The organism is Neolewinella persica DSM 23188 (genome assembly GCF_000373105.1).
Lineage (GTDB): Bacteria > Bacteroidota > Bacteroidia > Chitinophagales > Saprospiraceae > Neolewinella > Neolewinella persica.
On the sequence record NZ_KB890445.1, the window covers coordinates 1 to 57,671 of the forward strand.

The window sequence follows — 57,671 nt, forward strand, 5'->3', positions numbered from 1 at the left end:
GAAGACATGGAAACTGTCCTGAACTCTGACGGTACCGTTTGCGTCCCATGCGCAGGAATACCATTGGATTGTGACGGCCAGTTCACTTCTCCAGCCTCCTGCGACGACGGCAATCCAAATACCATCAATGATATTCAGACCGTCCTCGATTGTGATGGCAGCATCTGCGTTCCGTGTATGGGTACTCCGACCAACTGTGACGAAGACGAGACCACCACTCGCTCATGTGACGACGGTAATGACTGCACGGTGGAGGACATGGAAACTGTCCTGAACTCTGACGGTACCGTATGCGCCCCATGCGCAGGAATACCATTGGATTGTGACGGCCAGTTCACTTCTCCAGCGCCCTGCGACGACGGCAATCCAAATACCATCAATGATATGCAGACCGTCCTCGACTGTGATGGCAGCATCTGCGTTCCGTGTATGGGTACTCCGACCAACTGTGACGAAGACGAGACCACCACTCGCCCATGTGACGACGGTAATGACTGCACGGTGGAGGATATGGAAACTGTCCTGAACTCTGACGGTACCGTCTGTATCCCCTGTACCGGTACACCGCTAGACTGTGATGGCCAGTCCATCTCCGTTCAGCCCTGTGATGACGGCGACCCTAATACCATCAACGACAAACAGACTGTCCTCGACTGTGATGGCAGCATCTGTGTGCCATGCCAGGGAGAGTGCCCCACCCTCACTTTCCGGCTGGGTGTAGATTCGCAGCATGCCGGTGGCGGCGTAAGTTGCAGCGGTGCGGCTGATGCAGCGGTTTCCGTAACCGACATTTCCTCTACAGCAGAGCCGTTGTTCCTGGAATGGAGCAACGGTAGCTTTGCTCAGGAGATCAAGGCGCTTTCTCCGGGTTGGTATACGCTGACCGTAACGGATGGTAACGGTTGTACTGGAACGGATAGCATATTCATTCGTGAACCAGCCGACATGGGTATAAACCTCCAGGCCAACGATAGCAAGTGCTTCGGTGAGAACAATGGTAGTATCCGCTTCGATGACGTTTCCGGAGGTACACCTCCCTACCGCTATTCGATCGACGGCAGTAATTTCTCCACGCAGCTACAGTTCAACCAACTCTCTCCGGGACGCTACGTAATTGCGGTAATAGATGCTAATGGCTGTATGATTCAGCAGAACGTTGGTATTGCCGAACCGGAAGAGACGTTCGTCAGCCTGGGGCTGGACACGATCGTCCGCTTGGGTGACAGTATCCTGATCGACCCAACCTCCAACGTAATTGTAGTAGACAGCTTTATCTGGCTGGGCGTCGAGTGTGTCAATTGTCCTGACGCGGTAGTGATGCCCTTCACTGAAAGGGCCGTTTCGCTTACGATCACTAACTTAAATGGCTGTGAGGCGGACGATGGTATTCGAATTGGTGTCGACACGAGGCCGAATGTCTACATTCCCAGCGCCTTCTCGCCTAATGATGACGGGGTAAATGACATCATTTATCCGTTTGCCGGTCGAGCGGTTGAATCCATCCTTAACTTCCAGGTCTTTGATCGCTGGGGAGAAAAAGTATTTGAAACCAATAATTTCTCCGCTAACGCTGTTGAAAGTGGTTGGGACGGCCGGTTAAACGGAAAGCTGATGAACCCCCAGGTATTGATCTACTCCGTAGAGATTTTATTGATCAATGGTGACCGGCAAGTGCTGAAAGGGGACTTTGTATTGATGCGGTAATTGGTCGGGTTGTCAAGGTATCGAGTTATCAGGTTGTCCAGTTGTCGGGAGCTACACCCCCGACAACTGGACAACCCGACAACTTGATTAGTTAATAACGTAGGGCATACGCCGACTGGCGTTACGCATCAAGCCATTTACGAGTGCTTCGGAAGAAGTAAAGGTGCCGGAGGCGACCCAATCGTAATTCCAAAGCATCCCTTCTTCGGGATCGTGGATGCTCAGACTGGCACTGGTTTCGTTAGTCGAGCCCCAGGCACCAAAGAGGACTCCTAATGCCACCGCAGCGCCTTCAGACATAGGCTTAGAAGTATTGAACTTTGAAGTAATGACGGCGTCGACGCCAAGTGTGGTCGCCAGTTCCTTTGGGGTGAATATCCGACTTGAGGTAGAATAGCCAGCTCTTTCAAGCTTGGCGTTTACGGTTTCGGGATCCATGATTTCGACACCACGGATCTTGCCCTGTTGCTTCCGACGCAGCATCCAACTGTACATCTCCTGCTGGAAGGTGTAGACGTCGGCTTCAGCCGCGGCCTTAAGGGCTTCGGGGTCATCCTTTTTCCGGCCTTTGATATTTACGACCGGGGGGATGATGGCAATGACGGAGTGAGCAGCAGTGGCTGAAGCAGCATTTGGTGCAGTATAAACCTTTGGCCCACAAGACATAAACGTAAAGAGGGCGGCAAAGGCAAATAAGGTAAAAAGGGGTTTCATAATGGAAAGGATTTTGTTTGCTTTGCTCACTCAAACGGCCTTCCCTTTCCGGTGTTCTGAAGATGGAGGTGGATAACTAAACAATAACTAAGCGGGGAGCTTATGTTAAGGTTGGTTAATACACAAAACCCGTCAGACAAACTTCCCGGCTCTTGCTACTACGTCGTAAGGGGGAAAAATTTATCGGACGGGCGTTAGGTCCTAACGACCAAGAAACTCTTTTGACCTGACGAAGCCGGTCAAAAGTTTCTCTTACGGAAAGTACCACAACTCAATAAGCCTCTGCTCAATGCATTAAGCTTCTTCCCGGATGACCGGGGTTCCGCTCTCAATCCAGTCCAACATACGTTCGCAATAGCGGTTATGCACTTTTGACCGCTTGATTTTGAGCGTTGGCGTCATCATATCGTTTTCCACCGTGAAAGGCTCCTTAACGACAACAAAGGCAGCGACTTTTTTATAACTCGCCAGTTTTTCGTTGACGGCTTTTAGCTGGGCCTGCAAATCAGCATCCACTGCATCCTGCGGCCGCGCCTGACCTATTTCAGAAAGCGAAACGAGCAAGATTGGTTGGGGCATACCCAGACCAAGCAAGCACATTTGCTCGATGTCATCGTTGCCGATAAACTTATCCTCGATCTCGGTTGGCACGATAAATTTAGCCTTGGCTGTTTTGAAGGTATCCTTTACCCGACCGGTGAGATAGAGGTAGTTGTCCTCATCGATCCGGCCCTGATCACCCGTGTGTAACCAGCCATCTTTGTCGATGGTTTCCGCCGTTTTTTCCGGGCTTTTGTAGTAGCCGGCCATGGTGTAAGGAGAGCGTGTCAACACCTCTTCTGTTTCAGGGTCTACACGGTGCTCCGTGCCAGCCTGCGGCCGGCCCACCGAGCCGGGTTTATTTTCAGAGGCGTTAATCATATGACTGGTAGCACCGTTCTCCGTCATGCCATAAGCCTCAGAAATCGGGATCCCAAGCCGCCCGAACCAGTCTTTGGTCGCTACGGGAATTGGCGCAGCACCGGTTACGTTGCAACGGCTCTTATCCAGTCCTAGTCCGGCCCGAATCTTACGCTTAACGAGGTAGGACACTACCGGTATTTTCAACAACTTATCCAGTTTCTCCGACGGCATTTTAGAGAGAACGCCGAGGCGGAGTTTGGTCCAGATACGTGGCACGGCGAAGAAGAAAGTGGGCCGGGCATCCTGTAGGTTGGCCGCAAAACGGGCGATGCTCTCCGTAAAGAATATCTGCCCACCATGGGTCAGGCACATCGTTTCAATCACCCCGCGTTCCGCTACGTGGTTGAGGGGCAGGAAGGAGAAGAAACGGTTGCCACCTTTGTAGTCAAGATTAAGCGGATTGGGTTCCCAGAGGGAATCCATCAGGGCAATGTTCGTCTTATTGGTGAGCATTACACCCTTCGGCGTTCCGGTGGTGCCGGAGGTAAAGATGATCGTCCACAGGTTCTCCCGGTCAGACAACGGGCTGTCGGTAATCGGCTCATATTCCGCAATGATCTCGTTCCAGTCTTTTCCTCTGGAAATTTCCGAGTTCCCTTCGTAATGCGGGAACCTGATAATGGGCATATCCTGGGGTACCCCCGTACGCATATCGTGCCATCCTTCCATTTTACCAACAATGAGTAAGTCAACGTCGCCAAGTGTCAGAACTTCCGCAATCTGATCGCCGGTGAGGGTAGCAAAGAAGGGGACGCTTACGTGTCCGGCCATCATTATGGCAAGGTCGGCGATGATCCATTCCCGGCAGTTTTTACTGACCAACCCGATGTGGCTGCCTGGTTTCAGGCCTTGATCCCGCAAGTAGGCAGCTACCTTTCGGGCCATCACGCCAGCCTCTCCCCAGGTGTAGGTTTCCCACCTTTCGCCAAAAGGCTGGTGTAGAAAAGGCAGATTAGGGTGCTTCTTTTCGCGGTCGTAAAAGGCTTCAAGAGAGGTTTTGTTGTACATGATCTTTATTTGGGCCAGGTAAGGTAGGGAATAGTCTTGTAGTCTGGTAGTCTTGTGGTCTTGTAGTGCTGCCATGCTCGCTTCGCTCGTGCGGCTAGACTTACGTTTGGGGAACCATTAAAAGCACTTGGGCATTTAAGGTGCTACGCTAATAGGTTTACGATTAAGAGCATTCAGGCATTAAACAGTAGCCTGAGAACCCTGAAGCCTGATCCCTGAATGCTGTCTCCTGAATACTAGTTAATATAGTTCACCTTATTATCCTCTTCTTTGTAAAGCATCACTGCTTCCGAATCCCCGAGCGCGTCAATAAAAAGTTCGCTCGGCAGGTTTGGCGGGGCGCTGTCCGCAATTCCCCATCCTACGGAAGCAAATATGAAGATGTGCTCCTTGCCCTTTTCATTGATGGAGTAGCTACGAAGCAGGCCTGATTTGACGGCGTATATTTTCGACTGCAACTCTCCCTTGCTTTGCAGGATTTAGCCCTCTTTAGCTGTAATCTTTTTCAATTGCTAAAGATTTGACGTTCTATGCAGCGAATGCAGGGAACCTTTCCCACGGTTTTATTGTCCTTGCCTAGAGGTCTTTACTATTAATCAGCTACGCCAATGAGCTATTACGCAATTATATCGGGTCTGGTCTTTTTGGCCGCCATCTTCGGTTACATCAATGTCCGCTTTTTTAAGCTGCCGACCACCATTGGTTTAATGCTGATTACCCTACTGTACACTTTGGGTGTTTTGGGCCTGGGCTATTTTGACGACACCCTCCTTAAAGCAGAAGCTGAGCTGATCCGGCAAATCGACTTCGAAACGGTGTTGATGGACTACATGCTGAGTTTCCTCTTGTTCGCCGGTGCCCTCCACACCAATTTTCAGGAGCTCAAAAAGCACCGTTGGCCCATCATCGCATTTGCCACCATTGGGGTGGTCTCATCAACGTTTCTCATTGGCACGGCTACCTTCTACTTGCTTCAACTGTTTGGCGTTCAGATAAGCTACATCTACTGCTTGCTTTTCGGGGCCATCATCTCCCCTACCGACCCGATCGCCGTTTTAGGGATCCTCAAAAAAGCGAACGCACCGAAAAACCTGGAAATAAAGATCGTCGGAGAATCGCTCTTTAATGATGGGGTGGGCGTCGTACTATTTTTAACCCTCATTGCTATTGCCTCATCAACCGGCCCGGCCATAGAACCCCTGGACATCGTTAAGCTTTTCGGACTAGAGGTATTTGGCGGTCTCCTGCTGGGTGCGTTAATCGGGTGGGTAACATTCAGGCTACTCAAGTCGATCGACGATTTCAGCATAGAAGTCATTATTACATTGGCAGCCGTGATGATGGGAACAGTAGCTGCTCAAAAACTGCACCTGTCAGCTCCTTTGGCCATGGTTATGGCCGGTTTGTTTGTTGGAAATGACCGGGCACGGGATACCGCGATGTCTGAAACGACTGAGCTTTATGTAGACAAATTCTGGGAACTCCTCGATATTCTCCTCAATGCCATTCTCTTCGTACTGATTGGCATGGAGATGCTGATACTGACTTACGAATTCCATTATATTATCGCGGGCTTGTTGGCGATTCCCATCGTGTTGCTCTGCCGCTATGTGTCGCTGTGGCTGCCCGTAAAAGTTTTCGAGAAGAAGTTGGAATTTGCTCCGCGTACCAATGCGATAATGACCTGGGGCGGGTTGAGGGGCGGAATTTCAATCGCTCTTGCCCTTAGCCTCTCAGAAGAAATGAACCGGGAGATGTTTTTAGTGATGACCTACATCGTGGTTGTATTCTCTATTTTAGTTCAGGGGCTTACGATTGAAGGCCTCATCAAGAGAGTCTTGTCGAAGAAAAGCTGATGCTGGAAGGGGGTCTTGCCAAAGACGAGCCACTAAGGCACTTAGGCAGTAAGCGCTACACTAAGACATTTACCATTAAGGACATTCAGGCATTAAGCAGCAACCTAAGTACCCTGAAATCTGATCCCTGTACCTGATGCCTGAATACTGTCTCCTGAGTACTTTTCGGGGCGCAGACGCAGGTGCAATGAAAGGATTTTAGAGCAGGCTTTGCAGGGCCAATTAATCGCGCGCAACGAATAGTCTTCTAATTCAAGGTCGCCTATTAAACCATCATAAAAGGAGGTAGCCGCCACGAGCGCCAGCGAGCTGAGCCAGGCTACAAGACCACCGGACTACAAGACTACAAGACTATTTCCTATCTTGCCTCCTCACCCATGAAGGAGTTCCTCCAAGCCATCACCGACATCATCGCCGTCTTCTTCGGCGACGCGCCTGAGCGGCCCCGTACGCCTCAGCCTTTGCCGCCGGCATTACCTCCGGCAGCGCCGCTGCCGCCCGTTGCCGACCCTAACGAACCCCAGGACGCCGGGGAGGTGCAGGCAAGCGACGATCCCGTGGTAGTTTCACATGAAGCGGAAGACCCACGGGTTACCGATGGCCATGAGTTCGACGCGGATCCCTTGCCGCCGCCTTCTGAAGATACTAGCATCGAACTCAACAACGGCGACACCCCCGGCCCCGTCAACCCAGGCCCGGAGTACCGGGCACGCTACATGTGGTGTATCGATAATGGCCATGGTTCGCTTACCGCCGGCAAGCGCAGCCCGGTCTTGCCCGATGGACGGCAGTTGCTCGAATTTGAGTTCAACAGAGACGTTGCCAGACGTATTTTTGATAAGTTGGATGACCTTGGCGTCCCCTATTTTAACGTTATCCCTGAGGTTGAAGTCGGTAATTTATTGCTGGAGCGCGTCGACCGGGCCAACCGCCTAAGTTCCGCACTTCCAAAGCTTTTTCTCAGTATTCATGGCAACGCCGGACCGGCACCATCGCTGCAGGACTTCACCGACGATAGCGTGCGCGGCATTGAAACCTGGTTCTACCACGGCAGCACCCAGGGACGTAATCTTGCCGCCGTATTCCAGCGACAACTGATTGCCAGAACAGGTTTTAAAAACCGGCACCTGCGCTCCAAGGTCACTGGCCAGTTCTACGTACTGCGCGCTACGCGCATGCCAGCTATCCTGACCGAAAATGGGTTCTACAACAATCGCTTTGACCTGGCCGCCATGCTAACCGACGAGTTCCGGCAGGCTATTGCCGATGCCCACGTTGCGGCAATTTTGGAGGTGGACCGGGAAGGGATTTAGTCTTGTAGTTTAGTAGTCTTGTAGGCTACCGCATGTGGATGCTCGCTACGCTCGTGTGGCTACTCAAACATTTCTTTATCAACTACTGTTAGCCAAACCACCAGGGTTTACCTCCAAACTGCCGTACGGGCGAAGCGAGCTGAGCCGGACTACAAGACCACAAGACTAACAGACCACAAGACTAATTCCCGTGTCCAACATAAAAATCCACCCCTCCTGGAAAACTGCCCTTTCCGACGAGTTTACCAAGCCATACTTCAAGATGTTGACGGCTTTTCTCAAAGCAGAGAAGGCAGCCGGCAAACCCATTTACCCTCCCGGGCCGAAGATCTTTAATGCTTACGATACCACCCCAATCGAAGACGTTAAGGTGGTCATCCTGGGGCAAGATCCTTACCACAATCCCGGTCAGGCCATGGGGCTGAGCTTCAGCGTGCCGGTGGGTAAGCAGATTCCTCCAAGTCTGCGAAACATCTACAAGGAGCTAAACACCAGCCTCGACATTACCCCCGCCGACCATGGAGACCTGACCAAATGGGCAGAGCAAGGGGTGTTCCTGCTAAACGCCATGCTCACCGTGGAGCGCAACCAACCCGGAAGCCACCAACGCTCGGGGTGGCAGTTTTTTACCGATGCTTCCATCAAGGCCATCAGTGCGCAAAGAGAGCACGTTGTCTTTATGCTCTGGGGTGCCTTCGCGGGTAAAAAAGCGGTATTAATCGATGCCAATAAGCACCTTGTTTTGGAAAGCGCTCACCCTTCTCCTTTCAGCGCCCATCGTGGCTTCCTTGGCAACAACCACTTCGTACAGGCCAACGATTACCTGAAAAAACATGGTCGGGAACCCATTGATTGGGACGTTAAGAGCTAATGATTTTTAAGCGCTTTTTAGATCGTAACTTCGTCCAAAATCCCGGCCAAGAATGCGCAGATCAAAAGCGAATCCTTTCCTCTACTACAAAGTCATTGCTTATGGTGTCTTTTCCCTGCTCTTAACGTCTCTTCTTTGCACCTGCGACCCCGCCCCAAAAGCAGCTTCTACCACCCTGGTCGGTAACGTACGCTACGACGAAGGTTCTCAGATCTTAAACGTGGACCTGGCCATCGACCCGGTACCTGATGGCTTCCCTTCGCTTTTCGGCAGTGCCATGCCAGCCTTACCTGCCGCCGGCACCGGTCATTTCCGAGGCCGGCGCACCCTGCCCTTCACCAGCCCCATCAAGCTCGCCGTTCCTTGTGCCAGCACTCCTTGCCTCCTGGAGGTAGCTTTTACGCCGCCGTTTGCCGATTCGATCCCGGCGGTCATCAACAAAAAGGAATCCGTGCGTTTCGCTGCTGGCAGCACGGGGCTGTCCGCAACGGAGAACCTTGTTACCTTCTTCGAACCTGCAGACCGCTCCGCGCCACGCCGTATCCTGCTGCAAGGCCCTACTTCTACCGGGATGCTTAAATTGCCCAAAGAAGCCCTGTCCGATATTCCCGTGGGAAAATACCAGGTATACCTGGTAAAGCAGCAGCTCCAAAAAGACAGTCTTTCGACGATGCAGAGCAGTGTCCAAACAGAATATTTCACCCGCACGATTCCTGTGGAAATTAAGGAATAGGCAATCCAACAACCTACCTTACGATTTGACTACCTGACTAATATGGCACGTTATGTTCTCCGCCGGATCCTGTTGTTACCCCTGAGTCTTTTCCTGCTCAGTCTGGTTTGTTTTGGGTTGCGGCAGATTACCCCGGGAGATCAGGTCATTAGCCTGATGTCCAAGGACGAGGCCCGGTTGGCCAATGATAATCCGGCAGGGTTTGACCTCGCATACCACCGGGCAGCCCAAACGCTCGGGCTCGACCGGCCCACTTTTTACTTTTCGATCTACAACGGGGCTTTGCCCGATACCCTACACCGCATTACCCGAGCGCAAGAACGGGCCATGTTGCGTACGTTCACCCTGCGTTCGGGCAACTGGCCCGGTGTTCAGCAATACTACCATGAGCTGAAGCGGCTGGCCTACCGCGTTGAAAACGACCCGGCCATCACCCCCGTTATCCGGCGGTTGCTGATTCAGGACAATTTTGAAAATGCGGCTACCTCTCTGCAACGGCTAACGGGCAGGCCGGAAACCGCTGCCCTGCAAGAGGCCTTTGATCGGTTGCAATCCCGCGACCGCGCTGTGACCTTACTCCTACCGGCCTTCAGCTGGCATGGTACGGACAACCAGTATCACCATTGGGCGGGTAAGCTTTTGTCTGGTGATTTTGGTAGTTCTCTGGTAGACCGCAGGCCAGTAGCCACAAAAATCAGGGCAGCTGCCGGTGTTACCATCCTGATCAACGGGCTTGCGCTCTTACTCGTGTACCTCATCTCCATACCACTGGGGCTTTACACTGCCGGATCTCGTGGCAGTTGGTTTGACCGGCTGACCACCGTCGGACTTTTCATACTCTTCGGCGTGCCAAGTTTTTGGCTGGCGACCCTGCTGACTAATTACTTTACCACTCCGGCATTCAACATGGACTTTTTCCCCAGTATGGGCCTCGGGGAACTACCCGAAGGAGCCAGCTGGTGGACGACCCTCCGGATACGCGCCAGCCACCTGTTTTTACCCGTGGTTTGCATGGCATACCCCAGCTGGGCCTACGTCACCCGGCACCTGCGTCGATCGGCGGTGCACGAACTCAACCAGGCCTACATTAAGACGGCCCGCCTAAAGGGGCTGTCCCGATCTACCATCCTTTGGCGGCACGTACTACGTAACGCTTCCTTTCCGATCATCACCCTCCTTGGCGGCATATTCCCTGCCCTATTGGCGGGCAGTGTACTGATTGAGCGTATTTTCAACCTGCCGGGAATGGGACAATTACTGTACACTTCCGCCATTGAACGCGACTGGCCCGTAGTCATCACCCTGGTCCTGCTCAACGGTATCCTGACCGCCTTCGGTTTACTGATCGCCGACCTTGGCTATAGGCTGGCCGACCCCCGCATCCGACTTTCCTCCCCACAAAACGCCGCCACATGAAACGATCCAATTGGTTTCGGCGTTTGGCGATAGCCTGGCTTGGTGGTCTGCTGCTGGTGGCCGTCTTCGGCGACTTCCTGGCCAATGACCGGCCACTGATCGCCAAAATTGAAGGGGAGTTACGCTTTCCGGTGCTTCATCAATACGGAGAAGACCTGGGCTTGGTTGAAGGGTACCAACCCACCGTAAGGAACTGGTACCGACTACAACCGGACTGGGCGCTATGGCCGCCGATTCCTTATATCGCCGGTGCTTCGGACGTTAAAAATGGTAATTACCGATCGCCCTTCGCCGAGCAGAATACAGGAGAACGCGCACGCCACTATTTGGGAACTGATAAGCTTGGACGGGATGTATTTGCCGGTTTGATTGCCGGTGCCCGGGTTTCAGTTATTGTTGGTATCGGAGCGTTGTTGATCTCGCTTTTATTGGGTATTCCCCTCGGTGGTGTTGCTGGCTTCTTTGGTAATAATGCGCTGTCTGGCACCCGGGCATTCTGGTGGGGCTGGTCCGTCGGTGGAAGCCTCGGTATCCTTTATGCTGCGATCAACTTGCTGCCTTTCTTTCGGTTAACTGGTTTTTTCTCCACTGCGCTCCTACTTCTATTTGGATTCATTGCGGGCGGCCTGCTGCTGGTTGGCTTATTGCGTCTTTTTCCGCCAATGCGCAAGGCCATGAATTTTCCGGCCGACACCTTTGTGTTGCAGGGTGTCGAGCTTTTCGTTAACATCCCCGGCCTGGTATTGCTCATCGCTTTGCTGGCCATCATTAACCGGCCTTCCATCTGGCTGGTGGCGTTAATCATCGGCGTCCTGCGGTGGACCTACGTAGCACGTTACCTCCGGGCCGAAATGCTGCGGATTCGTAGCCTTCCTTACATCGACGCCGCACGGATCAGCGGCATCGGACGCTGGCGGATTCTCTTCCGTCATGCCCTCCCAAATGCGCTTGGCCCCATCATCGTAGTAAGTTGCTTCGGGCTTGGCGGGGCGATTTTACTGGAAGCCTTTCTGTCATTCCTTGGCATCGGCATCCCGGCCAACCAGGTTACCTGGGGTAGTTTGCTGGGCCAGTCGCGCAGCCATCCTTCCGCCTGGTGGATGGCCCTGTTTCCCGGGATGTTGCTGACGCTTACGGTGCTGGCGGCTAATTTACTGGGAGAGCGGGAGTAGTCAAGTAGTCAAGTAGTCAAGTAGTCAAGTAGTCAAGTAGTCAAGTAGTCAAGTAGTCAAGTAGTCAAGTAGTCAAGTAGTCAAGTAGTCAAGTAGTCAAGTAGTCAAGTAGTCAAGTAGTCAAGTAGTCAAGTAGTCAAGTAGTCAAGTAGTCAAGTAAAATTGCCCAGGCTGTTCTGGCAAATTTTAGGTGACATTTTTCAAAAAAAATCGCCTCTTTTATTTTGACGAGCGTAGCGAGCCTCCTCATGCGGTAGCCCTATCTGACTCTTTGACTAACTGACTCCCTGACTACAAAGTGATTTCAATTAAATTCCCTTCAGGGTCAGCGATCACACTTTCATAATACCCATCTCCTGTCCTTCGGGGTTCTCCAACAATCTGACAACCATTCGCTCGAACCATTTCCGTAAACTCATCGACCTTTTCTTTACTGCCAACAGAAATTGCAAAATGCGCAATGCCTAAGCTCATTCCATTGTCATTTGCAGCAGCAGAAATTTCTGGTTTTTGCATTAACTCAATCCGGGCTCCGCTAGGAAAGGATAAGAAATATGAACTAAAATTCTTCACCGGATTATGGTACTTCTCATTCTGGCTCAATTCAAAGAACTTGAGGTAGAACGCTTTCATTCCCTCTAAATCCTTAACCCAAATTGCCAGATGTTCAATGCTCATTTTCTTTTTTTAGCAAGATGATGTAATCCCCGCAAACGAGCGCAGCGAGTTCCCCCATGCGGTAGCCCTACAAGACTAACAGACTACAAGACTATTTACTGCTCCGTAGCACCTCCACCCAACGCCCCTTAACCGCCGCCTTCACGTCGTTGGCATACATGGCTTCGCTGACTTGCGAAGGCAGGTAATAGCGGCCTGGGTAAGTAGCCGTCATGCGTAGGGAAAAGGTTTTGCTTTCCCCGCGATTGAGGTCAAAGAAGGTGTACACACGATCGTCGCGGAAATCACGGTAGGCATACGTCCCACTATCCATTCCACCGGTGGCATCGATGCGGTCGTTGCTGACCTCCCAGCCTGAAGGTAAAAGACTCTTCAGGGCAAGTTGGCGGTAGCTCATACCTAGGGTGCCGGGATTACGCACCGTGTAGTTGGCGATGAAATCGGTTCCGGAAGCGAGGGAGGAAACGTCAACGGCTTTACCGGATTCATCGGTATATTTCACATCCAACACCAGGTTTTCGTTGACCGCTGCTTCTTCGCCCGGCAGTGGTTTTCCACTGGTCACCACGGAAGCATATAGGGTTGAAGTTCCAGTGTTTTTCACCGTAAAGGAAGAGGAGGCACCTTCCGCTGGCAATTCAATACGGTAGATGCCAGTATTGGCACCGATCGCACTTTTCGCCCCGGTGGGCGAGGTAAAGTCAGCTTTCAATTCCCGGTTATCCGCCTCACTCATCTTACCGATGGCCACGAAGGCAAAAGCTGCCTCCTGGGTACTTAGCCAACTGCGGGCACCGATGCGTTCTGCCAGGCGGAAGGCTTGTTGTCCGGCAGCGCTTTGGTCTCCGGAGGCTAGCTGAGCTTCTAGAATCATGGCCATGTCACGGATGTCACTACCAAAAGTATACCCTAGTTCGCGGTAGGCTTTAACCGATGTTGACTGCCCTTTAACTAATTCGCTACCCGTGGTTTTCTGTCCAACAGTCGTGTAGGCAGCAGCGAGTTGGAACACTGCGGAAGTCGGTAGGTTAGCAACTTTACTTTTCAGGCGGTTCATGGCCCCTATCTCCGGCTTACCGGCCAGCGCCAGTCCATACAGGCGGTAGGCCTGATCGCGACGGCGTTGATCAGCTGTACTGTAAAAAGGATCCGAAGATTCCTGCCAGTTGTTGACCACTTTACCCTGAAATTTCACCAATTTATTCTTCAGATCAAGCGGTACGCTAAAGCCAGCCTTTTCTGCTTCGAGGAGAAAATGCATGGCATAGTTCGTTGCCCAGGGATGAGGGTCACGATTTCCGGGCCAGTAAGCCATTCCACCTCCAGTAGTCTGGAAGTTGCGGAGCTTATTCAAGCCAGCCATGACGTTAGTACGCCGCTGTTTCTCCTGGTCAGGTGTCAGTTCCGTCACCTTATCGAGATAAAGCTGCGCAAAGGCCGGAGAGACCGTTTGTTCGACACAACCGTATGGATAGCGCAGCAGGTAACGCAGGTGCCTGTCCAGCTGCATGGCAGGCAATGCAGAGAGCTCCAGAATGGCTTCCCGGCTTCCGGCCACCCCGAAGTTATCGTACCCTACCTGTTGGGCATCTCCCGGAGCGATGGCAATCATCTTATTCCGGGAAACAATCTCATTAGGATGACGAACATCAATTTCTATCTCCTGGCTGGTTGATTCACCATTGCCTTTTCCAGTGACGGCAAAACGGGCAATACCCGCCTTATTTCCGACCGTAAGCGGGAAGTAAGCCAGCTTACTCCCCTTATTGTTAAACGTGATGGATTGCCCGCCTGCTGGTACGGTGACCAGACCTTCGGTTTCCTTTACTTCCAGGCTTACGTTGCGGACCTTATCGGTCATGGCAAAAACATTCACCGGCATATCCACCGTTTCTCCGGGGCCGAGCACACGAGGAAGTGTGGGTAACAGCATGAGAGGCTGTACGACGGGAATACGTTTTTTAGCACTGCCGTAGGCACCGTTGCTACTGGCCACGACCATAACTCTCACGGCACCGACGTAGTTGGGAAGTGTCAGCTCGTGACGCCCGGTTTTTCCGCCTTGCAGGCGGAAGGGCCCGAGATGGCGAACAACTGGTTCGAACCGGTTGGCCGTCTGGGTGTCCTCATCTTCGCCTTCTCCGGCATCACCACCAATGGCCAGCACTTTACCGAAGTCTCCGTTAAGGCTCCCAATGACGTACTTGTACAGATCGAACGTTCGCACGCTCAGGGCTTCTTTAGCAAAGAAGCGATCGTGTAGATTGGGTGTTTGGAAGCGTGTCAGCCCCAAGAGTCCTTCATCAACAACGGCGAGAGTGTAGGTCATGTCTTGTCCGCCGTTTTCCTTCACACTTACCTGAACGCGGCCTTCGGGTTGCCACTCATCGTCAGCGGTTAGCTGAGGTTGCAGAATCGTTTCAGGGTTGGTCACCTTCACCGGAACCAGACCGTAAAGCCTGACGGGTCGGTCATTGGTAGTTTGCTCATATGGCTGCAGCATGGTGATGTTGGCATAAACGGTGGGTACCATCCGTTCGTCGGTCTTGAAACTTACTGTCGTTTCACCTGCTTCTGCATTCACCCAAAATTGCTCTACGGAGCCTACCGCAGTTTCCAGGCTAACAAGCATTTTACCCCCTGCACTGGTGGGCAGCTTGATGTTTACCTCGTCGCCAATACTTACCTCTTCCCGTTCAGCAACGGGCCGTAACAAAGAAGCTGATTCCCGGTCGGTTTCTTCCATATTGTAACCGGCGTAGAAGTACTGTCCGGAGCAATGCCCTTCGCTATCACAAACCCGCAATAAGTATCGGCCCCAGTCAGAGACGCTTACTTTCACGGTAGCGGAGCCATCACTGGTGGTTGTAGCGGAGTAAGTCTCGATGGCCTCAGTATGTTGGCTACCGTTGAAACGGGCTACGTTGTCGTAGTTGTCCTGCCACCAGTACCGCCAGTTCACGCGGTACAAGCCAACGCTTAACTTACGGCCGCTGACGCCTTCCCCCTTCGTATCTACTGCGGCCAATGGCACCGTAGTGGCGCCTTGCATACTTACCCTCCGTGAGCCCCAGTCGTCTTCGGGGATGTTCACGCCCGCATAAACGGAGTAGGGATCAAAAGGAATGGTCTGATTGTCAATGCTGAAGTTCCCTCCTGGTTCAAACACCTTAGTCCCAATTCCGGCATTAACCGGCCCCGGTAAGGCATCACCCTTTACCGGAATGTCGAAGCTAACCGTACCTGCCTCGTTAAGCGTTCCGTCAAAGACCTCTTCAGCCCTCCGTTGTTCAATTTCCCGGGCGGGATCAGAGAACGCGAATCCGCTCCACTTTGGAAAGTTGGCCGTCCGGCTGCTCATATTCATATCCACCTTAGCCTTCAGGTTAGCCCCGGGCGCTCCGTACAACCATTTACTGGTCAGGGTAACACTTGTTGCTCCTGGCCGCAGTCCTCCGGCGGGCAATTCATAATCGATGGATAGTCGGTTGGGCTTAACCGTCTCGATCATCAGTGATTTACGATAAGTTTCTCCACCTGCTTTTACCATTGCCGTCCAGTTACCCGTCACGTCTTTCGGATTGGTCGCAAAGGTTAAGGGGTACAGGCCGCTACCAAACGCGGGAGTAACGTTACGACGTTCCACTACCCTACCCTGTGCATCGGTCAGGGTGAATTCAACGGGGTAGTTGTTGGGGATTCTTTTTTGCCGGTCTTCCAGCACGAAGTTCAGGAAGACGGAATCACCCGGCCGCCAGACGCCCCGTTCTGCATAGAAGGCACCTTTAATACCTCCTGCCCCGTCTACCCCACCGATATCAAAACGACTCAGGGGAAGCCCATTGTCGTTGTACAAATCCAGGTAAGCAGCGTCGCCACCGGAGGTGGCGATGATCAGCGCTGGTTCCTCGGTGGTTGTCATGCTTACGCGTCCCATATTATCGGTTGTTCCCGAAAACAATTCCTGATGCTGGTAGCTAAAGGCTTTTATACCAACGCCTTGCCGGGGTGCCGCATTGATCAGATCGGTTGCGAATACGATTGTAGAGCGATCTGGGTTTCGCTTGGCAATTAGTCCCAGATTAGAAGAGATCACGTTCTTGGTAATAAAGCGGTCCCGATTGTAGTATGCCGGCTTGCAGGGGTCTTCCTGTTCCCGCCAGTCAAATCCTTCATAGCTTCCATGAATTCCATAATAATCTCCCATCCGGGAGGTAACTGGTTGGAAGCCAACAGCAAAGTCTTCTTTCTTATTGAAGGTCACCGGAGCAAGACCAAAATCAGCCGGCGTGGCATCACAACCGGTTACAGCGTCTTCCATCCCGAAGCCCAAACGGACCTGATAAATAGCTGCGGCATCATTACTTATGTACTTACTCAGGTCAAGTGCATATCGGCTCCACCTTCCGGTATTCACCGCACCGCTCAGGCTACTTAATGGTACTCTTTCCTGAATTATGATTTTCCCAACGCGCTGCAAGCTCCATTCCCCCGGGCTATCTCCCAGGGAGTTATCCTGCAGGTATTGTGCTACGTTCCCTGAGAAGATTTCCACGATCTCCAGCTGTACGGCTTCGATGCCAACAGCTTCGAAAGGGAACAGTCGTTTACCCTGATGTGGGAGGATGGTTCCTTTACTAACGATCCGTAAATCAGGAGCTGTCCGGCCCAGGTTAATCTTCCAGGAAGTTTCCCGGCCCAGACGGAAGCCCTTGTTGTTTTTAATGCCGTCAGACAACCGAATAGTTACCTCACCGAGATTATCACCCTTTGGATAAATATACAACAGATTTCCGTTGATTCGGGTGGTGTAACTGGTGTTGTCGGGAAAGATTACAAGTCCCTTCATGTCCTGTTTCGCGTCCAGGGCATCGCTAAAGCGGGCCAATAGTGCCCCCCCCTCTTGCTCATCGCGGGTAAGGCTTTCTACCCGAAAATCATCGTCTGCAGGGATGGCAACGGTAAGTTCACCTTTTGTGTCTGAGAATCCACTCTTGCTGCCATCGTAGGAGATCGTGACTGGTGCCGGGTTTGCCCCCCGGTCCGGTGCTACCACTTTATAGCTGAAGTGGCGGTTGTCGGGGCCAGCAGCGACTTCAACTTCAACGGCCTTAGACCCTTGTTTAGCACTAAGGAGCTGTCCTATTTCAGCCACTGTGGAGGCATCATTCGTAACCACCTGCCCGGTAACTTCCACTGTACTACTATTCCCACCAGGGATAAACAAGCCCTCGGTAAGGACTTCAGCCTTTCGGGTAGGGGTACTGAAGGTGAAAGTAAATGGGGGCTTGCCGGCAATATTTACTTTAGCAACGTAGGCCGTTCCGGCAGCCCAGCCGTTGGCTGGTTCAAAAGATAAGCCAGTTCCACTCAACGTCGCTACACCGGGTGTATTAGGGCTAATACTGATCATCTCTGCCGCATCTCCGTCCGGAGCAGTAGTGAACTGCACGAACACCCCTTCATCCCGGTTGATTACTCCGCTGGTGAATGCCTGAATCTCCTCCGGAACAGATATTGATGTTTCAACAGTCAATGCATCGCTACCAGAAGGCTCACACCGGTATAGAAAAAAAGAAAGTAGTACGAAAACGGGAATATAACGGGCAGAAAAGGTACTTCTCATAGTATGAAATGGATTAGGCTCAACAAAATAGGCGTTATGACTTTACCTTTCCAACTTAACGGGGTTTAACCCCAATTTATGACGCAGAAACTTGCCATATTCCCGCTTCAACTTGTTGTTTTCCCCGGGGAGAACCTTAATCTGCACATATTTGAGCCCCGGTACCGCCAGCTGATCAAAGATGCAGAAGAAAACGGTATTACTTTTTGCATACCTACGGTCATCAACGGTGGCCTCCTACCCATTGCCACCGAAGTCCGGCTAACTGAAATCGTCAACAAATACCCTTCCGGTGAAAGCGATATCAGAACCGTTGGAGAACGGGTCTTCTTCCTTGAAGATTATTGGAAAACCTACCCCGAAAAGTTATATCCGGGTGGAGAATGCAGGGAGCTTTTAATCGACTTCAACGAAGATCCCAATATCAATGGTGAAATCGTCAACCTGACGAGGGCCATTTACCGGGAACTCAACATTGACAAAACCATTCGCAGTGTAAAGGATGGCTTCCGCACCTACGATATCGCACATTATGTCGGCCTTAAGCTGGAACAGGAATACGAACTGCTGACCATCAGAAGTGCAACGGAAAGACAACGCTTCTTACTTAGTCATTTGATCAACATCAAGCCCGAATTACGCGAAGGCAAAAGCATGCAGGATCGGGCTAACCTCAACGGACACTTTAAGGAGTTGGTGCCGCCGAAGTGGTAGTCGGGATATCGAGTTGCCGAGTTTTCAGCATATCGGTTTATCTGCATCACCAGTGATTAACCGACAGCCTGACAACTCGACAACCTGACAACTTGAATTACTCAACCGCAGCAGCGATCGCCGTCCGCAGTTCCTCCATCCGCTCCGGAGAAACATCAACCGATTTCCCAAAGCGAAAATCTCCTTCGGTGGTTACCGGAACAAGATGTACGTGCGCATGAGGGACCTCCAGGCCAAGGACGCCAACCGCTACGCGGTTGCAGGGGACAACAGCCTTTATGGCACGGGCAACCTTTTGGGAAAAGACGGCCAATGCCGTAATTTCCTCTTCGGTTAAATCGAAGTAGTAATCGACTTCCCGTTTCGGCACACAAAGCGTATGACCTTCGACCATTGGCCGAACATCCAGAAAAGCAATAAAATCTTTTGTTTCGGCAACGATCATGCCCGGAATTTTCCGGTCAATGATTCGGGTAAAGATGCTGGCCATGGCTTAAATGGTAATATCGATGATTTCGAATTTGACCACACCATTCGGAGTAGTCACCTCAGCAATATCGCCAACGGCCTTACCCAGTAAGCCTACACCCATCGGACTGCTGACGGATATCTTTTTTGCTTTCAGGTCCGCTTCAGATTCACTAACCAGCATGTACTGTACGTCCTTTTTAACTTTGACGTTACGAATGGTAACCTTGCTCATCACGGTTACATTGCTGGTATCCAGCTGGCTGGCGTCCAGTACACGGGCATTTGCCATGACTTTCTCCAGTTCGTTGATCTTCATCTCCAGAAGGCCCTGAGCGTCTTTGGCAGCATCGTATTCGGCGTTCTCCGACAGGTCTCCTTTCTCACGAGCCTCAGCAATGGCCTTAGCAACGTTGGAACGTCCATCAGTCTTCAACTCGTCAAGTTGGGCGGTTAATCTGTCGAAACCTTCCTGAGATAGATAGTGGGTTTTTGACATGGTCATTCAATTTTAGGGCTAAAGCTGAAAGGCCTCCCTCCTTCCACTAAGGGAAGTAGCGAAGACCCGGCTTGCCGTTAAAGAATTTGTGTTGGGGGGCTGTTATATTACCCCTACTATAGTAAAAACAAAGACGCTTCTACTTGAAGTAGAAACGTCTTTGTTCTGTGCTTAGTTCCAAAGATACGAATTTTTGTACTAAGTCATCGCATTTTACGCTTTGTCTTTCTAAATCGAAACGCCGATACCAATGTTGTGGGTACCATTAAAAATCCGGGTATTCCGGAAGGCATAGTCGATGCTGAAAGAACGGCTACGATCACCTTTTTTGAAGGGAACACGAATGCTTGCACCAGCGCTGATACCATCGTAAAGAGGTATCTCCGTCAGTTCACTTTGCTCCAGATCGGTACGGTATCCTACCCGGGCAATGAATTGCTCGCGGAAGGCATACTCAACGGCTCCGCCAATTTGATCCCGGCCGAAAGAGTTAGCCGTGAAGTTACCCATAATGGAGATACGCTGGTTGCTTTCTAATCCACCTGGACGGAGGTCGTAAGAAGCACCAATATTAAGCATAGAAGGCATTTCGAAACCTGCAGAACGTTCGTAGAGCGTACGGTTAAAGTTGGCCTCCGTCGTCTGAGCCCCAATGGAGAGGCCCTGCCCACCGTAGGTCATCCGGGAACCGATATTACGAAGGCTGATACCAAATTTGAAGGCATCGTTCTCACCCGCAACGTACTGAACGCCAGCATCGACCGCCAGGCCGAAGGCACTAACATCCGCAGTGCCTTCACTAACACCGCGTAGCGTAACCCCTACGGATACAGCTTCTTCAAAAGTGTGGGAGTAAGTGAGGCCGATGTTCAGGAAACTGACGTTAAGGATGGCACCTGTTCCTTCTGGCTGAGCAGTGGTGGTGACCGGGATGTCACCGAAGTCAAGGCTCATAATGCTGAAACCGATGGCTCCACCGTTGCCTTTTGCACTAGCGACACCGAAAGCCTGCATGGATATGTCCGTCCCCTGGAGGTAGTTGGCGTAGCCAATTTTTACTTCCGTTCCGTTAAAACGGGAGACACCAGCGGGGTTAATGCGCATGGCTTCCACACCGAAAACACTGGAAGTGTTCATGGAGTGAAGACCGGCAGATGCCGCCCACGGATTCATTAATAATTGGGCCGCGCCGGCTTCTCCCTGGCGGTCCGGGTTTCCGGCAAAAGCGGTAGAAGCCGCCAGGCCGAAACATAATACGAGTAGGTAGATTTTCTTCATGCTACTGTGAGGTTGATCTTCCGCAATGGGAATTTGGGTTAACACCAACGGCGAACCGTCAGTGAAATTTGTTTAGTTGGGCGAGAACGCGGGTGCAAAGAATAGTTGGCTGAAAGCGCAGGGAACGTTGTGCCGTTCTTTGCCCTAAAACTTTTCTTTGCACCCTGCGGCCGCGCCAAAATAGCCGCTCGTCTCGTGCAGCACACGTAAACGAGCGGCTGATTATTGGTCCTATAAGCCTGATGGATCGAACTGGCGTTGGACACCGAACCATTTCAGGGTCCGTTCACCCAGGCCAGGTGCTTCTACGTGGATCAGGTAAATACCGCCGGAAATCTGAATGCCCCGGAAGTTCTTCAGATCCCATTCCAGAGCTGGAGAAACCTGGCGGGTACCAACCGGGCGGCCTTCACCACGCAGCATTGTAGGTGCTTCGTCACGATCATATTTACGGATAAATTTACCGTCGAGCGAGTAAATCGTCACGGTTGCCTTAGCAGGCAGGTTCGTGATCTTAACATTGGTCTCGAATTCACTGTCTTCGTAAGAACTGAAACCATAATATGGGTTCGGTACCACGTTGATCATTTCCAGGGCACGGTCCAGACCAGCCTGATCGAGGTTGGTTCCGGCAGACTTCCCGTCCAGCGAGAATCGGTAAGTTGGGTAGCCGTTTGCGTCAGCAGTACCATCCTTAAAACCATATGGGTTCTGTACCCGAAGTTTTATGGTAGCATCGTTCGGGATCAGGCCATCCTCGTAAGAAAGCAACTGAGATCCTGGAGACAGGATAGGGAAGCCAGCCCAAATGATTTCCCGGATACCATTCACCTTACGGCTAACGGTCGAGCGGGGTTCAAAGCGGCTCTCCAGGTACTCACCGCCGTCGTAAGGACGATTGGTTACGTAGAAGAAATGCTGAGCACCCGCAACAAAGTTATAGAAGTTGAACTGGCCGGGAACAGGGTCGATGATTACATCCGACGGGTTCCAGATCATATCATTACCATTGCTTTGGGCGGTGAAATCACCGGTTCCGACACCACGGCCATCATACAAACTGTTCTCACCCCAGAACACTTCAAGGCGCTCACCAGTCTCTACATTAACGGCATAACCCGGGAACCAGCCCATACCGCGCGCGAGATCCGGATCGATGTTATTATCAACTTCGGGCATACCGTCCGCACCAGCGTTCTTCGTCACACTTGGCGCATCGCGCGTATCGAACATAAGGGGATGACCAGCAGGGCGCGCAGGCGTGCCGTCAAGGAGGGCATTATCGTAGAACTGGTTAGCCGTTTCCACTACCGGACAACGAGACCAAAGGTCTTTGTTGGAGGTAAAGACGATATCTATACTGTTAAGATTTGCCATGCTCATCCGGATGACCGCACTATTGTTACTGCGGTTGATCCAAACCGGAGAGATGAATGGAACTCCGCTGGCGCGTTCTTCATGATCCATCAACTGGTAAGGGTAAATACCCGGAAAGAAATCACTGTAGACTTGCTCCGGATCCTTATCCTCGAAATTCGCCATGAACTCCGTGTTCACATAATCAAACAACTGGGTCTGAATCTGTACGGGGAAGCCGGGGATGCCGGGGTTAAAGTTATCCGGCAGGAAAGTCAGCCACGGGTCTTTAGCGTCATCGGCATAGGAAATGGTCGCACCAATCGCACCATTATTATCACCGGCCAGTGTTTCGATGCCGGGTTCGACAACATCTCCCAGGCTGACAGCGAAGCCAAACTCTGGAATGATCTGTTCATTCCGAACATCAATTGAACGTTCACTGAGGATAGTCGGAGCGTTACAATCACCCAAGCAGCGGAGCATCCACCGCACGTCATCATCAAGACGTTCGTTGGTCATGTCTTCGTCGAAGAAAGTAATTTCGTAATCACCATCAACTACGTCGAGCGGGTTGGCCACAAATACGTCGATGGGCGCAGCTCCGGTTTTGTAGGTTATCTCAGGGGAGACGTTCTCACCTGCACTAAAATCAGCCTCGATGGTCTCACGACTTTCGTCAGTGATGTCGAGGAAAGTACCGTTGTTTCCTTCTCCGGCAATGCGGGTAACGGAAGCTCCGTCACCATAAGATGCCATCAACTGACGATCAAGGATAGGCCGTGGAATCACCTGATAATATGGGTCACCGGTTAGGGCATCACCAATATTCCGGCTAGACGCCTTGTACTGCTGAGGTTGTCCGGGGTTATCCTGGTCAAATGGGTCGTATTCCTTGTAGTTATTGTAGCCATAAGCCACCACCGTAAAGTAGTACCGGCGATGGTTGATCAAACGGGAATCTCCGTCACTGGCAAAGGCATCTGCGGTAATTCGTAAACTATGGCGAATGCCATTATCTGATCCTTTGGCTACTAATTCCGGTGCCAGGTAAGGCTCCAGAAGTGGGTTATCGTCCTCATTAACCGGTTTCCAGTTAAATACCTCGGTGATACCGTTGTCAAAGTCAAACTGAGCGATTTCACGGACACGATCCGGGTTGTCTACCTCAGCAAGAGAAATTCCAGGACCAGCAAATTGGTAAACGCGGTAACCTTCGAAACGGTACAGGCTGTCGGAACCAGTAGGGATACCGAGACCTTTTTCGACGTAAGCCTCCTCGAAGTTATTACTGGCAACACCGTTGCTGAACAACAATACTATCTCACGATCCAGTTCGATCACATCGACGTCAGGAGCATCAGGTCCATCGCAGATATCAAAACAGTTGTTGAACAAGCTCTGGGCCAGGTCATCCGCCTGCTGCAGACGCTGAATAGATGGGTTGGGGTACGTTTGGTCCGGAACCCAGACTACACCTACGATTAGCTCGTTTACCGCACCGGGGCGCAGGGTAAACGGGCCAGATGCCTGTAGGGTACGAGGGTCACTGGTGCCAATGTCGGCAGTTACCATTGACCATCCCGCAGGATCGTCTGGTGCATCGTAGAAAGTAAAGCGGGTAGGTTCACAGCCAACTTCATCATAACCATCACCACAATTGACCACTTCGGAACCATCGAGCCAGATACCCTGAAGGTAGTTGTAGTATTCTGTAGCAGAGTTAGGGTCGGTAGTACCTGGAGCCGGTTCACCAACACCTCCGTTATAGATCGTGATGAAGGAACTCATACCAAGTTCTATCTCATCAATCTGCATGCCCATGTCGTCGAAGATCGGCTTACGTGGACCACGGAAGTAATCCACGCCCAGAATCGGCACTTCGTCACAGTAGGTGTTCACACCACCTGTACAAGTACAGCCAGTTGCACCGTCGAGTTCATCCTGGTTGTATACGTAAGCCAGGGAACGAGTGGTATCACAGCCTACGTAATCGTCACTGAAACAACCGAGGTCGGCATCGACCCACATGGCGAAGTAGGTGTCCTGAATGTCCTCCGTTGCCCGGTTAATCAGCTTATAGCGCTGAAAGGTCATACTGTTGATGTCATCTGAAGTAGTATAGGCAAAGGCCTGAACCTGAACCTCCATCTGGATCTGTGCGGGAATACCTGATTCCCGGTGGGTGTTACCGGCATCATTATAAATCCAAAAGACCATTTCTTCTGGAAACTGGGGCGTCTCTCCACAACCCCGGATTTCGATGATCGGGTAGTCACCTTCGGTCGGATCGTAGATACCGTCGAGGTTTTCGTCCCAAAATCCTGCAAGTCCCTGCTGGGCATCGGGCAGTTCAAAGCCGTTAATCTCAAAGAAATATTCGTTACCCGTAGCCGGCCAGCCGAGGATGTCGGCGGGTAGGTCTGACTGGTCGATGGTTGCACCGGGATCAAGGTTCTGGAAAAGGGCACGTGCCTGTCGAATGCTCTCACCCTTTACGGTAAAAAACCGGTCCCAACGAGCACAGGTATCTTTGGAGGTTGTACCTTCTTCGGTAAGTGGTCCTGGGTAGTAATCGAAGTTACCAGCCCCACGACCGTACTGCTGTGCAGCAACTTTCAACCCACCACCTGGATCTCTACCGCCGAGCCAAACGGCACCGGCGAAGATGGAACTGACTTCCGGCACCCCGGGAGGAGCCTTTGGTACAATATAGCGACCATCGCCACCATCCCACCATACGTCACCACCGGTGGTCAGGCGGGCGCGTACGTTGTTGATTTCCATATCAATCTGGGCAACGGCATTATCACACGCTTCCCGAAAGTCTATTTGTTGTTGCTGACCTGGCGTAACCGCCCGGTTTCTTGCCTCCGGACCAACAGTGGCCTGGAGCATGGTCGGGGTAGCAAACCCCACCAGCAGAAGTATTGAAAACAGGAGTTGGTTAACTCGCATAACTAAAATTTTAAAAATTGGCTGGATAAGGTTTACAGGCTAAACTGAGCTCCCACGTACATACGACGTGGCAAAGTAAAGTTATTGGGGTTCAACACCTTCCACTGGTAAGAGGTCAGGAAACTCTCCAGTGGACGACGACCGGAGGAGATCTGCTCGATCTGGTCACGACCGAAAACGGACTGCAGGTAACCTGGGTCTTCAGCAGAACCGGTAGCAGAGTAAACGTTGAGTACGTTACGGCGATCCAGAATATTGGACACCCGGAAGTAAACGTTCACGCTGGAGTTTTCTCCGATTTTGAAATCCTTGTTGATCTGGCCATTCAGTGTAAAGTTGAAAGGCTTACGGGCAGCGTTGAATGCGCTCTCGTTACCGGAGCCTCCAAACTGTGTAGGCTGGAAGGTCTGCGTGTATGGACGTCCGGAAACGGCGGAAGCCTGTAGGTTTGCACCAAGATTCTTGAAAATATTCGGCGCATTACTGTTGCGGCCGACCCGGTAGTCGAGTACAAGGTTCATCCGGTGGCGCTCGTCAAAACTAAGGGGGAAAAGCGTCCGCAGGTTGCCCCGACTGGTCAGGCCACGCTGCGAGGTAGAACTGGAGCCCGTACCATCAGCAAACTGAAGCGTGTAGTTGGCATTAACCGTGAAGTTCGCCGTCCGACGCAGGTCGTAAGTAAAGCTGAAACCTTTTACTGTACCGAAATCCTGGTTATCGAAAGTAGTATAGCTACTGCCGTTAACCGGTACCGGAGCGTAGGTACGCAGCTGGATCATGTCCCGCATTTCTTTGTAGTAGGCCGTAATGGTCAGGGCGGAAGTATTACTGAGGCGGGTCTTGAAACCTACTTCGTAATCTACCGTACGTTCCGGGCGCAATGCCGGGTTGTTGAACGTGCTGTTACCTACCCGATCCCGGAAGTAGTAGTAATCAAGTGCAGTTGCAAAGCTACCGGAAGGTGGCCGCTGTAAAAGGACATCGTAGTGAGCGAAGAAGTTGGCGTCTTCCGAGATTGGGAAAGAGAAGGCCAGACGAGGCATTACGTTGAATTGTACTTCGTAATCCTTGAAGGAATCTTCTACTTCAAATTCATCACTCTTAATGAAGTCAGGCTCTGAATCAATGGCCGAGTTAACGTACTTAGGAAAAACCAACCCATCACGAATACCGGGGATTTCGGTAAACTGGTTGGCAGGCGTACCGTCAGGAAAATACCAGAAATCACCATCGCGGTAACCCTGCACATCATTCTCCCCAACACCGCTGGTATAAACGGCAAAATCATCACCAATCGATCCCGGCTTCTCCACATCACTGAATTGGCTATGGAAAGCAGCGGCACCCATAATCTCATAAAGGCTGTAAGGGTCCTTAAGTACGCGCGTATTGGCATCATACCGGTCAACACGAACACCAAGGCGGAAGATCATGTCATTAATCGTAAACTTGTCCTGCAGGTACGCAGAAGCATAGATCGGGCGGTTGGGAGCTACGTTGAAAGATCGTTCGCCATTCTCTAATTCAAAGAAATCGTCGAAGGTCCCGTCAAACTCATTACCCAGGTAATCGTACCCAAAGTAATTTACCAGTCCGTTAAAGGCCAGTTCGTCTGCACTGAAGAGGTCCAGGCTCAGCTGGTCAGGATCCAAACCGTCGATGTTGACGTGCTGGTCAAGTCCGATCTCATTGCCGGGGCTACTCAGGCGTTCCCGGATAGTCCGGTAAAACTGCCCGTCACCAGAATCAATGGTGGGCGCCAGTACCGCAACGTTACCCTCAAAACCATCCTGAATGACCATCATAGAGTCAATTACCCGGTTGGTACCAAGTACGGAGTTAAGGCGCTGGTTGGCCAGCTGGCGGGCTACCGTCCATAAACTACTTGGGGCCAGGCCATAACCACGGTTGGTACGCTGTTCGTAGATCACACCAAGTTGGATGCTGTGACGGCTTTTGTCGGAACTTCCGGGTACGATCTCGAAGGAGGCGTTAGCCTGGAAGGTGTAGAGATCGTTATCACTCTTGTTGTACGTATTGTAAACCGCACCAACGTTAGCATCGAACCAGGTGCCGGTAAACTGGCTGGTGGTCCGACCGTTGCCGGCGAAGAAAAGATCAAGGTTAGCCGGATTAGAACTACCACGGAAGGGGTCTACATAAGTCGACTCATTCGGCAGGCCAGACAGGCCGTAGCTTCCAAGGGTCAGGACCTGATCGCCGCCGACACCGAAGATGTTATTGTAGTTGGAAAGAATGGGGTTGTGTGAAGTAGATGGATCATATCCACGAAGTACCTCCCGGTAATCGATCTGGAACAAAGAATCTGTTGCACGGTATGGGCGGGCTGCATCTCCAAGTCTGCCGAATACTGGAATGTAGTCTACGTCAAAAGTTCCTACGTGACCGTAGTCAAAGAAATTATCACCGTGAATCGGATCAGAAACGCTACTGCTGTTGTTTTCTATTGTAAACTGAAGGTTATAGCTCGCATTCTGAATTACACTGCTGTTACCAGTGCCCCCATCGGCTACGCCGGTACCACCCAGGCGGTGACGGAAGCGGAAGTTACCACGGTAGTTCTGGCTTTCCTGCGTAGGGTTGCGTGCGGCGTTGAGTAGTTGCCAGCTGTTCGTGCCATTCTCACCGGGCGTAAATTGGTTTTCAGTACTACCGTAGAAACCAGAAAAGGAAATATCAATGGCGTCGCTCAGACGGGCATCAATCTTTCCATTAAGGTTTACCTGATTCCGCTCCTCAAACGGACGGGTCTGCAGTACATTAACGTCGTCGTTAGTCAGAAAATCGGCCGCAACAACTGCCCGGTCAGCGATCTGGCGCAGTGGATTGGCTTGCAGTTCAGCCAGGACATCTTCCCGGGCTGTAATGATCGCAATCGGGGAAGGATTATCGTCTTCACTGTAAGTATAACGGCCGGAAAAACGGTAGCCCAGTACTGAATTCCCTTTCGAGTTCCGTAGGATGGGACCAGTTACCGAAAGCCCTACCAGGCTGTTGCCATAGTTGTCCAGGCCTTCACTGGTTTCAGCTTCCGCACTCATGCGGAATTGATTACTGGGGCCTTTAGTTGTAATGGATATGATACCGCCGGTTACGTCACCGTACCGAGCTTCTATACCACCGGTGATGACCTGCAGCTGCTCAATGTCGGCATCCGGGACACTGGTCGAAGAAACCCGTACACCATCAACGTAATAGTCTGTTGCATCTGAGCGGGAACCACGCACGTTAATCGCTCCACCCTCATCTGCCGAGGCAGCACCAGCCGTGATCGAAGCGATCTGGTTGATGTTACGCGTGGGCAGGTTTCGGATCTGTTCCGAGGTCACCGTTTGGCCGGAGGTCGTATTGTCCTGCTCAATGAGGGGGACTTTAAAGCCCGTTACCACAATCTCAGTCAGGGTAACCCCGTTATTGGTCACTTCTATGTTTGCATTATTGGTCTTACCGGCGTTAACGGGAATGCCTTCCACCCGCGTTGGCGGGTAGCCGGTATAATCCACCTGGATGTCGTAAGTACCGGGGTCAATATTAGAAAAGAAGTAATTACCGTCAAGATCGGTGTTGGTTCCCTGATAAAAGGCTCCGTCCTTAAATAGTTGGACCGTAGCAAAGGGAAGAGGTGCTCCGTCATCGTCTACATCCGTCACCTTACCCTTCAGGGCAGTTTGAGCGAAAGCAGTAAAAGCGGTAAACACGAGTAAAAAGAGGAGTAAAGTTCTTTTCATACCTGGTGAGTTGTGCTGAGTAGTTCAGAATAACCGAAGATGGTTCATCGGGCTACAAAAGTGTGACACAAAAGTTAAAATTTCTTTGAGGATGCCGGTTGGGGCAGTCAGCCGACAAAAGAAACTTCGCTAGTGCTAAGGCCGCAAAAGTAAACAAGTTTGTCTTACTCACAGGCTTTTCATCACTGAAAAGCCTTGCTTGTCTGTCGGCAACAAGCCCTCAGGTCATTTTTTTGGATAGTTTTCCGTTTTCCAGGCTTAGGGAATGGATAATAAGGTGCAGCCAAAAATCTTTGTACTGAATAAACGTAAGGCTATCAGTGCGTGGCCGCAGGTGCATAGCACGCGTTAGGGGCAATGATTCTTAAGGTAGCCCGGTGGGCTACAAAGCGTAGAAAGCACCCGCCCCGGTCCTGGCACTCCGCAACTTTCATTACCTTTCCATTCCTGTTTTAATGAAGGAATTGTCAAGCATCCCTCCTGCCCAATGGCCAAAAAGTCCGGTAAAATAACGATCCACGATATTGCTTACGAGCTTGGCCTCAACGCCAGCACAGTAAGCCGAGCCTTGGCCGACAACCCCGTAGTAAGCCAGAAAACCAGGGACCTCGTCAGGGCAAAGGCAGCAGCACTAAATTATCAGCCTAACCGCATTGCTGCGGCCCTGCGGCGAGGCCGCTCCGATATTCTGGGGGTCATCGTTCCGGCACTGGATCGGGCGTTTTTCGGGAAGGTGATCCGGGGGATAGAAGAGAAGGCCGGCAAAGCCGGCTTTCACATCATCGTCTGCCAAAGTTATGACTCCGCCAAACGCGAACGCGCTATGGTAGATACTTTACGCCGATTGCAGGTAGACGGTATTATGGTCTCCGTTGCTAAGGATAAAGAACAAGCAAACAACGTTGACTTTTATCAAAACGTAATTGCCTCCGGATTTCCCATTCATTTTTTTGACACGATCGCGGAAGGTGTAGATGCACCCGTAGTCGTCATCGACAATGAACAAGGGGGATTCGAAGCAACAAGCCACCTGATCAAGGCAGGCTATCAGCGCATTGCTCATTTACGCGGACCACAACACGTCCCCATCTATCGGGACCGCTACCTCGGGTACATTCGGGCAATGGAAGCCGGCGGCCTCACCGTAGACCCCGGCTACGTGATTGATATTGTTTCTCATTTCGACAATGGCGAGGAGGCTTTTCTCAGCCTGTGGGACCTTACTCAACCACCCGACGCCGTATTCAGCAGCAGCGACTACAGCGCAGCCGCCGGGATCAAAGCCTCCGAAAAGCACGGTATCAGGGTTCCTGAAGACCTCGCAATTATCGGCTTCTCCAATGAATCCTTTACCGAAATTATTACCCCTAACCTCTCCACAGTAGATCAGCAGACCCTTGAAATGGGCCGCCGCACCGCCGAACGGATGATTGCCGTCGTTGCAGGGAACGCTACCTCGGAAGACATGGAACAACGGTTGGTGCTGGCGCCTCGGGTTATTGTGCGGGGGAGTTCTAGTGTTTTGTAATCTGTCATCAGGGGGCAGGGGGTCAGGGGGTCAGGGATCACTTCCGGTTATTTGCTGAATTCGCCACGGAATTTGTCCTCGTGCTTGAGCATGTAACTCAGTAGCTTTTCAACTTCGACGGCATCGTTTAGTGATTCGCGTATTCGAGGTCATTAATGTACTTGGAACGACGAGCAAACCTTAGCCAAGTCATGGTTCCATAATTTTCTCCCTGAATCCTGACAACTAAATACTGACTACTCAAAGTAATCCTCCACCCCACCCGGCGTATGCAGCCGCACCGAGGGCTGGTCAGCCGCCTCCACGAAACCGACGATCTGCGCATCAATGTTAAACCGGGCGGCGATGTCTAGTACCGTTGCAGCACCTTCGGCTGGCAGGTACACCTCAAGTCGATGGCCCATATTAAACACCTGGTACATTTCGCGCCAGTCAGTTCCACTTTCCTTACGGATGAGGTCAAATAGTGGGGGAACGGTCAGGAAGTTGTCCTTCACCACCCGAACGTTGTCAATAAACTTAACGACTTTAGTCTGCGCACCGCCCGTGCAGTGGATAAGGCCGGCGATTTGGGGCTTCAGTTCGTCAAGCAGGACCTTCAGGACGGGAAGATAGGTTCTGGTCGGGCTGAGCACCAGTTTTCCCGCAGGCATTGTGCGCCCCTGGCCAATGTCTATCTGCTCAGTCAGGGAACGGCTGCCGGTATAAATGACGGAGCGGGGTACTTCGGGATCGAAGCTCTCGGGGTATTTATCCGCGTACGCATGCTTGAAGACATCGTGGCGGGCAGAGGTCAGTCCGTTGGAGCCCATGCCTCCGTTGTATTCGTCTTCGTAGGAAGATTGTCCGTAGCTGGCTAACCCGACAATTACGTTTCCGGGTTTAATGTTATTGACGACCAACCGATCGCGGCGAAGCCGGGCAAAGGTGGTAAAGCCGACGTCAATCGTGCGGACAATGTCCCCCACATCGGCGGTTTCACCGCCGGTCAGGTGCAAGCCTACCCCCTGATCGGCCATACGATCGGCAAATTTCTGCGCGCCCTGAATGATGGTTTTCAGCACTTCCCCGGGAATCCGGTTCTTGTTACGTCCGATGGTGGAAGAAATCAGGATGTTGTCTACCGCTCCGACGCAGCCCATATCGTCCAGGTTCATCACCAGGCTGTCCTGCACAATGCCTTCCCACACGGAAAGATCACCTGTTTCCTTCCAGTAGAGGTAGGCAAGACTGGTTTTGGTGCCTGCCGTATCGGCGTGCATCACGTTGACCCAGTCTGGATCGCCACCGGCGACATCAGGTAACACCTTACAAAAAGCCTTTGGGTACAGCCCCTTATCAAGCCCTTCAATGGCTTCGTGGACCTCAGATTTGGTAGCGGAAACGCCGCGTTGCTCGTATTTACTGGACATGGCGGCAAAGATAGTCAGAGAGTCAAGTAGTCAAAGAGTCAGGGAGTCAGAAAGTCACAGCTTAAGAGCGTGCCTGACTATTTGACTCTCTGACTATTTGACTACTTAGGCTTTACAGCCGTTTGACCAAAACATTGGCCGATCGCCCCGCCACATCAAACTTTCCCGTCCGGATCCGGCTGACCCCCTCCATATCAACAATCCGTTCGTTTACCACCGGCGTCCAATCTCCGTTGGGGAGCACAACCCGTTTCGGATCTCTGCTGCCGTTAAAGACGACCAATATATCGGACCATTCGTCTCCGGGAGCATCAACGATGCGGTAAACCACCAGCTGATCGTCCCGCGTATCCATGAAAGTCAGGTGTTTACTGATCAGTTGCGTAGCGCCGAGGCGGAAGGCCGGATGCATCTTCCGCATTTCGATCAGCTTTTTAACGTAGTCTACGGTTATCTTTTCACTGCGCTTTGCCCCCCACCGGATCATATTGATCCCGTCACTGGATTTGTAGGAATTCTCTTCCTTATTCTTAGAACGCAGCATTTCCGTACCTGCGTGCAGAAAGGGGATGCCCTGGCTGGTCAGTACAATGGCCAGCGCAGTACGTTGCATCTGTGCACGCCTGCTACGTGGATCGGTTGGGTTACTGATCGCCAGGCGATCAAACAGCGTATGATTATCGTGGCAACTGACGTAGTTGATGCACTGCGCCGGCTCATTGGCCCAGGGGGCATTAGAGTAGTTGACGCTGTCGTAATCAATCTGCGGGTGTTCCGTTGAGCCCACTACCCCGAAACGGATAGACATGTCTTTGCCCCGGGCTCCCGATACGAAGCCTTGCTCTTTGTGCTCGAACACACTGCCCTTAACCCCGTCTCGCAGGTCATCGCTGAAGGCAGCAATATTGATCAATTCGCGGGTGTTGGCTTTAACGGCCTTGAGGCTGTCTGGCAGCGGGCTGTCGCCCGCCGTCCATCCTTCGCCGTAAATCAGGATGGTGGAATCGATGGCGTGCAGGTTCTGGCTGATTTCGTTCATCGTCGGAATGTCATGAATCCCCATCAGGTCAAACCGAAAGCCATCCACGTGGTATTCCCGAACCCAGTATTCTACGGATTCACGGATGTACTTACGAACCATTGGCCGGTCGCTGGCAATTTCGTTCCCACAGGCGCTGGCGTTGCTCATACTCCCGTCATCGTTGAAGCGGTAGAAATAGTCGGGGATGAGGTGCTGAAAATGGCTGTCTTCGCTCCGCCCGGTATGGTTATAAACTACGTCCATTACCACCCGAATTCCGGCATCGTGCAGGGCTTTAACCATCTGCTTGAATTCCCGGATGCGTACTTTGCCATCGCTTGGGTTAGTGGAATAACTACCTTCCGGAACGTTATAATTCTGCGGGTCGTAACCCCAGTTGTATTGCGGCACTTCCAACTGGGCTTCGTTAACGCTCATGAAGTCGAAGCTCGGCAGCAAATGGACGTGGGTGATGCCCATTTCCACCAGGTGGTCAAGACCGGTGGTATCTCCCTGTGGGGTGACGGTACCACGTTCGGTAAGCCCGAGAAATTTTCCTTTGTTGGTGATACCGGAGCGGGGGTCGATGCTGAGGTCCCGGACGTGGAGTTCGTAGAGTATGGCGTCGGTGGGGGCCGCCAGGGGCGGCGCTTTGTCTTCCGCCCAACCTTCCGGGTTGGTATCCGCCAGATCAACTACCTGGCCGCGCAGACCGTTCGTTCCCGCCGCCCGGGCGTAAGGGTCGGTTGCTTCCTCACCCCACTTGCCGTGCTGTTTGATCTGGTAGGTGTAATAAGTGCCGTCCAGATCACCTTCCACGACCTTCATCCAGGCACCGTTGACCTGCTCCATTTCAATGCGTTCGGTGGCGGGTGCATCGGGCGAATCGGAGGCGTAGAAGTTCACCCGCGCTTCCTGCGCGGCGGGCGACCAGAGCTTGAAAGTGGTGGCTTCAGCAGTATAGGTAGCGCCCAAATCCTTGTAGGGATACACGGGATAGGCATCAAGGGATTCGAACACGGGTTGATTGTCTTGGCAGCTGGTTAACGCAATAAAAAGTACGCCCGACAGCAATACCGGGAGGGTGAATTTCATATGTGACATACTTAGGATAACGCAGATTACGACGATATGATGGGTTTCACAAGTTTTCTTTTTTTTGCGGGGCCGCAGGTGCCGGGGGAAGGGATAAAAAAAGCAAGGTAGTATGGGGAGCAAAGGACTTGGCAAAAGCAATAGAGAAAAAGGAGGAGGGATGGTGATTCTTGGGTTCTTTTCTTTCGAGGGCGAGTGGGCTGCGCCCCGAGAATTCTCGGGGCGCAGCCCACTCGCCCTGAAGTGTTCTGAGTAGCAATCGGCTGTACCCAATTGAAAAACATATATTTATTATCTTAACCCGCTCAAACACCCCTATTCATGCCTTCACCCGTTTCCCCCGACTTAGGTCAATTACGCGCGTTGATCGCCAGCGGCCGAAGCGACGAGGTAATCAATACGCTGCTGGCCTATGCCAACAATACCAGCGATAATCGATTGCAGACGCAATTAGTAATGCTCAGCGGACAATGGCAGAACCTACATCTCCCCTCCACTACCGCTACCCAACCCCAGGAGTACATCGACCGGCAGAAAGCCAGGATCACCCAGGGCCTGCTAGCTGTGCTTGACCAATTGGAACGGAACGTACCTTCACCGGTAGTAACCGTTCCGCTGCACGAGGCACCTGCCGCCGGCACTCCTTCCCCTGCACCTGCGTCCGCGCCACCTGATCCTGCTCCTCTGCCTCCAACGGCCAGCCGCTGGAAAGAGACCGCCATCAAGGTGGCCGCCATCGTCGCTTTTCTGGCGGGTGTTGCTGAGCTATCGGGGTATTCCCTGCGCGACATATTTGCTTCCGCTGAACCTACTGTGGTTACGACTCCACCGCAAAACAATACCGACGTACCGGCTACGACTACAGCCATCGACACGCCGGCTGTAGTACCGCCACCAACCCGCGCGCCACAACCGGGGCAGCCCGAAGGCCGTACCGTGCCAGCGAAGCCAACTACCCGTGAGCAACCTGTTGCCACCACCAATCTAGCCCTCAACCTAAAGACCAACAAAGGCACCGACAATCTGGTCTTTACCACCGGCGAAGACCTGGAAATCTTCTACCGCGTCACCCAGCCCTGTACCCTCCGCGTCCTCTATAAACTGGCCGACGACGAGGTCGTCCTGATCCAGGACAACCTGGCCGTAAGCGATGCCTCCACCGGCCAGTGGATCTCCCTCGGCACCTTCGAAGTCAGTGCCCCCTTCGGCGCCGAAAGCCTCCACGTTTTCGCCAGCTCCGGCCCCTTCCCGCCCCTGACTACCGCCTACAGCGACGGCTACCAACTGGTCACCGAAGGCCTCCCCAACGGCCTGCGAAAAACCCGCGGCATCAAACGCAAGTTTGTAGAGCAAAAACTCCTGATGACGACGCAAGAGTAAGTATTCACCCGAAAATACACCCTATTTATGTTTCGATTTATCGTATTGTTCCCACACTATTTTATATCATCCTTTAGAGTGTGTATAAATGGGGAGTCGTCAATTCACAATTACTTAACTATCAATAACGAAGCGCTCCCCTCTCCCGGGGAGAGGGGCCGGGGGAGAGGCGACTTGCCAGCGATGTATAGTAGTATCCTCCTGTTCCTTTGCCTCTGTTCTTGTCCACTTTTTGCCCAGTCCACCCAGCCGGTGCTGCGACTGGACTTGGGAATACATACGGCAATGATCAGAAAAATCGACGTCGATTATTCTGGTAAAAATATACTTACCCTTAGTGATGATAAGACCGCTAAACTATGGAACGGGGAAAACGGAGCACTGCTCCGTACTTTGAGGGTCCCCATCGATGAAGGGAATTTCGGGAAAACTTATGCCGGGGCCATATCCCCCGACGGAACAATTGCTATTGTAGGTGGGTGGAGCAAGTCGCGTAATCACGACCTCTATATTTTCGACGCGGACACCGGGAAAATGCTCCACCGTATCGGTGGGCACAGCAATGTTATACTGGACATAGAATTTAGTCCCGATGGCCGCTTTTTTGCCGCCAGTCTGGGGGGAACTGACGGGATACGTGTTTATAGTACGTCTAATTTCAAAAAAGTAGGAGAAGACACGGACTACGGAAGCGAATTATACAACCTGGCTTTTGGGGCCAACGGTAGCCTCGCGACGGTTAGTAACGACGGTTTTGTGCGACGCTATGCCGCTGACTTTACGCTTAGCAATAAAAAACAGCTGGGCAAGGATAAACGGCCGTACTCCCTGGATTTTTCACCGGATGGCCAGTTACTGGCTGTTGCTTATGACAATTCTCCTAACCTAAGCGTGCTTGATGCCCAAAGCCTCGAAGAGCGATATCAGCCTGACATTACGGGAGCAATTACGATAAGCACTAGGTTAAATAAAACCTCCTTCTCCAAAGACGGAAACCAGCTAATTGCCGGAGGTTACAATAGCAAAACGGTTGATGGCGTTTATGGCTATTGTTTACGAATTTGGGACAAGCAGGGAAAAGGACCTTATACAGACCTAGTGGTGAGTCAGAATACTATCATGGATCTAAAATCCACTACTAGTGGCAATATCTTGATCGGGGGGTCTCGGCCTGACTGGGCAATTGTCTCTGCCAGCCTGAAGGAGCGCGTTGAATACACAGGAGCTAATGCATTATATTTCAATATTCACCAACGATCCCACTTGCTCCTGAATCAAGATGGAACCCGTGTAGGGGTTAGTCCCCACAGTCAATTACCCATAAACTTCGATTTAACTGCGGGCACCCTGCAAGCGGATAAATTTACCGGAGAAAGCTTCACTGCCAGCCGGGGTAAACTGACAATTACGGACTGGCAAGACGATGTGTCGCCCAAGCTAAATAACCAAAAGCTCAACTTTCTCCAAGCCTATGAGCAATCCCACTCCGTAGACATCAACGGTAGTGGAAGTGCTATCGTAATCGGGGGAAGTTATGATTTGTACAGCCTCAATGCCGAAGGCAAAAAAATATGGGACACTGACACTCCAGCAACTACCTGGGCGGTCAATATCGCCCCCAACGGCCGTGTTGTCGTAGCCACCCACGGCGACGGCGTCATCCGCTGGTACCGAATGACGGACGGCAGGCACCTCCTCAGCCTCTTCATCCACCCGGACCGGGAGCGCTGGGTCTGCTGGACGCCCGATGGCTACTATAATGCCTCCCCCGGTGCGGAGGAGTTCCTCGGCTGGCACGTCAATCAGGGGATGGACAAGGAAGCGCTTTTTTATCCGCTCTCCCGGTTCAGGGACAAATATTACCGGCCGGATGTGGTGCAGCGGGTCATCATGACTGCCGACGTGGAGGTAGCCCTGCAGCAGGCCGACCAGGCCCGGGGCCGGGCTACCTCCACCACCCGCAGCGTCGCCAATCAACTCCCGCCCCTGATTCGGATACTGAGTCCGCCGGGTGGCAGCACGGTCAGTCGCCGGGAAGTGACGGTGCGGTACGACATCACCTCGCCGAACGGCGAGCCGCTTACCGGCCTGTCGGTACAGATTGATGGTCGGCCCATTCCCGGGCAGCGGGGCATCAAACCCAAAGGTTTACGTGGAGATATCACCGTTCAGATTCCCGCGACGGATTGCCGGGTTTCCCTACTGGCCAGCAATAGACACGGCAAAAGCGAACCAGCGTCGATTGACCTGAAGTACGTCGGCTCCGCTTCAGGTTCCCCCGTCAACTTCAAGCCGAACCTCTACCTGTTGTCCATCGGCGTGGCCGATTACAAAATTGACGACTTCGACCTCGACTACTCCGACAATGATGCCCGCGACTTCTATGACCTGATGAAGACCCAGCAAGGGCTGCTCTACAATAAAGTCCACTCGCGACTCCTGGTCGACCAAGACGCCACCAAAGACAACATCCTCGACGCCCTCGACTGGCTCACCAAGGAAACCACCCAGCACGACGTGGCCATGATCTTCTTCGCCGGCCACGGTCTGGAGAATGATCAGGGCACCTTCTACTACCTCCCCGTCGGGGCCGACGACGCCAGCCTGCGCCGCACCGCACTGATGAAGGACGAGATCCGGGAAACGGTGGCCAGCGTAGCGGGCAAGATCGTGGTCTTCATGGACGCCTGTCACAGCGGCGGGGTGATGCGCACTACGGGAAAACGGCGGGAAGTGCCCAACGTCAACGGGATCATCAACGAGCTGATCAGTGCGGAGAACGGGGCGGTGGTCTTCAGTTCAAGTACCGGCCGGCAAAAAAGCCAGGAGGACACTAAGTGGCAGAACGGGGCTTTCACCGAGGCCTTGCTTGCAGGATTGAAGGGCGGTGCCCGCTACGGTGGCGATGAGCATCCCAATCAGGTCACTTGTAAATCGTTGGACCTCTTCATTTCCCGCAACGTTAAAGAACTGACTAATGGCAACCAAAGTCCAACTACTGTCTTCCCGGTGAACGTGCAGGACTTTCCGATTTTTATTTTGCCTCGGTAGTACAGGCTAATCTAAATTTGTTGACTTAGCTGCTGGTCGGGCGGGGGAAATCACTACGGCCTGCACACAAGTTTACAGGCCCGCAGTTTTCTCATCCGATGTAGGGTGGTTAGGATTTCAAATCAGAAGGTTTTCGAGGAAGCGCTCGTCGGCCGAGGCGCGACGTAGGAGCTGACTCGTCCGCCGAGAGATTCCGGCCATATACGACCTGTCGGCCGACGAGTCAGGCCCTTCAGGCCGCCTCGGCGGACGAGCGGTCTATCCGTAAGCTCTCATATTCTAACCACCCTACATCCGATCATTTAGAGCACCGTAAAGATGTGTGTAGTCCGTAGGGGCAAGCCCCGTCCGAACGGAATGAGCCAGGAAATTTCTGAAATGATCCATTAGCAGGCGATAGGTTCCGGGATTAGTTTTTAAGGAGTGCCAGGAATTCTCGGGGCACAGCCCGCGCGCCCTTAAAAGGAAGCTACTCCCCCACTCTACCGGCCAGCTTAACCACCTCCCCAAACATTGAGTTTAAAATCGCGCCCCGGTGGCCAATGTTCGGCATTTCCACCAGTTTGATCCGGTCTGCTGCCAGGGCTTCCAGTTCTTCGCTCATGGCTACAGGGATAAGCTCATCGTCGGTTCCGTGGAGGAGATAAACGGGTGCAGACGATGCTGCGAGATGCTTACGGTTATTAAGGCCATACTTCATCAGGAAGTCGGGAAACATCCAGAAAAACTGGTTTTTCATGGCCGTCAGGCTGGTGTAGGGCGCCACCAGGACAACTGCCCGGGGATCATTATTCGCCGCCAGAAAACTGGCCGGACCGGAACCCAGGGAATACCCGACCAGTATGATGTCTTTTTCGGCATAATCCTGCTTCAGCCGTTCGTAGACCACCTGAAGATCATCGGTCATGTTTGCTTCACCGCCAATTGCGCCTTCACTTTTTCCAAAGCCGCGGTAATCCACCAAATAAAGGTCGAAACCCAGCGATTGGATAGCGCGGGTCTGGTACAGGCTTCGGCCATTATCGCCAACGTTGCCGTGCAGGTAAAGGATCACCCCCCGTGGGTTCTCTTTTTGCAAGTGAAGGGCGTGCAGCCGCACGCCGTCGGGCATGGTGACCCACTCTTCCGGGTAATCCCCGTAGCTGTGATTTGCCGTTTTTTGGTGCGGATGAAAAATCAGGGCTTCCTGCTGAAAGTACAACAGTCCGCAGATGATGAGGTAGATCACCCCCAGCGTAATTCCAATCCGTTTCAACCACTTCATCATAAGGTTTTTTTACTGCTTAGGTATGGCGCCGGTGGCCTGTCCAAAAAAGAACACGAACTGCTGCATCTGGTTGGCCAGTTCCTCGTTTCCGGTGGCTTTAAAGTAGGTATCTGCCAAACCTCGGAGGGTTTGGTACATGAACCGGTCCATCTCCACGACCTGCATCTCTTTTGTCCACAAATCCACCTTCATGGTTTCCTTGGTTTGCGAGTTGAACAGGGCGAGCAACATTCCTTTACAAGCTTCACTGGGTCCGGGTTTATCCGATGCGCCCCACTTCATTTCGACGGGCATTTGATCTGCATCCAGCCCTACTTCGATGGATATTTTGCTGCGTTTTTTTACGATATTTTTCGCCATTGTGCTCTATTTTTCGCGAAGGTAAGGCGCGGGCGCGGGATGCCGGGGGAGGTTGTTGAGGAGCGGGGTTGGAATCATAAGATCGCTCATCGGCCGACCACCGAAGGCAGCCGCGAAACGAAATCGCCGCGGGAGCTGGCTCGTCCGTCGGGCGATCGACAAGAGAACATGAGTCCTCCCCCTTGTTCCTTCGCCCCTTTTCCGGCACCTGCGGCCGCGCCCAACTACTCTTCTTCATAAACATAATCCACGGGTAGCAGCCAGGCTAAGCCCCGCGTGCCCATATAGCCGGAGAAAGCGATCGTAGCATCGCCGAATACACCGCCGGCAAATATTACACAACGGTCAGCCTCAATGTAAAAAGAAGATTGCGCCGGTTGGCTGCGACGCCATTTGCCAGGCGGTAGTGGCCGTTGTTTTCCGTCGGCGTAGTACAATACTGTAAAGGTCCGTCCGCTCAGCCCCCTGAGTTCCCATGTTTTTTCATTGACCTGGTGCAGGTGTGTCCGTAAATCGATCTCCAGAACCGCCTCCTGTTTAGTGACCTCGTCTTTAACGGTCTCCACAATTTTAAACCCGTTTTGGGGCAACTCATTCGCCAATAAGGCCCGGGCAAAATGCATCGAAGAACCAAGGTAAGCACGCTGGCGATTACGAAGATGCTTACGTTTCACCTCTTTAGAATCTGCAAAAAAGAAGGTGCCCAGATAGGCCCGGCGGCCCTCGGCGTATTGCGCCCTGAACTGGTTAAGGTCCATCCGTAACACGTAGGCCAGATGCGGTAATTCGATCTCCAGGGGCGCAACGGTAGCAGCTTTTAGGTTCACCGCCTCGTCGAAGTAATATTCTTTCCCATCTCCGGACCACCGCGCGTTTTCATTGTCTCGTTCGAGCAGTTTGGTTCTCATGTTTTCTGACCAAACGGTTATCTTTTTCTCCACGTAATCCCGATCAAAACGGAGCACTTCGTCGTTCCGGATGCTGGAGGTCTTACCCCAATCATCCGTACCTAGTAACAGTAATTTAAATTCTGCCAGGGTCTTTTCACGTAAGTTTCGATCAGTGACCTCCACGCCAGCCAGCACTTCTTCGCGGGGAGCCAGCCGAATGGACAATTGCCCGGAAGAACTGGTTACCGACAATGCCTGGTTTACGTAGTTGAGGTGACTGACGACCAGGGTGGCCGGCAGGGCAACATCACGCAGAAAGAAGCTGCCGTCATCCCCGGTCACCTCCCCTTTGCTGGTCCCGTCAAGGTAAACGGTGGCGAAAGAAACCGGTTCGCCCGTTACCTCGTCGACGAGGGTACCGGATAGATTCGCTTGTGAGTGACCAATTATTGTTACGCACAGCAGGATTACTAAAATACAGAAGCGAGGCATAGCAGGGGTTACAGGGCTTGCAAAATAGGATTGTTTTGAAGATTGGCAGGAAGGAATATTGCGTTTTGTATGGCTCCTTGCAGCACGTGGCAATATTGTAAACCCCTTTAACCCTAACGGGCTGTCGGGGTCAGGGGGCTTGCGGGCGTACGACAGCCAGCTAGTCAAGAAAATGCTCGTCCACTCCCCTTTCTTTAATATCATCCCCCCTTTCCCCAACAACATCCACCCGCTCAATCGTGCCCACCAGGAATAAGTAGCTACAGAACCCAAGGAAGGCCATCCCACCGATAAAGAACAGGGCTGGGGAAAAATCACCATCCTGTACGAGGTAACCGATCACCGTGGGGGTAACGACGCCGGCCAGGCCACCAATGAAATTGAACACGCCGCCTACCAGGCCAATCAGCCGGGTCGGGGCCAGCAAGGAAACAAATACCCACGTGATCGACGCCAGGCCGTTGCCGAAGAAGGCCAGGGCAAGAAAGAAGATGATCAGCGCCGTGTTGTCGGTATAGTTGGCACCAATAATGCTGATGGACAACAACATTCCTACCAGGATCGGTCCCTTACGCGAAGCTTCTTTGGAGATCCCCCGGCGAACGAGGAAATCCGAAGAAAAGCCTGCCAGCAAGACACCAAAAAAGGCTGCCAGGAAAGGAATGGAAGCCAGAAAGCCAGATTTGATAAAGTCAAGACCGCGATACTCCACCAAATAAGTAGGAAACCAGGTCAGGAAAAAGATGAACAATGATCCCATGCAGAACTGTCCCAGATAAATACCCCAAAGCTTTGGGTGCCTGAATGCTTCGGCCAGGTCAGACAACTTAAAATTCACGTGTCCCTCTGCGTTCTGCTCATCACTGATGATGCCGCCGCCTGCTTTGATCAGTGCTAACTCCTGCTCGGAGACGGTCTCATGATCCTGTGGATCCCGGTAAAAAGCGTACCAGATTCCAGCCCAAGCGATGCCCATCAAACCTGAAATAACGAACAGCCCCCGCCAGCCGTAGTAAGCCTGAATTGCCACCAATGCCGGCGTCAGAAATGCCAGGCCGATGAACTGACCGGAAGTATACATAGCGATGGCCGAAGCGCGTTCCTCCTCCGGAAACCAGCTGGTTACGATCTTATTATTGGTCGGATAAGACGGTGCCTCGAACACGCCGATCGATGCCCGCAGACCGATCAACGCCCCCAACGAACTCACCAAGCCCTGAAAGAGTGTCGCCAACGACCACATAACCAGAATGATCGGATACAATATCCTCGGCTTCACGTAATCCACCAAAATACCGCCGGGAATTTGCAGCAGGGAATAAGTAAGGCCGAAGGCTGAAAAGATCAGGCCCAGCTGTACTTTCGTCAGCGACAGGTCCTCTCCTATGGCTGCGGCAGCTACCGAGATGTTACTCCGGTCCATGTAGTTGATGACTACGGTGACGAAGATCAGGGCTAGGATGTTGAAACGTTTTTTGGTCATGATTTTTGAGTTGCAGGTTGCAGGGGTCGCTGCGCTCCTGTTGCAGGGTTGCAGGGGTCGCTGCGCTCCTGTTGCAGGGGTTGCAGGAGTCGCTGCGCTCCTGTTGCAGGGGTTGCAGGAGTCGCTGCGCTCCTTATTGCAGGGTTGCAGGGGTCGCTACGCTCCTTGTTGCAGGGTTGCAGGGGTCGCTGCGCTCCTGTTGCAGGGGTTGCAGGGGTGGCAGGAGTCGCTACGCTCCCGTTGCAGGGGTTACAGAAAAAATGGCCGCTGAACGAACGAAGTGAGTTTCCATGTGCAGTAGCTGCAACGCGCCGAAGGCGCTCTGCAACAAGGAGCGAAGCGACCCTGCAACGCGCCAAAGGCGCGCAGCGCCCGGCGCCTACCACTCCGCAACCGCCCCATCCGGATTCCGCCAAATAGGATTCTTCCAGGAGTGGCCGATTTTGGCAGCTTCGCGCACCTTCTCTTCGTCGATTTCGATGCCGAGGCCGGGTTTGGTCATCAGGGAGACGTGGCCGTCGCGCAGGCCGAAGCCGTCAGGGTCTTTGAGATAGTCTACCAGGTCTGTACCGACGTTGTAGTGAATACCCAGGCTGGTTTCCTGGATGATGGCATTGTAGCAGTTGAAGTCGATCTGCAGGGCAGCGGCCAGGGAAATGGGGCCGAGCGGACAGTGGGGCGCGATGGCCACGTCATACGCTTCGGCCATTGTGGCAATCTTTTTTACCTCCGTAATGCCTCCGGCATGACTGAGGTCCGGTTGCAGGATATCGACGGAGCCCTCCTGAAGGATGCGTTTGAAATCCCAGCGGGAGAACATCCGTTCGCCGGTGGCGATCGGGGTGGAGGTATAGTCGTGCAGCGATTTAAGGGCTTCGTTATTTTCTGCCAGCACCAATTCTTCGAGGAAGAAGGGGTGGTAGGGCTCGAGGGCTTTGGCAATGGCTTTGGCCTGCCCTTTGTGAACACGACCGTGGAGGTCTACCCCAATCAGCAGATCATCTCCGCCAGCTTCGCGAATGGCGGCCATTTTGGCCGCGGCTTGCTTCACTTTACTCAGCGAATCGATCCACTCCATCTTTTCCACGGCATTAAATTTCACGGCGGTAAAGCCATCAGCCATGCGTTTTCGGGTAGCTTCCGCCAATTCCTCTGGTGTTTCGGCGTTCACCCAGCCGTAAATCCGGACTTTGTCGCGCACGGAACCGCCGAGCAGCTCGTAAACGGGGACGCCCAGAGACTTCCCCTTAATGTCCCACATAGCCTGGTCAATGCCGGAGAGGGCACTCATCAGAACGGGGCCGCCCCGGTAAAATCCACCCCGGAAAATCATCTGCCAGAAATCTTCGATCTTGTTGGCGGGGTGGCCGATAATGTGGGTTTCGAGCTCTTTAATGCAGGCCTCGACGGTATCGGCACGGCCCTCCACTACGGGTTCTCCCCAGCCAACGGTGCCGTCGGCGGTGGTAAGTTTGAGGAACAGCCAGCGGGGCGGCACCTTGAAGAGTTCGACTTTGGTGATTTTCAAGTGTTGCATGATGGGTGGTTCGTGTAAGGCTTCTATGATCGAGCCTAAGGTAGGTATCCCATCTTAATTCAGCCTCAGAACATCCCTTCCCCGTGGGGCATGCACCGTAGGTGGTAATAAAGCGATCATTTGATGTAGGAATCCCTCAAGCCCGTCGGACGGCTAAAAAGAATAAGAAGGAGGCGGGGCCGCAGGTGCAAGGAGAGGATGGATGAGCAGGGCGGGTAAGTCTCCAGGCCCCGTCAGTAGGGCGGTTCGCCTTTTGCTCCTTATTCCCTTTCTCTGCACCTGCGGCCGCGCCAAAAATGCATCCTCCACCAACCTTTCCCAATCCCGATTATACCGTTCTCCGTCTCTTTCACGCCCCACACAAAGGACCATCAATAAATAGAGAACTTAACAATTCTTGCGCTGTTACTTTTGCTCGCCAGCTGCGCTGACCCCCCAAGATAAAACATGAGCAAGACCATCAATTACCCTGCAATCCCCGTCACCTACCCCACCACCGAAAAAATCGAACATACCGACACCTACGGCGAGGAAACGGTGCGGGACGATTTCCACTGGCTCGAAGACGACAATTCAGCAGCCACCAAGCAGTGGGTGACCGCCCAGAACAAAACCACCTTCGGCTATCTGGAAAACATTCCCTTCCGTAAGGATTTTGCTGACCGGATGACCGAACTGGTCAACTACCCCCGCATCGGCGCGCCGAATAAAGTAGGCGACTTCTACATCTGGAGTAAGAACGACGGGCTACAGAACCAGTCGGTCTACTACTATAAAGAAGGGGAAGACGGCGAGGAAAAAATCTTCATGGACCCCAATACCATGAACGAGGAAGGCACCACCGCCATCGGCCTGCTCGGCGCCGACAAAGACAAGCGGTATATGGCCTACCGCCGCAGTGAGGCCGGCTCCGACTGGGGCAAAATCTATGTCCGTGACCTGAAGACTAATACAGACCTCGAGGACGAACTGGAGTGGGTCAAATTCGGCGGTGCCGGCTGGTACAACGACGGCTTCTTCTACAGCCGCTACCCCGCCCCGAAAGACGGTGATGCGTTGAAAGGAAACAACCTGATGCACAGCGTGTATTACCACCAACTCGGCACGCCGCAAAGTGACGACAAACTGATCTTCGAAGACAAGGACAACCCCACATTCTACCACTACGGAGGCACCACTGAAGCGGAAGACTTCTTCGTGATGTACGCCGCCCCCGGCACCGATGGTTTTGCCCTGTACTACCTCCCGCTCGACGGCAAAAACCTGCCCTCCGGCAAGCCCATTGCCCTCTTCCCGGAAACGGTGCAGAAGAGCAGCGTGATCGACAACAAAGGCAAAGACTTCTGGATCATCACCGACGTGGATGCCCCGAACTATCGCCTGGTAAAAATCAACATCGATAGGCCCGAAAAGGAAAACTGGACGGAGATCATCCCCGAAGGCGACAACCTGCTGGCCAGCGTCACCACCGGCGGTGGCTACCTCTTTGTCAATTATCTCGAAAAAGCAACTGCTCGCTGGTATAAAATGAATTATGACGGCACCGGTAAAACGGAGATCGAATTGCCGGGCCTGGGCAACGCCGCCGGCTTTAGTGGAGAGAAGGACGAAAAGAAGTTGTACTACGGCTTCACCAGCTTCACCTACCCCTTCACCATCTTTGAATACGATGTGGATTCGGGTGAAAGCCGGCCGTTCTTCCAACCAGAGCTGAAGTTTACCCCGGCAGACTTCGAGGAATCGCAGGTGACCTATACCAGCAAAGACGGTACGCCGGTCACGATGTTCCTGGTTCATAAGAAGGGCTTGAAACTAGATGGACATAACCCGACTTACCTCTACGGATACGGCGGTTTCAACATCAGCCTGAGCCCGAGTTTTTCCGCCTTCCGCATTCCGATGCTGGAGAATGGCGCGGTCTTCGCTATGGCTAACCTCCGGGGTGGCGGCGAGTACGGCGAAGAATGGCACAAAGCCGGTATGCTGAAGAACAAGCAGAATGTGTTTGACGACTTCATCGCCGCTGGCGAATGGCTGATTGAGCAAGGCTACACAAAAAAAGAGAAGCTGGCCATTGCTGGCGGCTCCAACGGCGGTCTGCTGGTGGGCGCGGCCATGACACAGCGGCCTGACCTTTTCGCCGTCGCATTCCCGGCCGTAGGGGTGATGGATATGCTGCGGTACCATAAATTTACCGTCGGCAAAGGCTGGATACCGGAATACGGCAGCAGCGAAGACCCCGACATGTTCCCCTACCTAAAGGGCTACTCCCCGCTGCACAACCTGAAAGACGGTACGAAATATCCCTCCACCATGGTCACTACCGCCGACCACGACGACCGGGTGGTACCCGCCCACTCCTTTAAGTTCTCCGCCCGCTTACAAGAAGCCCACAAAGGAGAAAACCCCGTCCTGATCCGCGTGGCCGTTGACGCCGGCCACGGGGCCGGCACGCCCATCTCCAAAACCATCGAGCAGCAGGCCGACGTCTGGAGTTTCTTCTTTTATGAGACGGGGGCTCCGGTTATTTACGGAGGAAAGGGGTAGGAATATTTGATTCTTGATTTGAGGGAGCGCCCCCAGCCCAGACCCGGAGGGTTGTCTGGCTTAGCGAGGGGAGACCGACGATCCGGAGGATCAAGGAAGCCCCTCGTTTTCGTTGATTATTCGAAGCGATCTGAAACCTAACATTAAAGATTACCTATGAAAACCAGTCAGCCAAAGCCCCTCATCCTCCTAGACCTAGGGCTGCTTGGTCTTCCAGGCAACGGGCCAATCAAACGACATTATTAATTGGAAGGGTTACTTCAGTACCACCACCCTACCTGCCACAACTGCTCCCTGGGTGGTCGTCAGCCGGTAGATATAGGTTCCCGCCGGGAGCCGCAGGTCAAATGTGTGGCTGTTACTACCCGCCCGCAAGTGGTTCTGTACCCGGCCGGCGATGTCCAGTATTTCAATTTTATCAATCCGGTGCTGTTCTGGTAAGCGGAAAGTAACTTCCCCGGAAGTTGGGTTGGGGAAGGTGACTAGGCCGATCTCACCGGGGCTAAGGGACTGGTAGGTACCCGTCAATACTGAGCGGGAACAGTTCTCGTCATAAATCCCCTTGATCTTTTCAGCTGCCGCAACTATAACGTCCGTATCCGGACAACTTCCGTCAGGATAATCCACGCCGAAGATGGTGGTAATGGCGAGAGTGAATTCAGCGGATTGGCCGGGACGTAAGTTATACGGACCGGTGCTGTAGACCTGACGGATATCCGCGAGTACAATATTACTGGTACAATGCTGCCAGGTGGCGTTGCCTAACGGTCCACCATCAAAAACGAAGAGCGTGGTATCTCCTTCCGTTTCGTAGCCATTTCCGCCACGGGTGATAGGCGTACCATCAGCCCAGCGTCCCGTCAGGTAACTATAGTATTCTGTGGCCGTCCTTGGATCAGAAATTCCCAGAGGAGGAGATCCAAACGTATTGTAGATATTTGCAACGGAGTGCATCAGGGGATCTTCCTCGCCAGGTTCATCATCCAGGTTTGTATTCACCACCTGAAAAATGCTAACCGGGGCAGTTTCACGGTAGGAAGCAACGCCCCCGTCGCAAGGATCCCGATCAATACCGTTTTGATTGTAGACGTAGAACATATTATGTTCCGGGTCGCTTCCGATCAGGTCATCAGTAAAACACCCCAGATCTACGTCGATCCAGTTGCCGGCATAAAAGTCCATCACGTCTTCCTGCGCGCGGTTGTATATCTTGTAATCGTAGAAGGTAGTGCGATGCAGTTCCTCATCATTTGAAGCATAGGCGTAGGCCATCAGCTGCACTTCCGCCTGCACCTGAGAAGGGATTCCGCTATCCGCATGCACATTATCACCATCGTTGAAGACACACCAGATGGCTTCGTCTCCACAAAATAGGGGGTAATCCCCGTTACGCGGATCATAGATTCCGTCCTGGTCTTCATCCCAGAATGGTGCCATGGAATGTGGTGCCGGAGGTAGCGCAAAATTATGGATGCCCTCGAAAAGTGGATTGCCGGTAGCTGGCCAGCCGGCGATGTTTGTCGGAAACTGGTAGTCTTGCGGGTTAGCCGGATCAAAGTTCACCAGGTAGTCGTTAATCTCTGCTCTTGTGATGACGAAAAATTTGTCCCACTCTTCACATACGCCAAAGGCTACGCCCTCATCCGTCAGCGGACCGGGGAAATAGTCGAACCGACCTTGGCTTCTCCCGTATTGTTGTGCCGCTATTTTCAGCCCGCCGCCGGGGTCCATTCCCCCGATCCAGAGGCCACCAGCAAAGATGGAGGAAACGGGATTGACGTTTGGGGAGTTGACGTCGGCAGTGACCTCGTAGAGGCCATTCTGGCCGTCCCACCATAAATCACCCCCAGTGGTCAGCCGGGCGCGGACGCCGTTCACGGCTAAATCGATTTGAGCAGAAGGCGGCGTTTCGCAATTTTGAGAGGAGGGAGGATTTTCCTGATTTTGGCCGGAGAGGGCAGGGGTTGAGAGAACTGCAAAGAGGACAAAAAGCAGGAGTGAACGCATGTTAATTATGGGTGTGTGGCGAGTGATTAAACACCTAAATTAACTTGATCGACATTATTTTTTCAGCCTATTTTCCTCTTGGGCAGCGGGCAGACAAAAACAGTAGCCCGGGTGTTTAATCCCAGATTAATAATCAACCACCACCGGCCACCCCACAAACTGCTCCGCCCCCGGCTGGGTCAAATCCGCCTCCCGGGGCCAGCATTCAAATACCACCTCTCCATTTGCCGGGTGAAAGCGAATAACGCCAAAGCCCGCACCATTTGACGGGGTATCGGGGTTAGCATAGGCCTGTACGGAAATACGGTTATCGAATCCATCGCGGTAATCACCGGTCCAGGGCAACTTAGAATCCGGGACGGGGTTAGCACCGGCCTTCTCGTCCTCTGGCCACCACCAGCGGGAGTAATAATTGTTGACGATGGCGGGGACAACAAAAGCCCACGGACCATCCTGGTACTCCCCGATCCCGTGTTGGATCACCGTCGCTAAATGCTGGTCTCCGGCAATGTGGATGGCACCAGCTTCCTTGATGAGGGAGAGGGCTTTATTCCGTCCGGTTTGCGGCCAGCCGTTGGAGTCCATATCAGCGTGCAGGCGATTGTCTTTTTGGCCGTGAATGTGCGCGCCGCCACAAAAGCCGGTTTGGGAAAGTACGGCCTTCATCCGGCCGGGCTGCTGGTCTTTCCCCCAACCCTCGAGGAAGGCCAACTGACGATCTCCCAGCAGCTTCAGGCCGGGAACGTCCACCGAAGCGGGGTCGTAATCGGGGTTACGGATATGGTCCGGGCGAGGACCTTGCTGGGGAATTTTACCGTTGGGACCGGATTTGAATTTACGATCTTCGATGATGGCAAAGTCAACCGGCCCAAGGCGGTAATTCGCGTAGTACACGCCAATGCCCTGTTCAACGGGCGTCGCGTCGTAGGGCCGCGGCAGGTGACTCGTCTGGCAGCGTTCTACCATTTTTACGTAGTCATGGTGGTAGAAATAGCCCCCGTCATGCCCCGCCGAATTCTTGGCGATGATGCCGTTTTCGCCCCACAGGTTCCCCTGTCCGATGTCGTGATCGTCCGGAATGGAGACCATCGGCCGGTGGCGGAAAGTTTCGCGAAACTGCAGGCCGAATTTCAGCCAGGCGGCGGTGTGTTCCTTATGGTCGTAGGATTGGTCGCCGGCAAAAAAGACGAGGTCCGGGTCGAGGTGATTGATGTTCCGAACGTAGTTTTCGCGCCTGCCCCGGTCTTTATTGGAATTACAGCTCAGGGCGGCCAATACGATTGCGTCCTTACCCTCCGGCACGGCCCGAATGGTTCCTTCGTAGGTGGCGTTTTCGCCGTGTCGCAAGCGGTATTTTGTGTCCTGGCTGGTGTTCCAGGCAACGATCTGAAAGGTCGTCGACCAGCCCAGTTCATGCACCGGCTGGGTCAGGGTTTCTACCCACGCACTGCCGTCCCAGACGTCGAGACGTACCTCCCGGCTTTCTGCGGGGTACAACGGATAGAGCTGGGCGGTCAGTTTCATCTCCTCTTCGGATACGGTGTAGGCGCCAAAGGCGATTACGGAATCTCGCCCGACCTTCAGGTTGATGATGGGGTTACCGGCGCGGTTCCACCAATCGTTGGTGGCCAGGGTGTCCAGGCCGGAGAAGGGGGCTTCGAGGTAGTCACCGACGGTGAGGTCCATTTCCGATTCGGGGGCGGGGCCGCAGGTGCAGAGGAGGAGGGTGAGCAGGAGCAGGGTTAGCAGACGGGTCAGCATGGTTGGAGTTAATTTCGGGAGGAAGATAGGCAATAACAAGAGCTATTTTGTACGAAGGGGCGGAGGGCCCAGGGCGATCGAAAGGTCAGTAGTACAAACACTACGCTCGTCGGCCGAGGCGGGAGGAACGACCTTTCGATTGCCTTCCAGCCCCTACTCTCTCAACTCGCCCGGCACCCGCGCCCGCGCCCAAAAATCATTGCGCAAAATTATCTACCTTCCTTAGCTACAAACCAACGACTCCTTATGCGCTTCCTTTTCACGCTCCTGCTAAGTTGCTGCTTTATGCTGCAACTCCCCGCCCAATCCGCCAACCTGATGGGCTTTACCGCCGAAGGCGCTGCTGCGCAGCCGCCGCCGAAGCCAAATTCGATGGCTACATCAAGTCCGGGAATCTGGACGAGTGGATAAAATTCATGCCCGCCCGTCCTCATCACGTAGGCTCTCCCTATGATAAAAAGGTGGTGGATTTCATGGCAGAGAAATTCCGTTCCTGGGGCTTCGACGTAAAGGTGGAACGCTTTGACGTCCTGTTCCCTACCCCGAAAATCAGACAACTGGAGCTGATTGCCCCCACCAAATACACGGCGGTCCTCGAAGAACTGCCAGTGCACCGAAGCACAGGAACAGATTGCTAAGCTGGGCGAAGTACTAGCGGGGTATGCGGCACGGATGGAACGGATTATTGCTTTGGCGGGGAAGTAATGGGGCTTAGGTATTATCATTTTCCGCTCCCCCACCAATCCGCATTAGGCAGATAGTCGTCCTCCAGCATATTTTTCCGCTGTAGTTCCAGGCGTGGCTTCAGGGTGTCCCGGCGGAAGTGAGCTACTCCGGCAGCCTTTACCGGATCGTAAATGGGGTCTTTTTCGGGGAATCGTGCTCCTACCGATTCCAGCCAGGTGAGCAGTTCGGTACGCATCGCAGAGACCAGGTCGGGGAACTGTGCTGCGACATTAAGTCGTTCCTCCCTATCCTTGTAGAGGTCGTAGAGTTCGTCTTTTCCATCCTCGTGGTAATGGATGAGTTTGTAATTATCCCGGCGAATAACGGAAGAAGGGTCTCCTCCCTGGTTGCCGTAATGTGGGTAGTGCCAGAACAGCGGTCGGTCGGGGGCGATGCCCTCGTCGATGTTGGCGACGAGGTCACGGCCGTCCATCAACTGACGGGTGGTGGCGGGGATACCCGCCAGGCTAAGTAATGAAGGATAAATGTCGGCGCCGGTTATGGGCACCTTAGATTGCTGCGTAGCCTCTATTCCGCGGGGGTAACGTAAAAACAGCGGTACGCGCAGTCCGCCTTCCCATTGGTAGCCTTTGCCGCCGCGCAGCGGCGCGTTGGAGGTGGAGAAGGCGTCTCCGGAGGCAACGCCTCCGTGGTCGGAGGTGAAGACAACGATGGTATTTTCATCGAGGCCAAGGGCCTCGAGTTGGTTCAATACCAAGCCGACGGCATCGTCCATTTGTTCGACCAGGCCGGCGTAGACGGGATTGTCCTGATGCAGACGGACAGGCAGACGACGTTCCATGCCAAAGCCACTGTCGGCAACCCCTTGTTCGACGGCCTTCTGGCGGTATTTCCGCCATTTTTCTTCCGTCGTCTGAATGGGTCCGTGCACGGCGTAGAAAGACAACATGGCGAAGAAAGGCTTACTGCGGTCAATACCGGCAATGAAGTCGGTGGTTTCCTGAGCGAGGCGCATACTCAGGTTTTCGCCGGGGGTGGTATTGGACAGGACCGGATTTTCCCAGGGGGAGAAATAGCCGCCGCGCGGGGAGCCGCTGGAGTAGCCACCTTTGTTGATCGCAAAGCCGTGATCTTCGGGTCGGGAGGTTTCATCCCCCAGGTGCCACTTACCGGCGAAAAAGGTCTGGTAGCCCGCGTCGCCAAAGGCTTCAGCCATGGTATGGTGTACGGTATCGAGGTTGTGGGGGTAATCGGGTGGCAGCAGCTTGTTGTGGCGTCCGTATTTACGCCAGGCTTCGCCGGTAGGCGCGCCGATCCAGTCGGTGATGCCATGCCGGGCAGTATACTGCCCCGTCATGATGCTCGCCCGGGCGGGGCTGCACACGCGGCTCGTGGTGTAGGCGCTGGTGAATTGGATGCCGGCGTTGGCGAGCGCGTCGAGGTGGGGCGTTTCGTAGTAGTCTGAGCCGGTAACGCTGAGGTCATGGTAGCCCAGGTCATCGGCGAGGATGAACAGGACGTTAGGCTCGGTGGGAGCATCGGGCCCGCAGGCGGTCAGGAAGAGGAAGGCCGGCAGGGCAAGAGAACAGAGAGCTTTCATGGGGATTAAGGTAGGGTGTTTTGTTTGGGCGAAAAGCAAAACCCTTTGGCTTTTTACCAAGCTGGTCACAAATACTGCACCTGCGACCGCGCAAAAAAAAGGACCCATAACATTCGTTACGGGCCCCTCGGTTAATTCAAGTGTTGTAGCATTATCGATTCACCATTACTTTCCTGACCGCCCTGCCCTCATGCGTTTGCCAATCCATGATCAGCATACCGCCGGGTAGGCCATTGGTGTTCAGCTCTAGTGCGCCATCGAAGGCCGGCAACCGCAGCGCCTTGACCACACGACCGTTCAGATCAATGAAGCGGAGTTCACTCTCCCGGGTAGTTGTGCCATCCAGGTATAATAGTTCCCTTGCGGGATTGGGGAACACATCCATGCGAATGCTGGAAAAGCCAGGCTCGTCAACCGCCGTCGGCCAACCTTGTCCGATGCCGTTCCAGACCACGAATTGGCCCATCATACCGTTGTCTTCGTGCGGCAGGATGTGGCAATGGTACATATAGGAACTGTCGAACTGCACCTGTGTCCCAAAGTCATCGAAGGTGGCAATGTAGCTCAATTTCCATCCTGGCCGAACGAGAACGTTGTCTTTGGGACCGTCAAATAGTTCGGGGTAGTCGGCCCGGTTAAGGCTAACGTCAAAGGAGTCTTTGATTTCCGTTACCCAGAAGTGGATGTCGTGAATATGCCAGGGATGAGCCCGATCAGACTGATTATCGATGGTCCAGAGTTCGGTGCTGTCCACCTTGACGACATCGTTCACCACCATCATATCCATCAGGGTGCTATCGATATTGTACAATGGTCGAGGGTTTACGTCGAATTTATCCCGGCGGAAGGTTTTGGTCCGTTCCCTGGTTACCGCACTGAGTGGAGGTTGCTCAGAAGGGAGAAGGGAAATGGGGAAAGCTATGATTGGGCTTAATGATCCGGCAGGTGGTCCGACAATTATTCTCAGCAAATCCCGGTCTGCGGCGTAGCCGCCGGTAGTCGAGCTGTTACCGATAATGTCCCGGGGTCCACCGGGCATACCGGAGACGTTGTTGTGTACGTAGAGGGTATCTCCTTCCCTTCCGCGCAAATCGAGCAACCATTCCGTGCGTTCACCGGGCGACATCAGGATATCGTCCAGTTGCCAGGTCCGTGTCATGTAACCTGCGTCGGTTGCAAGCATCTGGGCGGGAAAGCTGGAACCGTTGGCGTTATTGAACCCGAAGTTGAAGGTGAACTTACCGTCGCCGTTCAGCATCCGCAGACGAACCATACTCGCCGGTACCGTCATCTCCGGATCAACGATGCCGTTCACCAAGTAGGTGTAACCACTGCTAAATCCGTTCGCCGTATCGATCGCAATATTACCGTCATCGTCCCGCATAAATTTTTTCGTCTGGAAGATGAGCGGAAAGTCGTCGACGTTGTACTCCGTGGGCAAAATTCTGTGGATGAAGGAAAGGGTAGGATCATCCATTCCATCCACCGGATCCTCCACAATGATCATCCCGGAAAGGCCCATTTGCACGTGGCGGTAGGTCAGGTCCATGGCGTGGGGGTGGTACCACATGGTAGCGGATTTGTCGAGCACCTTGAAAAAGGGTTTCCAATCGGCCCCGGGTTCAATGCGTTGGTGGGGACCACCGTCGGCAAACTGCGGCACGTGTGCACCGTGCCAGTGGCTGGTGGTGACCTCGGTGATTTTATTCGTGACGGTAGGCGTCAGGTCATGCAGGTAACTCCAGGTAAGCGTTGGTCCGAGGATGGTGGTGGTGCCGGGGTTGTTGGCGTCTTCGAAGGCGAAGGTTTTCACCATTGTGTTCAGCGAGTCCGTGCCATTGGGACTGAAGTTGTGCATGGTTTCAATCACGTTCAGGTGGTAGTCGTCCTGATTGATGAGGGGTGGAATAATTATATCATTGACAAATGCCGGAGCCGTTGCCTGGGCGTTCGCTACAGACATAACACCAATAAAAAACAATAAACTCAGGTAGATAGACTTCATAAATATATGGGTTGTGTTTGTGCCTACTCTTTTCAGGATTTTCAGCTTTCTCCCTATGGGGTTCTCTCAAATTTAACTAACCATGCTTTATCTGGCCTCCTGCTCAGGAAAATGTTCTGAACAGCAGGAGACATACTCCTAACGGAGGCAGCTAAAGCCCTTAAAGCAGCTACCGGAGGACTGGATTTTTTGTTAGAGAGTAAAATAATAATTCTGCTACCGGTTTATTTACCTGACGTATGGAAACAGGTGTTTTCTCGCTTTATTTTAGGTAAAAACCCTTAGTGCTCCGTTAAGAAGTAAATAGTAGGGCTTGCTTTGGGCGACGGCGCGCGGGTGCAAAGGAGGATTTCAGGAGCAAGGATGTTTGAGCTTGTCGGCTAAAGCCAACGCTACAGCTGCCGCAATTTCCGCAACCAGTTTCCACTAAGAATAGAGGTGATTTCCGCCTCAGCGTAGCCCCTTGCAGATAGTAGGCTGGTTAGCTTTTGCAGATCGGCAATCGTATCAACGTCCAAAGGGCCCTGCTCCGTGCCAAAACCACCGTCAAGGTCGGTACCAATGGCTACGTGGTTGACGTTGCCGGCCAACTGGCAGATGTGGTCCATATGGTCGATCATCTGATCGAGGGTTACCTGCGGATTAACCGGGGGATATTCACCTTTGACCCAATTGGGCACCATCATCCAGGCGTCCAGGGGCATGCCGATGACGGCGTCGCGTTCCACGAGGGCTTTCAGTTGGTCGTCCGAAAACTGGCGATTGTGATCAACCAACGAGCGGCAATTGCTGTGGCTGGCCCACACCACGCCCTGGAAACAATCCATCGCTTCCCAGAAGCTGGTGTCGCACAGGTGGGTAGTATCGAGCGCCATTCCCAGGCCATCCATTTTTTTTAGCAGCTCCCTGCCTTTATCACCAATACTGCCCTCGCTGTTGGTACCGAAAGCATAGGTTCCAGGGCCGTAGTGTGCCGGACCGATGGCCCGCAGGCCGCGTTCATACAGCCGCTCCAGATGGTCGAAGGTGACGATGGAATCCGCGCCCTCAAGCGAGAGGAGGAAGCCAATGGTCTTAGTTTCGCCCATGTTCCAGGCCGACAGGTGGTCCTCCAGTTCAACACCATTTCGGATCATGGTCAATTCTCCCTGCCGGATCATTTCATCGTACCAGGCCAGCTGGGCCTGAACCATGCCCCAGGCTTGTTCTGGCGAACGCCACCCGCCCAGCGGGTGGGTGGGTTTTGCGTAGCGGGCAATCAGGGTACCGATACAGATGCCGACGTTGCCCGCCCGCATCTCCGGGAAGGCCACGGTGGAATTCCCCCGATCGGGCTTATCGGTCATGCCTTGCTCCAGGGCGCGGATGTCGGCCACCGGCCGACGCAGGTCCCGGTTCCATTCCATGGCGTTCATGCTCAGGTCCAGATGTCCGTCAATGATTAGTGGTTGGGTATTCATAGGGTAATCTTCCTGGTTCGGGCAATGACTTTCCATTGATCAACGATTTCGCCAGCGCTGATGATGTGCGCGTAATCATGGAGTGCTACGGTCGGACAAACGTGCATCGGGTAAGCCAGCAGGATTTCTCCGGGTTGCAGCACATCCGGCTCTACCGACTTGATGATGAGGTGTTCTTCGCTGTGCCCGAACTGGGTAAATTGATGAGGAGATTTAAACGCCATTCGCGGGAAGGGCATTTCGCTGGCAATACTTTTGTGCCCTACGTCCAGGCAATAGGTGTGGGCGTCCAGTTTGGAGATGACCCGGGTGGCAATAACGGCCGCCTTTTGAAATTCCTGCTCCCGATAATCATTGCCGTAACGCTCATCCCAGAAAATCCAGGTACCCGGGCTACAGGCCACATCGTGGTATTTAGCGTGGACGCTGAAGGACGGGCTACCGCCCGCCACAATTTTCAGTCGCCGCCCGAGTACTTCGCTTAATTGTTCCCGCAGGGCAGCTATCGGCTTAAAGGCCTCCCGGCAGGCAGCGATCCTTTCCTCCAGCGACGACATCCGGATGTGACCGTCGTAGCAGTGCAGTCCGATGATTTTAAGGCGTGCCAGTTCCTGGCAGGCAGCAACTAATGCTGGTACCCGCTCCGGAATAATACCCGTACGGAAATGTCCGTTGTTCAGGTCGATGAATACGTCCAGCTCCAGCCCGGCTTCTCCGAACACCTCATCGATTTGCCGGGCCGTCACTTCATTATCGATGAGTACCGAAAAACTCGTCTCCGGAAATCGTTGCACCAACTTAGCTACCCGGTTGATCTTCGGTCCCTGCACCGGGTAAGCCATCAAAACGTCTTTTGCACCAGCCATCCCCAGCATCTCTCCTTCAGCGATGGTCGAGCATTTAAACTGATAGATACCGGCAGCCATCTGCATCCTGGCCACCTCCAGCATTTTGTGGGTTTTCACGTGGGGGCGCAGGCGGTCGGTACCGCCGGCGTACTGGATGGCAAGTT

Annotated in this window: 37 protein-coding genes (1 of these 37 running past the window's edge); 14 read left to right on the top strand and 23 right to left on the bottom strand. The window is 53.1% G+C overall.

Translation table 11 applies throughout. The annotated features are described in order from the left end of the window. Window positions 1-1,704 (top strand): T9SS type B sorting domain-containing protein (locus tag B036_RS30030; RefSeq protein ID WP_044103149.1); only part of this gene is annotated, 1,704 nt, incomplete at its 5' end. A gap of 87 nt (window positions 1,705-1,791) precedes the next feature. Here the strand turns inward: B036_RS30030 and B036_RS0118600 are convergent. From B036_RS0118600 to B036_RS30035, 3 genes are all read right to left on the bottom strand, one after another. Continuing rightward, entirely contained in the window at window positions 1,792-2,418 is a 627-nt protein-coding gene (locus B036_RS0118600) for a hypothetical protein (protein ID WP_020570241.1), read from the bottom strand. Window positions 2,419-2,712: 294 nt separating this feature from the next. Then, a complete protein-coding gene (locus B036_RS0118605) occupies window positions 2,713-4,464 on the bottom strand; it encodes an AMP-binding protein (protein ID WP_211217416.1) in 1,752 nt (583 codons plus the stop codon). A 161-nt stretch (window positions 4,465-4,625) separates the two neighbouring features. Then, window positions 4,626-4,847 carry a cyclic nucleotide-binding domain-containing protein gene (locus tag B036_RS30035; RefSeq protein WP_020570243.1) on the bottom strand — a complete coding sequence of 74 codons (222 nt, stop codon included), beginning with the start codon at window positions 4,845-4,847 and terminating at the stop codon, window positions 4,626-4,628. Between the two features lie 150 nt (window positions 4,848-4,997). On the opposite strand from B036_RS30035, the gene B036_RS0118615 reads away from it, so the two are divergent. The 6 genes from B036_RS0118615 to B036_RS32340 all read left to right on the top strand — a co-directional run bounded on the left by B036_RS0118615 (window position 4,998) and on the right by B036_RS32340 (window position 11,750). Further along, complete coding sequence (locus B036_RS0118615; protein ID WP_020570244.1) at window positions 4,998-6,245, top strand: cation:proton antiporter; 1,248 nt, start codon at window positions 4,998-5,000, stop codon at window positions 6,243-6,245. A 377-nt stretch (window positions 6,246-6,622) separates the two neighbouring features. Beyond that, on the top strand, window positions 6,623-7,558 hold the full coding sequence (locus B036_RS0118625) for an N-acetylmuramoyl-L-alanine amidase (protein WP_020570246.1): 936 nt from the start codon (window positions 6,623-6,625) through the stop codon (window positions 7,556-7,558). A 190-nt stretch (window positions 7,559-7,748) separates the two neighbouring features. Then, window positions 7,749-8,429, top strand: a complete 681-nt coding sequence (gene ung / locus B036_RS0118630; RefSeq protein WP_026232117.1) for a uracil-DNA glycosylase — start codon at window positions 7,749-7,751, stop codon at window positions 8,427-8,429. A gap of 52 nt (window positions 8,430-8,481) precedes the next feature. Beyond that, on the top strand, window positions 8,482-9,162 hold the full coding sequence (locus B036_RS0118635; protein WP_020570248.1) for a hypothetical protein: 681 nt from the start codon (window positions 8,482-8,484) through the stop codon (window positions 9,160-9,162). A 42-nt stretch (window positions 9,163-9,204) separates the two neighbouring features. Next, complete coding sequence (locus B036_RS32335; protein ID WP_020570249.1) at window positions 9,205-10,578, top strand: ABC transporter permease; 1,374 nt, start codon at window positions 9,205-9,207, stop codon at window positions 10,576-10,578. Beyond that, a complete protein-coding gene (locus tag B036_RS32340; RefSeq protein ID WP_020570250.1) occupies window positions 10,575-11,750 on the top strand; it encodes an ABC transporter permease in 1,176 nt (391 codons plus the stop codon). The genes B036_RS32335 and B036_RS32340 overlap by 4 nt, the downstream gene beginning before the upstream one ends. A 291-nt stretch (window positions 11,751-12,041) precedes the next feature. Here the strand turns inward: B036_RS32340 and B036_RS0118650 are convergent, their stop codons facing one another. After that, window positions 12,042-12,428 carry a VOC family protein gene (locus B036_RS0118650; protein ID WP_020570251.1) on the bottom strand — a complete coding sequence of 129 codons (387 nt, stop codon included), beginning with the start codon at window positions 12,426-12,428 and terminating at the stop codon, window positions 12,042-12,044. Window positions 12,429-12,519: 91 nt separating this feature from the next. Continuing rightward, a complete protein-coding gene (locus B036_RS0118655; RefSeq protein WP_020570252.1) occupies window positions 12,520-18,054 on the bottom strand; it encodes an alpha-2-macroglobulin family protein in 5,535 nt (1,844 codons plus the stop codon). A 78-nt stretch (window positions 18,055-18,132) separates the two neighbouring features. On the opposite strand from B036_RS0118655, the gene B036_RS0118660 reads away from it, so the two are divergent. Next, entirely contained in the window at window positions 18,133-18,768 is a 636-nt protein-coding gene (locus B036_RS0118660) for an LON peptidase substrate-binding domain-containing protein (RefSeq protein WP_020570253.1), read from the top strand. 97 nt (window positions 18,769-18,865) lie between these two features. Here the strand turns inward: B036_RS0118660 and B036_RS0118665 are convergent, their stop codons facing one another. The 5 genes from B036_RS0118665 to B036_RS0118685 all read right to left on the bottom strand — a co-directional run bounded on the left by B036_RS0118665 (window position 18,866) and on the right by B036_RS0118685 (window position 29,076). Beyond that, the gene (locus tag B036_RS0118665; protein ID WP_020570254.1) at window positions 18,866-19,258 is read right to left on the bottom strand and encodes an HIT family protein; all 393 of its coding nucleotides are present in this window, start codon (window positions 19,256-19,258) and stop codon (window positions 18,866-18,868) included. A gap of 3 nt (window positions 19,259-19,261) precedes the next feature. Beyond that, the gene (greA, locus tag B036_RS0118670; protein ID WP_026232118.1) at window positions 19,262-19,735 is read right to left on the bottom strand and encodes a transcription elongation factor GreA; all 474 of its coding nucleotides are present in this window, start codon (window positions 19,733-19,735) and stop codon (window positions 19,262-19,264) included. Between the two features lie 228 nt (window positions 19,736-19,963). After that, window positions 19,964-21,013, bottom strand: coding sequence for a PorV/PorQ family protein (locus B036_RS0118675; protein ID WP_020570256.1), 1,050 nt, complete (start codon window positions 21,011-21,013; stop codon window positions 19,964-19,966). Window positions 21,014-21,244: 231 nt separating this feature from the next. Beyond that, window positions 21,245-25,327, bottom strand: coding sequence for a hypothetical protein (locus tag B036_RS0118680; protein ID WP_020570257.1), 4,083 nt, complete (start codon window positions 25,325-25,327; stop codon window positions 21,245-21,247). A 32-nt stretch (window positions 25,328-25,359) separates the two neighbouring features. Then, entirely contained in the window at window positions 25,360-29,076 is a 3,717-nt protein-coding gene (locus B036_RS0118685; protein WP_020570258.1) for a TonB-dependent receptor, read from the bottom strand. 487 nt (window positions 29,077-29,563) lie between these two features. On the opposite strand from B036_RS0118685, the gene B036_RS0118695 reads away from it, so the two are divergent. Then, window positions 29,564-30,604: a LacI family DNA-binding transcriptional regulator gene (locus B036_RS0118695; protein ID WP_020570260.1), complete on the top strand. Its 1,041-nt coding sequence runs from the start codon at window positions 29,564-29,566 to the stop codon at window positions 30,602-30,604. A 236-nt stretch (window positions 30,605-30,840) separates the two neighbouring features. Here B036_RS0118695 and B036_RS0118700 read toward each other — a convergent pair whose 3' ends face one another. Beyond that, entirely contained in the window at window positions 30,841-32,016 is a 1,176-nt protein-coding gene (locus B036_RS0118700; protein ID WP_020570261.1) for an AIR synthase related protein, read from the bottom strand. Between the two features lie 112 nt (window positions 32,017-32,128). Next, window positions 32,129-34,132 (bottom strand): type I pullulanase, encoded by a 2,004-nt coding sequence (gene pulA, locus B036_RS0118705; RefSeq protein ID WP_020570262.1) that lies wholly within the window; start codon window positions 34,130-34,132, stop codon window positions 32,129-32,131. Between the two features lie 321 nt (window positions 34,133-34,453). Between pulA and B036_RS0118715 the strand changes: the two genes are divergently transcribed. Together B036_RS0118715 and B036_RS0118720 are read left to right on the top strand one after the other, a co-directional pair. After that, window positions 34,454-35,512, top strand: coding sequence for a hypothetical protein (locus B036_RS0118715; RefSeq protein WP_026232119.1), 1,059 nt, complete (start codon window positions 34,454-34,456; stop codon window positions 35,510-35,512). Between the two features lie 285 nt (window positions 35,513-35,797). After that, window positions 35,798-38,563 (top strand): caspase family protein, encoded by a 2,766-nt coding sequence (locus tag B036_RS0118720; RefSeq protein WP_052333978.1) that lies wholly within the window; start codon window positions 35,798-35,800, stop codon window positions 38,561-38,563. Window positions 38,564-39,032: 469 nt separating this feature from the next. Here B036_RS0118720 and B036_RS0118725 read toward each other — a convergent pair whose 3' ends face one another. From B036_RS0118725 to dgoD, 5 genes are all read right to left on the bottom strand, one after another. Beyond that, on the bottom strand, window positions 39,033-39,830 hold the full coding sequence (locus B036_RS0118725; protein WP_044103152.1) for an alpha/beta hydrolase: 798 nt from the start codon (window positions 39,828-39,830) through the stop codon (window positions 39,033-39,035). Window positions 39,831-39,839: 9 nt separating this feature from the next. Next, complete coding sequence (locus tag B036_RS0118730; RefSeq protein ID WP_020570265.1) at window positions 39,840-40,190, bottom strand: hypothetical protein; 351 nt, start codon at window positions 40,188-40,190, stop codon at window positions 39,840-39,842. A 224-nt stretch (window positions 40,191-40,414) separates the two neighbouring features. After that, on the bottom strand, window positions 40,415-41,572 hold the full coding sequence (locus tag B036_RS0118735) for a carboxypeptidase-like regulatory domain-containing protein (protein WP_020570266.1): 1,158 nt from the start codon (window positions 41,570-41,572) through the stop codon (window positions 40,415-40,417). A gap of 160 nt (window positions 41,573-41,732) precedes the next feature. Then, window positions 41,733-43,055 carry an MFS transporter gene (locus tag B036_RS0118740; protein ID WP_020570267.1) on the bottom strand — a complete coding sequence of 441 codons (1,323 nt, stop codon included), beginning with the start codon at window positions 43,053-43,055 and terminating at the stop codon, window positions 41,733-41,735. 379 nt (window positions 43,056-43,434) lie between these two features. Then, on the bottom strand, window positions 43,435-44,592 hold the full coding sequence (dgoD, locus tag B036_RS0118750; protein ID WP_020570269.1) for a galactonate dehydratase: 1,158 nt from the start codon (window positions 44,590-44,592) through the stop codon (window positions 43,435-43,437). Between the two features lie 447 nt (window positions 44,593-45,039). Here dgoD and B036_RS0118755 point away from each other — a divergent pair, with 447 nt between their 5' ends. Continuing rightward, a complete protein-coding gene (locus B036_RS0118755; protein WP_020570270.1) occupies window positions 45,040-47,139 on the top strand; it encodes a prolyl oligopeptidase family serine peptidase in 2,100 nt (699 codons plus the stop codon). 255 nt (window positions 47,140-47,394) lie between these two features. Here the strand turns inward: B036_RS0118755 and B036_RS30050 are convergent, their stop codons facing one another. Both B036_RS30050 and B036_RS0118765 read right to left on the bottom strand, forming a co-directional pair. Next, window positions 47,395-49,146 (bottom strand): T9SS type A sorting domain-containing protein, encoded by a 1,752-nt coding sequence (locus tag B036_RS30050; protein WP_020570271.1) that lies wholly within the window; start codon window positions 49,144-49,146, stop codon window positions 47,395-47,397. 126 nt (window positions 49,147-49,272) lie between these two features. Beyond that, on the bottom strand, window positions 49,273-50,907 hold the full coding sequence (locus tag B036_RS0118765; RefSeq protein WP_020570272.1) for a metallophosphoesterase family protein: 1,635 nt from the start codon (window positions 50,905-50,907) through the stop codon (window positions 49,273-49,275). A gap of 246 nt (window positions 50,908-51,153) precedes the next feature. Between B036_RS0118765 and B036_RS33660 the strand changes: the two genes are divergently transcribed. Both B036_RS33660 and B036_RS33665 read left to right on the top strand, forming a co-directional pair. Continuing rightward, on the top strand, window positions 51,154-51,318 hold the full coding sequence (locus tag B036_RS33660) for a hypothetical protein (RefSeq protein ID WP_157472216.1): 165 nt from the start codon (window positions 51,154-51,156) through the stop codon (window positions 51,316-51,318). A gap of 5 nt (window positions 51,319-51,323) precedes the next feature. Further along, window positions 51,324-51,545 (top strand): hypothetical protein, encoded by a 222-nt coding sequence (locus tag B036_RS33665; RefSeq protein ID WP_157472218.1) that lies wholly within the window; start codon window positions 51,324-51,326, stop codon window positions 51,543-51,545. A gap of 83 nt (window positions 51,546-51,628) precedes the next feature. On the opposite strand, the gene B036_RS0118775 is transcribed toward B036_RS33665, so the two are convergent. The 4 genes from B036_RS0118775 to B036_RS0118790 form a co-directional block, all read right to left on the bottom strand. Next, entirely contained in the window at window positions 51,629-53,194 is a 1,566-nt protein-coding gene (locus B036_RS0118775; RefSeq protein WP_026232123.1) for a sulfatase, read from the bottom strand. A 151-nt stretch (window positions 53,195-53,345) separates the two neighbouring features. Continuing rightward, entirely contained in the window at window positions 53,346-55,199 is a 1,854-nt protein-coding gene (locus B036_RS0118780) for a multicopper oxidase domain-containing protein (RefSeq protein ID WP_026232124.1), read from the bottom strand. Window positions 55,200-55,591: 392 nt separating this feature from the next. After that, window positions 55,592-56,659, bottom strand: a complete 1,068-nt coding sequence (locus B036_RS0118785; RefSeq protein WP_020570275.1) for a dipeptidase — start codon at window positions 56,657-56,659, stop codon at window positions 55,592-55,594. Next, window positions 56,656-57,671 carry the 3' portion of a D-TA family PLP-dependent enzyme gene (locus B036_RS0118790; protein ID WP_020570276.1) on the bottom strand. The gene runs 67 nt beyond the window's last position, so 1,016 of the gene's 1,083 nt are visible here — the last part of the coding sequence; the start codon falls outside the window, past its right edge; it ends in the stop codon at window positions 56,656-56,658. Before B036_RS0118790 ends, B036_RS0118785 begins: the two co-directional genes overlap by 4 nt.

What these genes read in the sequence shown, in the direction of transcription:
- B036_RS32335 (WP_020570249.1), top strand. Translation starts at nt 9,205, where the DNA reads ATGGCACGTTATGTTCTCCGCCGGATCCTGTTGTTACCCCTGAGTCTT.
- B036_RS0118755 (WP_020570270.1), top strand. Translation starts at nt 45,040, where the DNA reads ATGAGCAAGACCATCAATTACCCTGCAATCCCCGTCACCTACCCCACC.
- B036_RS0118715 (WP_026232119.1), top strand. Translation starts at nt 34,454, where the DNA reads ATGCCTTCACCCGTTTCCCCCGACTTAGGTCAATTACGCGCGTTGATC.
- B036_RS0118730 (WP_020570265.1), bottom strand. Translation starts at nt 40,190, where the DNA reads ATGGCGAAAAATATCGTAAAAAAACGCAGCAAAATATCCATCGAAGTA.
- B036_RS0118785 (WP_020570275.1), bottom strand. Translation starts at nt 56,659, where the DNA reads ATGAATACCCAACCACTAATCATTGACGGACATCTGGACCTGAGCATG.
- pulA (WP_020570262.1), bottom strand. Translation starts at nt 34,132, where the DNA reads ATGAAATTCACCCTCCCGGTATTGCTGTCGGGCGTACTTTTTATTGCG.
- B036_RS0118635 (WP_020570248.1), top strand. Translation starts at nt 8,482, where the DNA reads ATGCGCAGATCAAAAGCGAATCCTTTCCTCTACTACAAAGTCATTGCT.
- B036_RS0118695 (WP_020570260.1), top strand. Translation starts at nt 29,564, where the DNA reads ATGGCCAAAAAGTCCGGTAAAATAACGATCCACGATATTGCTTACGAG.
- B036_RS0118700 (WP_020570261.1), bottom strand. Translation starts at nt 32,016, where the DNA reads ATGTCCAGTAAATACGAGCAACGCGGCGTTTCCGCTACCAAATCTGAG.
- B036_RS0118680 (WP_020570257.1), bottom strand. Translation starts at nt 25,327, where the DNA reads ATGCGAGTTAACCAACTCCTGTTTTCAATACTTCTGCTGGTGGGGTTT.
- B036_RS33660 (WP_157472216.1), top strand. Translation starts at nt 51,154, where the DNA reads ATGCGCTTCCTTTTCACGCTCCTGCTAAGTTGCTGCTTTATGCTGCAA.
- greA (WP_026232118.1), bottom strand. Translation starts at nt 19,735, where the DNA reads ATGTCAAAAACCCACTATCTATCTCAGGAAGGTTTCGACAGATTAACC.
- dgoD (WP_020570269.1), bottom strand. Translation starts at nt 44,592, where the DNA reads ATGCAACACTTGAAAATCACCAAAGTCGAACTCTTCAAGGTGCCGCCC.
- B036_RS0118665 (WP_020570254.1), bottom strand. Translation starts at nt 19,258, where the DNA reads ATGGCCAGCATCTTTACCCGAATCATTGACCGGAAAATTCCGGGCATG.
- B036_RS0118600 (WP_020570241.1), bottom strand. Translation starts at nt 2,418, where the DNA reads ATGAAACCCCTTTTTACCTTATTTGCCTTTGCCGCCCTCTTTACGTTT.
- B036_RS0118720 (WP_052333978.1), top strand. Translation starts at nt 35,798, where the DNA reads ATGATCAGAAAAATCGACGTCGATTATTCTGGTAAAAATATACTTACC.
- B036_RS33665 (WP_157472218.1), top strand. Translation starts at nt 51,324, where the DNA reads ATGCCCGCCCGTCCTCATCACGTAGGCTCTCCCTATGATAAAAAGGTG.
- B036_RS0118605 (WP_211217416.1), bottom strand. Translation starts at nt 4,464, where the DNA reads ATGGCAGCACTACAAGACCACAAGACTACCAGACTACAAGACTATTCC.
- B036_RS0118615 (WP_020570244.1), top strand. Translation starts at nt 4,998, where the DNA reads ATGAGCTATTACGCAATTATATCGGGTCTGGTCTTTTTGGCCGCCATC.
- B036_RS32340 (WP_020570250.1), top strand. Translation starts at nt 10,575, where the DNA reads ATGAAACGATCCAATTGGTTTCGGCGTTTGGCGATAGCCTGGCTTGGT.
- B036_RS0118650 (WP_020570251.1), bottom strand. Translation starts at nt 12,428, where the DNA reads ATGAGCATTGAACATCTGGCAATTTGGGTTAAGGATTTAGAGGGAATG.
- B036_RS0118765 (WP_020570272.1), bottom strand. Translation starts at nt 50,907, where the DNA reads ATGCTGACCCGTCTGCTAACCCTGCTCCTGCTCACCCTCCTCCTCTGC.
- B036_RS0118675 (WP_020570256.1), bottom strand. Translation starts at nt 21,013, where the DNA reads ATGAAGAAAATCTACCTACTCGTATTATGTTTCGGCCTGGCGGCTTCT.
- B036_RS0118660 (WP_020570253.1), top strand. Translation starts at nt 18,133, where the DNA reads ATGACGCAGAAACTTGCCATATTCCCGCTTCAACTTGTTGTTTTCCCC.
- B036_RS0118740 (WP_020570267.1), bottom strand. Translation starts at nt 43,055, where the DNA reads ATGACCAAAAAACGTTTCAACATCCTAGCCCTGATCTTCGTCACCGTA.
- B036_RS0118685 (WP_020570258.1), bottom strand. Translation starts at nt 29,076, where the DNA reads ATGAAAAGAACTTTACTCCTCTTTTTACTCGTGTTTACCGCTTTTACT.
- B036_RS0118655 (WP_020570252.1), bottom strand. Translation starts at nt 18,054, where the DNA reads ATGAGAAGTACCTTTTCTGCCCGTTATATTCCCGTTTTCGTACTACTT.
- B036_RS0118780 (WP_026232124.1), bottom strand. Translation starts at nt 55,199, where the DNA reads ATGAAGTCTATCTACCTGAGTTTATTGTTTTTTATTGGTGTTATGTCT.
- B036_RS0118775 (WP_026232123.1), bottom strand. Translation starts at nt 53,194, where the DNA reads ATGAAAGCTCTCTGTTCTCTTGCCCTGCCGGCCTTCCTCTTCCTGACC.
- B036_RS0118725 (WP_044103152.1), bottom strand. Translation starts at nt 39,830, where the DNA reads ATGATGAAGTGGTTGAAACGGATTGGAATTACGCTGGGGGTGATCTAC.
- B036_RS0118735 (WP_020570266.1), bottom strand. Translation starts at nt 41,572, where the DNA reads ATGCCTCGCTTCTGTATTTTAGTAATCCTGCTGTGCGTAACAATAATT.
- B036_RS0118625 (WP_020570246.1), top strand. Translation starts at nt 6,623, where the DNA reads ATGAAGGAGTTCCTCCAAGCCATCACCGACATCATCGCCGTCTTCTTC.
- B036_RS30050 (WP_020570271.1), bottom strand. Translation starts at nt 49,146, where the DNA reads ATGCGTTCACTCCTGCTTTTTGTCCTCTTTGCAGTTCTCTCAACCCCT.